This is a genomic window from Microbulbifer sp. MLAF003 (assembly GCF_030012965.1).
GTDB classification, from domain to species: domain Bacteria; phylum Pseudomonadota; class Gammaproteobacteria; order Pseudomonadales; family Cellvibrionaceae; genus Microbulbifer; species Microbulbifer variabilis.
In genome coordinates this window covers 207,501-265,171 of sequence record NZ_CP120232.1, presented here as the reverse complement: position 1 = coordinate 265,171, position 57,671 = coordinate 207,501, and the positions used below count along the sequence as shown (strand labels likewise).

The following is a 57,671-nucleotide window of genomic DNA, read 5'->3' as shown; positions in this document are numbered from 1 at the left end:
TCAGCGACAGAAACGACAGCAATCGAAGCTCAATCTGGTTTCTCTAATGGACATTTTCACCATCCTGGTATTTTTCCTGTTGGTGAACTCCACTAGCGATGTACAGGTTTTGCAAACAGACAAAACCATCAAGCTACCCAAGTCCACTTCCCAGCATAAGCCGGAGGTCACTACGGTTGTGAGAGTCAATAACCAGCAACTATTCGTTGGTGATCGCATGATCGTGGGCATTAATAATATTGATGCTGGTAAGGAAAATATTGAACCCCTCTTGAAGGAACTGGAGTACCGTGCCGAACGCGCCGGTGAACTCAGCGACGAGCAAAAGCAAAGGGGACGCTCGGTCACCATTATGGGCGACGAGCAGGTTCCCTATGCGTTACTCAAACAGATTATGCAGACCTGCGCCCAGGCAGATTACCGCGATATCTCTTTTGCTGTAGAGCAGACAGCACCAATAGATCCTGCGGGGGTGGAAAGCTGATATGAGCACTGCAACCAGCCGCTATGCCCCCTGGCAACTACAGGAAACCCTGTTGCCCTGGTCTGCTTCCAACCAGGAAGACCAGCGCTTTGTAAAATTCCTGCGTGCAGGGCTTATTGTCTTCGCCGTTTGTGGTTCCGTCATTACCTTTGCTCCAGTGCCGGAGCTAACCCGAGAACAGGCAGAACGAGTGCCACCACAACTGGCCAAGGTTATCCTGGAGAAGAAGGAACTCCCAAAGCCTAAGCCCAAACCCAAGGCCAAACCGAAGCCTGAGGAAAAAAAGCCTGAGGCAGAGAAGCCCAAAGAAAAACCGGAACCAAAAAAAGTCGAGAAGGAAAAGCCGAAACCGGCTCCCAAACCCGAGCCCAGCAAAGTAGAGGCACCCCCTGTTGCCACTATACAAAAGGCGCGGGAAAAAGCGGCGAGCAGCGGCATCAACGCCCTGGCCGACGATCTATTGGATATGCGTGAGAGTTTTAACACGGGTGAGGTTACCCGCGGTCAGCTCAGTGCCGGTAACGCCACTGCCGCACAAACACAGCGCAATATGATCAGCGACAAATCCAAAACTTCGAGCGGCGGTGTCAGGGCCGGGAGCATCAGCACTGACACGGGAGGCGTCTCACTGGCGGGCCGACAAACCACTCGGGTTGAGCAGGCCCAGGCGAAGGGCTCCGCCAAGCAGGCAGCCAGGAGAGTCAGGGGTGAGAAGTTGGCGCGAACCGACAATGCCATTCGCGGCATAATGGAGGCCAACAAGGCGGCAATCAATGCGATCTACGATCGTGCCTTACGCCGTGATCCCACCCTGCAGGGTAAAATTACCGTGCAGCTGGTCATTGAAGCAAACGGCACTATTTCGTCCATCAAGTTGATAGAGAGTGAGCTGGACAACCCCGCCCTGGAGCGCAAGCTGCTGGCGAGAATCCGTATGATTAACTTTGGTGCTGCGGATGTTAAAGCCACAACCCGCAATTACTCTATCGACTTCCTGCCATCCTGATCGGGATTATGGATAAATGACATTGGCACAACGCAGCAAACCTTTAAAGCTTGTCCGCTGTGCCAATTTCTCTTACGCACTGATTAATTCAAATCTGCAGCGTATTGTCGCAGTAGATGTAGAGGTACTATCTTCAGAGCTTTCACATGGGTACGCTGTAAAAAACTCTCGGTGCCCTATCCTGCTGCTGGGCCTCCAACCAGCGGGCGGCGCACAGGCACCAGCGATCTCCCGGAGCCAATCCCGGAAACCCGTACTCCTCAATCGGTGTACTCAGGTCGTTGCCACGGCTGCGGGAAAACGCCAAGAACTCATCATTCACTTCCACACAAACCGTGTGGGAGCCTTGATCCTCTTTACAGGTGTTGCAGCAGCCATCGCGAAAAAAACCGGTCGTCGGCTCCAGGCTACAAGGAACTAAGGGGTCACCGAATACATTAACCGAGCTGTCCATTTCCATAATTAACCCTCCCGGCCCTGGTCACTGATTAGTTCGATATCCACCAACTGCCAGTGCAGCCCATTGCGCTGCATAAGCACACGTAATTCGGCGCGATCGTTCTCGCCATACTCGGCACTCAGGTGATTGATATCAGTAAAGCGCCAGCTCATGCGTTGCCAGCTACTATTGGAAGTGCCACCTGTTTCCTGGTCATTTTCCAGGACAGGGGCAGCCTCTTGCTGAGAATCCTGGGCGAACAGCTCCCGCTCAAAAGCCTGCAAGTCCTCACCACCACGCAGTAATCTGGCAACACCTTCCGGGGTAATAAACTGTTGCAGCAATGGCCCCATAAAGAAATTGGCCCCAGCAGTCACCAGTTCATCAAATTCCTGTGGTATCGAATTGCCAATGGAGGAGCGCAGCTGACTTTGCAGGCGAAGCTTTAAATTGTCACGTAATACCGGAAAATCCACATAGCGTTCCAAGGTATCAATACTCTCTCGCCTTGTCTCAGGCTCATCTGCCACAGCCATCTGAGCTGCCCGCTGCAGCTGTTCGAGCGCATAAAAGGGCAACATCACGTAACCCGCAATCAGCAGCACCAGTACCACAGCCCCAGACCACAGTGTTTTCTTCATTATCACCTTCCTCTCAACCTATAAGTCGATTTTATGCTGAGAAAGGTTCATCACCTAATCCGCCACTGTGCTGGCGTGGCATTGTTCCCACATCGCGCCTGTGAGATATTCGCATCCAAGACTCTGCACGCCTACAAAATAAACCTTTAATGAGGACAATATAAGGATGAGTGATATCTACAAAGCTCCCGAGGCCGAGCTTGCTGGAGAGGGTGGAACTAGCGACTCTGGATCACTTGAGAAAGGCATTGCCGGGGATTATTCATTTTCTATTGGTGAAGCCATCAGCGAGGGCTGGCAGCTATCGAAAGGCAAGAAGCGCACAGTATGGTTTGCCATTATTCTCTATGTCATCGCAATTGCTGCAATCAGTTTTGTTGCCGGCCTTCTTACTGGTTACCCGGCATTTGATCCAGTAGAGGCCGGCAACGCTTCTCTCTCATCAACAATCATTTATAACCTGATCACTGCAATCGTAGGGGTTCCTCTGGTTGTGGGGATGATGATGGTGGGCATCAAGATCGCTCGTAAAGAAGAGACCTCTGGTACCGAAGTCTTCGCCCACTTCGACAAAATAGTGCCCTTGTGTGTGACTTACATCATCATGAGTATCCTGATGGGTATTGGTTTCCTTTTGCTGGTGATTCCGGGAATTTATCTGGCTGTTGCCTACATGATGGCTCTCCCCCTGGTAATAGATCAAAATCTGGGGCCCTGGAAAGCTCTGGAAGCCTCCCGCAAAGCCATTACTAAAAACTGGTTTGCTTTTTTAGGTTTCTTTATCGTATTGCTTCTTATCTACATTGCGGGTGGTCTGGCACTGTTGATAGGTCTGATCTGGGCTATACCGCTGGCTTCTATTGCATACGGCGTCGCCTATCGCAAAGTCTTTGGCGGCCCCCAAGGGGCATAATCCATTCGACCTGACAGGAGCGGTGGCTTGCTGGATACCACCTACAACGTCGAAACCCCCGAGGGAATCGACTTGCGTGCACGGGCCGCGGGGCCCGTGCCGCGAATTCTCGCCTTTGCGGTGGATTTGTTTTATCGCACATTGATACTGGCTGGGCTCGGTATAGCCCTGGCCTTTGCCGATACGGCAGGCATTGGTATCTGGCTCGTTTGCTCCTTCCTGTTGGAGTGGTTCTACCCGGTATTTTTTGAAGTGCTGCGCGGCGGTCAGACACCGGGGAAAAAAGCCTTTGGTCTGATAGTGGTAAACGACAACCTGACGCCTATTTCCTGGGGCGCCTCCATAGTGCGCAACCTGCTGCGCTTTGCTGATTTTCTCCCCTTTGCCTATGCTACCGGTGTTATCGCCATGACGATTGGGCGACACTTCCAACGCCTCGGCGACTTGGCTGCGGGCACCCTGGTTGTCTACCGGGAAGAGGACAAGGCACCCATAGCCCTGCCGGACAGCTCACCTGTGCCGCCACCACGCAACCTAAAACAACAAGATCAACGGGCCCTGGTCAGCCTGTTGGAACGCCACAATGACCTCAGTGAAGCCCGCCAACAGGAGCTCGCCAATTTACTCGAACCCATTACCCATAAGAGGGATGGCGCCGCGCTGGGTTATCTGCGCTCAGTAGGCAGTTGGCTATTGGGTGGCAGGGGCTAACGATTTATGCGACAGAGAGACTTCGAAAACCGCTATCGCGATAGCTGGGTGCAATTGGAAACCTGGTTAAAAGGCAGTGGCAAAAATACTGATGCAGCCACACTGGACCTACCCGCAGCCTATCGCGATTTATGCCAACAGCTGGCGGTGGCCAAGGAGCGACAATACTCCAACCGTCTAATTGACCACCTCAACCAGCTGGTAATGGCAGCCCATCACCAGGTCTACCGCCAGCAGACCCTGCGTCGCAAAGGCTGGCTGCACTACTTACTGTCGGGCTTCCCCCAGGCAGTGCGCGCCAACGGCCGAGTCGTAGCACTGGCCAGTGCCCTGTTCCTGCTGCCAGCACTGGTAATGGGCATCGGCACCTACAATAACGACGCACTGATTTATGCAGTGATGTCACCGGGGGACGTGTTATCCCTGGAGTCCATGTACGATCCAGGCAACCGCGTGCTGGGTCGCGAGCGTGGCTCCGACACCGATCTGGCCATGTTCGGTTTTTATATCAAGAACAATATCGGTATTGCTTTCCGCACTTTTGCCGGTGGCATCCTGTTCGGCCTCGGCTCCATTTTTTTCCTGGTTTTCAACGGTGTCTATCTCGGCGCGGTTTTCGGCCACATAACGCGGGTCGGCTTTGTCTCCACTTTTTATCCTTTTGTGATCGGCCACGGCGCCTTTGAACTAACCGCCATAGTCCTGGCCGGTGCCGCCGGTCTGCTTCTCGGCCGATCACTGGTAGACCCAGGGCAACACCGTCGTGCTGTAGCCCTGCGCCTGGCCAGTATCGAGGCAATGAAAATCATGTATGGCACCTTCTTGATGCTGGTCATTGCCGCCTTCCTCGAGGCCTTTTGGTCATCCAGTACGGCGACTCCGATCAGTATCAAGCTGGGTGTCGGCGGCCTGCTGTGGTTACTGGTTTTTGCTTACTTCACCCTGGCTGGGCGCAGGGAGGAAAACAATGCAGGTTAAAAACCTGGCTGTGCAGGCGCGCCTACGCTCTCAGTGGGAATCCATCGACCTGGGGACGGCGCTGGCGAGAAAATATTGGCTGCCTTTATTCCTGGTGTGGCTGCTACCGGCCGCCCTGTTAATGGGTGCACTGGCAATGCTATTTCCCGGTGCTCCCGGTTGGTCGATGTTTGCTGTGTGGTGGCTTAAACCGGTTTTCGATCGCCTGCCTTTGTTTATGATCAGCCGCGCCCTATTCGGCTCACCGATATCGGCCTCGGCCGCTCTCAAACAGTTTTTCACGCAGAACCGTCACGACTGGCTGCTTTGGATTACCCTGCGCCGCCTGAGCCCAACCCGCTCTTTTGATCTGCCAGTCACCGTATTAGAACAATCCAGTGGCAAAGCGCGCAGCACCCGTATCAGCATGTTGCACCGCAAGCATTCCAGCGCCGCCACCTGGCTGACGTTGACTGGTGTCCACCTGGAGGGGTTCTTCCTGGTGGCTGCATTTATCCTGATCTACCTGTTTATTCCCGAACAGATAGCGGCCAACATCGATTGGCAGCCGATATTTAGAGGCGAAACTCTGGGACTGGAGTGGATCTCTAACGTGCTCTACCTGTTTATCATGGCAGCGGTAGCTCCGTTTTACATCGTCTCGGGTTTCTGTCTTTATATAGGCCGGCGTATTGAACTTGAGGGCTGGGATATTGAAATCCAGTTCCGCGATTTGGTTCAGCGCCACCAGCGCGAACATCGGCCGCGTCAACGCGGCATTACCGGAAACTCGGCCGCATTACTCCTGGTTTTTACGCTCTCCTTCGGCTTCCTGGCTTCAGCACCGGATATAAAGGCAGACGCATTGGAGACACCTCAGCAAGCGCAACAGCACATCGATGAGATTCTCGCAGGCGAGGATTTTCACCGGGTGGAGGAGATCAGTGGCTGGCGCCTGAAGGAGAGGGAAAGCAGGGAACAGAAAATTCCCGAGTGGCTGATTGAATTTATTGAGTGGTTGTTAAACCGCTCTCCTGATGACGACAATGCCTCCACTTCCAGCTGGGGCCCTACTATTGCCCGTATCATCGAGATCCTGTTATGGATTGGTGTAATCGCAGGGGTGATCTACCTGGGCTGGCGCCATCACGACACCATCCTGAAGAGTCTGCGCTGGCAGCGCAAACCCAAGCCAAAAGCCGCCGTGCCAGAAACCCTGTTCGGACTCGATGTACGCCAGTCGAGCCTGCCCGACGATGTGTGCGCAGAAGTGCTGCGCCTGTGGCAGACAGGGGAACAGCGAGCTGGCCTCGGTCTACTGTATCGAGCCACCCTGTCCCACTTGATTGAGGATTTCCAGTTTCACTTTGGCGATCATCTCACCGAAGCAGAATGTGCCCAGCTGGTGCACCGGCGCCAGAGCGAGCCCGCGGAAGACCTGCCTTCAGTGACGGCTCCACTGAGCCAGTTTGTACAACAGCTCACCAGCGATTGGCAGCAACTGGCCTATGCCCACCGTAGTCCGGTCGATGCTCGGATGAGCGCATTGTGCCAGGAATGGCAAGAGGTATTCCGCAATGACAGTTAAACGTCTGTTGATCGGTATCCCACTGCTACTCTGTGCGCTGATGGTATGGGGGTTTTTAACGCTTTTTGAGCGCTACACCGAAGAGCGGGACCGCGGTTGGGCCCCGGAGGCGAGGCGCAACTGGTTCCTGGCAGCGGAGCAGTACCTGGCAGCTTTAGGATTGGAGCCTCGCCAGGCGGAAAACATTTCCGTATTGAATGAACTCTCCCCGAACGCCACCCTATTTATCTCCGATTCATCCCAGGTATACAACCCACAACGAGTGGATGAGCTGCTGGATTGGGTGAGTAGTGGCGGCCATGCCATTGTAGTGGCACGCACGGAGGGTTTTGATTTTGAGGAGCAGCGCAGCGAGGAGCGCGACTGGCTACTGGAGGCATTGGATGTCTCCATCATGGAGGGGCATGGGGAGTACTTCTTCGACAACCCTCTACAACAGCTGCTCGGAGAGGACGCAGAGCTGAGCCCTGAACAGAGCCCTGGCGAAGCCATGCGCGAATACAACCGCAGAATTGACGAAGGCGATTTCCCAGAAGAGAAAAAAGCTGAGACCAGCGGAAAGAAACTCCGCAATCCGGATGTAGGGCCGGAAGACTTGGTCAATCTACCCACAGATAATAGTGGCGAGATCCAATTGCATTTTAATGCCAGCCACCTGCTCTATCACCCAGGGCTGGACGACAATACTGTCGCGGGGGCACCGGTATTCTGGGCCAGGGTGTGGCGCGACGACGAGGCTGTGCCCTTTATACAATTCGAGCGTGGCCGCGGAGTTATTACCCTGCTGACTGACAGCGAAATCTGGCAATCTCACCGTATAGGACACTTCGATCACGCCTATTTCCTACAACTGTTAGCAGGTAATGGGGAATTTGTCTTCCTGACCCGCCCGCGCTTTGATTCTCTCAGTTACCTGGCGCGCAAGTATGCCGCAGAGTTTTTCCTCGCCGGTGCCCTGGCCCTGCTCGGTTGGCTGTTATTGCGCGCGCGCCGCTTTGGCCCCCTGCAACCGGCACCGGAAACCGCGCGTCGGTCCCTGCTGGAACATATCTCTGCCTGTGGCCACTATTACTGGCGCCATGATCGCTGCGAACAGCTATTGCGCGGTCGGCGCGCTGAACTTTTACGCCTCCTAAGGGCCACTGATGCCGATTCCACGGACCGGCACAATCTGGCCGTGAGACTCAGTGCCGCTACGGACCTAAGCGAACACAAAATCATCGCCAGCCTGTGGGGCTCACCGGCTACCAGCGAAGAAACTTTTACTGAACAAATACGCAATCTGCAGCGAATCGAGGCAGCCCTATGAGCGATACTACCCTTCAACCAGAACAGCAAACCCACCGCGACACGCCTGACTGGCAGGCCGCCTCAGCCCAACTGCAGTTACTGCGCAACAATATCAATCGCCTGCTGATTGGCCAGGAACAAGTCGTTGACCAGGTATTGGTGGCCCTGCTGGCTTCCGGCCATGTACTGTTGGAAGGCGTGCCCGGCCTCGGTAAAACCCTATTGGTACGTACCCTGGCCAACTGTTTTGGCGGCAGTTTCCGCCGTATTCAGTTCACCCCAGACCTGATGCCAGCGGACGTCACCGGCCACGCCATGTACAACATGGGCGAGAGTCGCTTCGAAGTGCGCCGCGGCCCGGTCTTCACCAATCTGCTGCTGGCAGACGAAATCAACCGCGCGCCGGCCAAAACCCAGGCGGCTCTGCTCGAGGTGATGCAGGAGAAACAGGTCACTATCGACGGCACAGCGCTGCCTGTCCCCAGCCCCTTTATGGTGCTCGCCACACAGAACCCTATCGAGCAGGAGGGCACCTACCCTCTGCCAGAGGCGGAACTCGACCGTTTTCTGCTCAAGGTCCTGATCGATTACCCCAGCCTGGAGGCGGAGCTGCGACTGGCTGCTGCTGCCAGTAGTGGGCGTATAGAACAGCGCCTGCAGGAAAAGCCGACCGGTGAAATAACCATCGAGCAGCTGCAGCAACTACAAACACTGGTCCCCCAGATAGCCTTGGACCAGCAAGTACTGGACTATGCAGTGCGGTTGGTTCGTGCCACACGGGAGGCCACCCAGCTGCGCAGCCCAGCGGGCCCAAGAGCGAGCATTGGCTTGTTACAAGCGGCCCGCGCCAGCGCCCTGCTGCAGGGACGCGAGTTCGTTCTGCCCGACGATATCAAGGCGATGGCAATTCCGGTAATGCGCCACCGTGTCAGCTTATCCCCGGATATGGAGATCGACGGTGAAACCGCTGACAGCGCCCTGACGCAGATTGTCGACAGTGTCGAGGCGCCTCGGCTGTGACCCAAAGTGCTGCCGCCACAGAGGCACAAACTGCCCCAATTCAGCATGGTCATCCGGGACCCAGCCAACGCCTGGTGAAACTCCTCAGTTACTGGTGCCTGGCCGCTCTGGTGATCAGTATTGTGCGCATCTGGATACCCGCAGCAACGGCACTGATCGAGATAGCTTGGTGGACAGGCGGGACTCTGCTGATCGGTGCTGCACTTTTGGACTTCCTTACCGGCCGCAGAATCACCGGGCTTGAGGGCGAACGCCGGCTGCCAAATAACCTGGCCCTTGGCGTGCGCAACAGCGCACGCTTGAAATTGCGCAACAACGGCCCGCGTACTTTACAACTCTCCGTCTGTGACAGCGTGCCACAACAACTGGCAACTACTGGTCTACCGCGGAGGGCAAAGTTACAGCCGGAACAGGAGGTCTCTGTTGAATACTCCCTGGTACCGCATCGCCGTGGTAGTGCCAATTTCGGTCGGATAGAGATCCTCGCTGATTCCCCTTGGGGCCTGTGGCAAACCCGACTATGGCTGGGTCGAGAGCAGTCAGTAAAGGTTTACCCCAACTTTCTCGGTATCTCCTCATTGCAGGCCCTTTCCACAGAGCAGACCCTGCGTATGCTCGGTTTGCACCAGCAACAGCGCCGTGGAGAGGGCATGGACTTTCGCCAATTGCGTGAATACCGCCAGGGTGACAGCCAACGCCAGGTGGATTGGCGGGCCAGCTCACGCCTGCGCAAGTTGATCAGTCGCGAATATCAGGACGAGCGCGACCAGGAAATTATCTATATGCTCGACTGCGGTCGACGTATGCGCGCCAAAGACGGGGGGCTGAGTCATTTCGACCACGCATTGAACGGTTTATTATTGTCCGCCTATGTGGCAATTAAGCAGGGAGATGCTGTTGGTCTGCACGCCTTCGCCGCAGGCCAAGACAGCTCTGGGGGCAGCTGCCACCAGTCAAAGGGGAAAACGCGATCAATCTGCTGCTGAATAATGTCTACGATCTGCACTCCGGAACCGGTAGTGCCGACTACAGCGGCGCAGCCCAACAGCTCCTGACCAAACACAAGCGTCGCTCACTGGTTATCCTGATCACCAACTTGCGCGATGAAGACAGTGTGGAGCTACTCGCCGCAGTGCGGCTTCTCACCCGTAATCACCTTGTGATGGTGGCAAGTTTAAGGGAAACCGCTGTGGACCGCCTTGCCCAAAAACCTATCGAAGACTTTTCCGGAGCTATAAAAGGGGCCGCTGCACAGGATTTCTTGCACCGACGCGCTCGCCTGCTTCAACAGTTACAGGCCTGCAATGTACTGGTTGTAGATTCACGCCCGGAGCTTCTCCACCAAGCCTTGGTGGAAGCCTACTGGTGCCTTAAGCGTAGCGGCAAAATCTAATCGGTAACCCTTTGGGGAAATTTTCCGGCCTGAGACAAGTAGCGCCAGTTAAGGGATAATAGCGATGTACTAAAAACAACAATTCCCAAACGCAGGGAGCGTAACACAAACATGTCCCGGCTCACTATCGACCAACTCGACCGCGCAGAGGTAAAAACCTCCCCTTATCCTCATTTCTACCTGGAGCGATCTCTGGCCTCTGACGATGCTACTGCTCTTATCAAAGAGTTCCCATCATTACAAAAGGGCGGTAGCTTCAATATCGCAGATGTGGAGGCCTCGGATCGCCTGCGCCATTTTATCCAACAGTTCGACAGCGCCAAGATACGAAAAATACTTGGGGAAAAGTTCGATCTGGATCTTTCTGATAAACCCATGATGGCAACCCTGCGAGGATATTCCCGAGCAAAGGACGGACGGATTCATACAGATTCGAAGAGTAAATTAATTACTGTGCTTATTTACCTTAACGAGGAATGGCCATCGCCCACCGGGCGACTGCGTATTCTACGCAATGGGGATGATATGGAGGACTATACCGATGAGCTGATCCCTGGCCCGGGTTCTCTACTGGCTTTCAAGGTGACAGACAATTGCTGGCACGGCTACCCAAGCTATGAGGGCAAGCGGCAGTCAATCCAAATCAACTTCCTTACCGGCGATAGAGCAAAAAACAAGCACCAGTTTTTCCATGGAATCAGTGCAAAATTGAAATCCATATTTCGCTAATTTAGCAAAAACATTTTTATGAACTGATAAATATCAAGTCAAAGGATAAAAACGGCGATAACATTATTTATCCGGTGATGGAATTTTCCTCTCCAGCAGGAAAACCTGTTGCCACTTGGCACCGGGAAACTAAAATAGATCCCGGCAAATCACAGATCCGCTATTTATGAGCCGTAAGCGCACCCTTCAAAGCTGTCCGCGCCTGTCCCGATGGCAGACGTTGTTGCTTTTATTGGTATTTCTCAGCGTTCGCGGCTTGGTACCGGCTGGATTTATGCCAGCTGCTTTTGCAGCTGGTACGCCCTATGGCCTGTGCCATGGAGATAGTCGCAGCGCCTTGCTTTTAAATGCGCTGGCTACCCCACCTACCCTTGAGCACCATCACAATCACCAGGCTGAACACAGTAGTGGCCATAATCACGATGCGTTGACCGCGCATTCGTTTGCCGACAATCACTGTAATTTTTCTGCCGCTGCTACTGTTGCCAGTGTCCCAGTAGCAGACTTGGATTTATTTTCTGAAGGGCAAACACCTCGCACTTCAACCCCCGGCTTCAACTTAGTTTCTGCTGTCGCCTACACTTTACCCCTTATTCGCGCCCCTCCCCGACCATCCATTATTTAAATATTTTTCGACTGTTTATGTCGTAATTTCCTGAGGCTCCGTAATTCATAACCACTGCTTGTCAGTATGTGGCTTTGACCTGCGTCCGCACATATAGCCTCAGAGGAAAAGGAGCTCCAGCTGGCCCTATTTGCCAGCAGGGAGAAACCCGCGCTCACCTGAAAAATGGGTGCGCCAATGCCTGTGCTCACGATGCAGGCAAATGATGGATAGATCAGAATGCAAAAAGTGATTAAAACCAAGCCTCTCAAGAAAAAAACTGCAGAGAAATTATCCGATGGATTTCACCTGCCCACTCCGCTCGCACTTGCGATTTTTGCCAGTTGTGCCTACCCAAGCAGCCTGTTTGCCAGTGAGACAACTGAGAGCAAGGATGAGGAAATGGAGCAGATGGTTGTTACTGGGGTAAAAACTGAGCTGCCCTTAAACCTGGTGACAGATCCGAAAAAACCGCGTCAGCCATTACCTGCTAATGATGGTGCCGATTATCTGAAAACCATTCCCGGATTTACTGTAGTGCGCAAAGGCGGAACCAGTGGCGATCCATTGCTTCGCGGCATGGGTGGCTCAAGACTGGGGATGCTATTGGATGGTGAATCCATGATGGGAGGCTGCCCTGGCCGTATGGACCCCCCTACTGCTTATATATTTCCCGAGAGTCTCGATGAAATCGAAGTAGTAAAGGGACCACAAACTGTCTTACACGGTCCCGGTAACTCCGCGGGGGTAGTGCTGTTCAAGCAATTGCAGGAACGCCCCACAAAAAATGAATGGGATATGCACGCGAGTCTGCTCGCCGGCAATGCTGAGAGAAAGGATGGGCTACTCGATATCGCCTATAAAACTCCACAGTTCTCTCTACGTGGGTCAAGCTCTTCAGCCTCTGCTGACGATTATGAAGATGGCGATGGTAACAAAGTGCATTCCAATTATGAGCGATGGAGCGGCATGGTAAACCTTGCCTGGACTCCTGATGACGATACCCGCCTGGAATTTGACAGCGCTTTCAGCGATGCCGAGGCGGCCTATGCCGACCGTGGCGTGGATGGCAGTAAATTTGCGCGTGAAAATTATAAAGCCAAATACCGCCACAGTAATATCGGCGATCTGTTGAATGCCGTCGAAGTGCAGGTGTATTACAACTATATCGACCACATAATGGATAATTACAGTCTGCGTGAACCCTCGGGAATGACTGCTAACCCCATCGCGATGAATTTAGACAGCGAAACACTGGGAGGCAAAGTAAGCCTACAACTTACCCCTGTAGATAATATCGAACTGGCTACTGGGCTGGACATGTGGAAAAACCGTCACCGTGGTCGTATGAGCATGAACCAGGCGAGGCTCGATTACCGCCAACTCAACTGGGATGCGGATGCGGAATTTTCCCAGCTGGGCATTTTTTCCGAAGCCAGTTGGCAGTTTGCTCCCGATCAGCGCTGGATCGCCGGTGCCAGACTGGATGATTGGGAAGTGAAAGATCTACGAGAGACCATCTCGGTCTCTATGATGTCCAAAGTAGATAACCCGACCGCTGGAGAGAGTCGCTCCGAGCAGCTACATAGCGGTTTTATACGCTACGAATTGGCGCTGCCGAGTGCCCCCAACAGTTCTACCACTCTTTATGCCGGACTCGGATACAGTGAGCGTTTCCCGGATTACTGGGAAATATTCGCCCGAGAAGGAGAAAACTCCTACAGTGCGCTCGATATTAATTCGGAAAAAACCACCCAATTGGATATCGGATATATTTATCGTAGCGAAAAGCTATCCGCCAGTATATCTACCTTCACCAGTGACATTCGAGATTATCTACTGGTCCAAAACGATTATCAGAAAGCAGCTGTACCCATGGGGATGGGGGACATGACTTCTATGAGCAGTGATATGGACATGGGGGAAAGCACAGATATCCGTACCACTGCCGTAGTCCGTAATGTGCAAGCCCGCACCTGGGGGCTGGAGCTGGATGCCAGTTACCAGCTGAGTGAAAACTGGCGCACGGAGTTAACCCTTACATCTGTACGCGGCGCCAACGACACAGACAAAACCACCCTGGCCCAACTTCCACCATTGGAAACCCGCCTGGGCCTGCATTATGAGCAGCCCCAATGGTCTGCTGGCGTATTGTGGCGGGCCATATCCAGTCAGGATCGCGTGGATATCGGCAAAGGCAATATTATCGGCCAGGATTTTGGCACAACGGATTCTGCCGATGTTCTCTCTATTAATGCAGGATGGCGGCCCGGTAACAGTTTGCTGATCACTACCGGTATCGACAACCTACTGGACGAAACCTACGCGGAGCATGTCAGCCGTGCCGGTGCAGAAATTCCCAACTTTCCACAGATATCAAGGGTAAATGAGCCTGGTCGTACTTTTTGGCTAAAGGCAGTTTATCGAATCTGAGATTCGGGGCTCCTTGTGAGCCCCATCTCTCTACCTGATGTTTGCAAAGCCAGTCACATGATTACGACTTAATACAGGTGGAAAAGAGGAAAATAGCAGCCGGCATTAAGTTATTGATAAGGTATTGCAAAAACGAATAAATTTATTGTTTTAAAAACGATAGGAAAAGTTCAAAGTCAACGTGCGCAGGTGTCCTAAATTTACTCTGTAAACAGAACCAATATCGTTATAGTTGTACTCCAGTGAAGTATCAAAATCCTGGGTCCACATAAAACGGTAACCAACCCCTAGATTCCAGAAGGTATCACTGCCACTGGCATCGATGACATGATAATAATAACCATCGTAATACCATTCATCATACCGATCCCCAAAGTGCCATTTGTCTTCATGGTGATACCAGTAACCATATTTGCGCACATCATTTAGATCAATATCTGCATAATTCCAGCCCGCCATCCAATAGAGGCATTGCACATAGCAGTTCAGGGTGAAATCAATCTTAAAATTAAGCCCAATTTGGCTGATATCCACATGGTTATCATCGAAGCGTGAGGCACGTAGTTCTACCTGCCATACCCCCACTGCCGGAGTAATACCAACGCTGGCATATCCAAAGAAATCCCTGTCACTATTGAGTTGCAGCTCTCCAGAGCCCAGTCCCAAGGTGCCAATAACCCGGTACTCCCCAGATTCAATTCCATCGAAGGGGTTGTTCCACTCTACCGCACTGGCTAAAGGGGCAAGCAGCATGGATAGAAAACACAGAACCACTCTCATTACCACCATCCTTGTAAGGCATCCCCGATACAAGCGCATAGTAAAAATCTATGCACTTTCGACATCAATAATGGCCCAAATGCCACCGGCAAAAGCCGGGTTTTCCTTCAGACTGTCCATCTCCTGAGGCTTGGGCACCGGTTCTCCTGCTCGACGCAGCTCCTCAAGGCGCTGAAAGATAGTCTCCGCCATTTTCTGCAAAGCGCCATCAAGAGTTTCGGCATAGCAATGACAATGCGGAAGGTCTGGCGCTATGGCACCAAAGCCGGCGTATTCAATATTGTGAAGCACAACCGGATAGCGCATTGGAAATTACTCTTATGCATTAACTTTCCAAAGCGTAGACGGGTTTCTATTGCCTGGAGTTTTTTTGGTAATAGAAATCAACGATTTTTTCAGAAAAATTTCTGGCTGTTTTTCCGTACAAAAACTGAGAGGAATAAGGAAATAATTCCACTATCAAGCCTCCATGAAACCCCTTACAGGAAAAATAAAACAGGATTTCCAGAAATCTATCCAGTACTTTTTTATGACTACCAAGGGAGTTTATAAAGGGGAAACTATTGATAAATATTGCCCGGTCGAAAGTGCAAATATGTCACTAAGGGGATTTTAGCAGTTTGAAATCAACGTAATATTCAACGGGGCATACGCCCCAGTAAGGCTCGGCGGGAAAAAACCATGCCATTGTAGGTTCGTTTCAGTAAATCCTGAGTTTCAGAAAATCCATCCTCAAGTGTTTCTGAGCGACGCTGTAACCAATCAATTTCCTGCTCCAGTTGCCGTCGTAGACAGCGTATATCATTAATTTGGCTAACCGCCGATTCCACCTGGTTGGACATGATGACGGCCTTTTTGAAATTGTGCACTTACGCATAAATATTCTGGAAGCGCCCCGCTACAGAAACGCGGGGCAAAGCAAGATTAGTTCACCGAGGATTCACTCGCGAGTAGTTCCTGCCAGTCAAAAGATTTATCTCCAATGACATAAAAGAACGGGTTAAGCAGGGAGTCCTTGCTGTTGTAGCGCAAAAGCTGAAATTGCTCGTCAATCACAGTGCCACCAGCGGCCTCAACTACAGCCTGCGCCGCTGCGGTATCCCACTCACAAGTTGGAGCCAGACGCGGATAGAGGTCCGCTGCGCCCTCTGCCACTAGGCACAATTTCAGGGAGCTGCCCATATTTTTGCAAGCCACTGTTCCCAGCTTGGCCTCTATACGCTCCACTAACTGATCCACGGCGCCAGCACCATGGCTGCGACTGGCAACCAGTTCAACTGCCTCACCAGCATCCAGGCGCGGTTTCAGCGGCCGTACATGGATTTCTGATTCGCCCGACTCGGTGCGTTTGAAGGCTCCCGAATCCTTGCAACCGGCATAGGTAATTTCCAAAACCGGCACGTGCACCACCCCCAGAATTGGCTCACCATTTTCAATTAAAGCCACATTTACCGTGAATTCTCCAGTACGGCGAATAAACTCTTTGGTGCCATCCAGAGGGTCGACAATCCAGTAACGTTGCCATTGGCTGCGCTCTGCAAAAGAAGGCATTTCCTGTTCTTCAGATAGTACTGGCACACCCTCGATCAGCTCTGCCAATGCCGGGGCCAGTATTTTGTGCGCAGCGAGATCAGCTGCAGTAACCGGTGAATCATCCGCCTTGGTGTCGATCTCCAGTTCAGCATTGCTGTGGTAAACCTCTAAAATCGCCTCACCGGCGCGTTTGCAGCTTTCAATCACCTGCTCCAATAATGCCTTATTCATTAAAAAAACTTCCTATTTTCAGTGACCGCCATAATAGGGTTTCAGGCGGAAAACAAATCTTTTACTGAAAGGTAGCGCTCCCCGCTATCGTAACTGAACACCAGTACCCGGCTACCCGGAGCAAACTCGCCCTCACGCTTTTTCACTGCGGCCAGGCTGGCGCCGGAAGAAATACCAATGAAAATTCCTTCCTTCACCGCACATTGACGCGCCATTTCAAAGCTGTCTTCCTCACTCACGAGAACAGTGCCATCGAGTACTTCGGTATTGAGCACCTCCGGAATAAAACCAGCGCCAATGCCCTGCAAGCGGTGTAAACCTTTCTCGCCACCGCTGATTACCGGTGACTTTTCCGGTTCGACCGCAAAAACCTGCAATTTGGGGAAACTCTCCTTCAGGACTTCACCACAACCGGTAATATGACCACCAGTACCAACACCGGTAATCAGGTAATCCAAACCTTCGGGAAAGTCTTCCAGGATTTCTTTCGCAGTGGTACTCCTGTGCACCTGAGCATTTGCGCGGTTGCGGAATTGCTGTGGCATCCAGCTATGTTGATGCTGGGATAAAAGCTCCTCAGCTTTGGCAATAGCGCCTCCCATACCCTGCTCCTTGGGCGTCAGGACCAGCTCAGCCCCCATCGCTTTCATTACCTGGCGGCGCTCCAAAGACATGGACTCAGGCATGGTAAGGATCAGACGATACCCTTTTACTGCTGCCACCATCGCGAGACCTATACCGGTATTGCCTGAAGTGGGTTCGATAATAACGCCGCCAGGCTGCAAAATACCGCGGCGTTCTGCATCCTCAATCATCGCCAGGGCAATACGATCCTTAATACTGCTCCCCGGATTAAAGCGCTCCACTTTCATCCACACCTCAATATCGGGGCGGAACATATGGTTAATTCTTACATGTGGGGTATTGCCGATGGTTTCCAGAATATTGGCTGCCTTCATCGATGAAGCTCTCCGTTAATGACGTCCACGGCATACAAACCAACCTGCCGGGACAATAAATGTCAGTTCGCGAATATTAACCCAGATGCTGCGCATCCTGAGATTTCACAGGTAAAAATCCAAGACTGCTGAGAAAGCTGTTAGATTCCCTCCGGGGATTACATCGGATAACAATAAACAGATCTCAAAGAGTACCGCTATGACCATCAATGCCACTACCACTTCACAGTCAGAGTATCTGTCTCCGGCCACATTCATACTTTGCGCAGCCCTCTTTATGCTGCTAGAAGGCTTAGGGGTTCAGGGCCTGTGGATGGCTTCGCTGAAAGCCCTGCCTATTGCGATACTCGGTCTCATGGCACTGCGCCATCTGGGTGGGCTCACCCGCCGTCTAACCCTCGTGGCCCTGTCCTTTTCCGCCCTGGGCGATGTGCTGCTGGAAATGGATTTTCATAATCAGTTTGTCTTTGGCCTTGGGGCTTTCTTATTAGCGCAACTGGTCTATGCCGCAAACTTCCTGCGCTTTGCGAACTTCCGTAACAGGCGCAGCCTGCTGCGTATTGTGCCAGTAATCCTTGCAGCGGTATTGTTGGCACAACTGATTCTTCCAGCTACGGGAGAGCTGGCGCCGGCGGTATTGGTTTATTTGCTTGCAATCGTCGCTATGGCTCTCGCAGCCGCAGCTCACCGTGGGCACTCTGGCCTGCTGTTCACTGGGGCACTTGTTTTTCTGTTGTCCGATACACTGATCGCCCTGAATAAGTTCATCACGCCGCTACCCTTTGCCGATACGGCAATCATGCTTACCTATTACAGTGCGCAACTTGCCATCCTGTACGGAGTCCGTCGGGCGCAGGCATAATAGGCCCTGTCATTGGGAGGAGACGCAAGCCAGCTACACTTTGGCTTCCCGCCCTCACCATAAGGAGGTAGACAGGCCGCATGCTCGACTGGCGAAGTATCAATACCGTATTACTGGATATGGACGGCACCCTGCTGGATTTGCACTACGATAACCACTTTTGGCTCGACCATCTGCCAAAGCGCTATGCACAGGTACACGGTCTGGACCCAAAGCAGGCACAGCTAAAGCTTGAGAAGGAGATCGATGCACGCCGCGGCACTCTCGAGTGGTACTGCCTGGACTTCTGGGCTGAAGCGTTGCAGCTGGATATCCTGGCCATACTGCGTGAGATTGAAGGACGTATTGCCCTGCGCCCTCACACAGAGGCCTTCCTACAGGGCCTGCAACAGCTTCAAAAACCCACCTTCCTCGTCACCAATGCGCACCGCCTGGGGCTCGACCATAAGCTGGAGATTACCGGAATCGGCCGCTGGTTTGACGATATTATTTCCTCCCATGACTATGGACATGCCAAGGAAAGCGAGCACTTTTGGCACGCCCTGCGCAAAGAGGTGGGATTTGATCCCGAGCGCACTCTCTTCGTGGACGATAACCAAAGTGTGTTGGCTGCGGCACAGGATTATGGCATCGCCAACCTGCTATGCATTCGCCAGCCGGATAGCCGGGGTCCCAGGCGGGAAGTAACTGACTTCCCGGCCATCCATCACTTCGATGAAATAATGGCCCTGGAGACAGGCGCTACTCATACCGGCCAGGGATAAAGCAACACCCTGGCAACGCACTCAGTAAAATTTCGGATTAAATGGAAAAAGTACGTATCGACAAGTGGCTCTGGGCCGCACGTTTCTTCAAGACCCGCAGTATCGCCAAGCAAGCTATCGATGGGGGCAAGGTGCACGCCGATGGCCAGCGAGTCAAAGCCAGTAAGGAAGTCTCCGTTGGAGCCGTCCTGAGTATTCGCCAGGGCTGGGACCAGCTTGAGGTCGAAGTTATCGCACTATCCGGCCAGCGTCGCAGCGCCGACATCGCCCGCACCCTTTACCGCGAGACCGATGAAAGTATCGACCGACGTGAACGCGAGCGCAGCGAGCGCCAGGCAGCCAATGCGGGTATCCAGCGTGAACGCCCCAATAAGAAGCAGCGCCGCCAGATTCACCGTTTCCTGCGTGAGCAGAAGTAGGCCCAAATAATCAATGTGGTGAAAATTCCGCCATCATTTTTTATAGCTGCTACACTGGCCCAACTTAACCCGATAGAAAACAGCCATGATGAAACGACTGATCGCCATCTCCCTGCTGCTTCTGCTCGGTATGCAGACCGCTGCCGCAGACAGCCGCGAACACGAACAACTAAAACGCTCAATCATCAAGATTTACACCACTGCCGCTGCCCCGGATTACTTTAATCCCTGGGCCCTGTTAAACCCCAAGCAGCTATCCGGTTCCGGTGCAGTTATCCGCGATCAACAGATCCTCACTAACGCCCATGTCGTGGCCAATGGCAGTTTTATCCAGGTGCAGCGCCATGGGGATGCGAAGAAATTCCGCGCACGAGTGAAGTTTGTCTCCCACGACGCCGATCTTGCACTGCTGACAGTGGACGATGAAAGCTTCTTTACCGATACCCGCCCCCTAACACTGGGCAAGCTGCCAGATCTGCAGGAGGAAGTGACTGCCTATGGTTATCCCATCGGTGGTAAATCCCTATCGATTACCCGCGGTGTGCTATCCAGGGTAGAGCACCAGTATTACGCCCACGCAGAAAGTTACCTGATGGCCGGCCAGATCGATGCCGCCATCAACCCCGGCAATAGCGGCGGTCCAGTCATTTCCAATGGCCGTATTGTCGGTGTGGCCATGCAGACCAACCAAAGCGCCGAAAACCTGGGCTACTTCGTACCCCCAAGCGTGATTGCCCATGTGCTCGAAGATGCGAAAGATGGCGTTCATCAGGGCTTTCCAGAGCTGGGAGTAGTTACCCAAAGCCTCGAGAGCCCCTCCATGAAAAAAGCCGCCGGTCTCAGTGAAGATCAGGATGGCGCCATGGTAGTAAAGGTATTCAGTGATGCCCCGGTGGCGGAAGTGTTGAAACCTGGCGATGTGCTGCTGGAAGTGGATGGCTTCAAGGTGGCCGCCGATCGCACAGTAGAGTGGCGTGAGAATCAGCGCACCAACTACCACTATGCCGTAGACCGTCACCACGTGGGAGACGCACTGCCTGTGCGCTTTTCCCGAAACGGCGAGGAGCAAACCGCTCAAGTGACTCTGGCGGCTGCCCCCTTCCCGTGCACTGGTACTCAGCGAGCAATTCGACCAACAGCCGCGCTACTACATTTTTGGTGGTGTGGTATTCGTGCCCCTTAATATGAATTTGATCAAGCGCTGGGGGAACAACTGGCACTCCAAGGCCCCTATTGATTACCTTTATGCGCGCAACCAATGGAGCGAGGAAAACCGTCGCGAGCTGGTGGTAGCCCTTAAGGTACTGCCCGCTAATGTCAATTTGGGTTACCACGACTGGAAGAACTGGATTATTGACTCGGTGAATGGTCACAGCGTCGCTGACTTCGACGAATTCGCCCAATTAATGGAAACCAATAAATCCGACTTCGTGGAGCTGCGAGATCGCTCCGGCTACCGCATGGTACTGGATGCCGCAGAGGCCCAGGAACAAGAGCCGCTGATCCTACAGACCTATCATATCCCCCAGCGACACTCGCAAGGGCTGTTCAGCCAGCTGGCCAATAAAGAAAAATAAGGCCCTTACCTGGGCCAGGGAGATACAGTGAAGCCGCTAAGAGGAACCTTTCTATTTACTGTCTGGCTCGGCGGCATGCTAATAGCTGCCGCTGTGAGCTCTGCAGAACTCTACCGCTGGGTAGATGAGGATGGGCGAGTGCACTTCAGTGACCGTCCCCCCTCAGCGGGCAAGGCCGAGAATATCTCCGGTAAACTGGGGCCCATCAACTCAGCCGAAGCCACACGGAAACGGGAAAGTCTGTTCAACCCCAGCTCAGCCAGTATTGACCGGGAGTACGAACAGCGCCAACAGAAGGAACAGCAAGCCCGCCAGCAGGAAATGGAGCAGCTTTGCGCCAAGGCGCGCCAGCGCCTGGCGACCCTCAACGGACGAGTTGCCTTTATTGACAAAAATGGTAAAGAAATACACGTTACGGGGCTCGAGCGCCAGGAAATGGCCAAAAAGCTCCAGCACCAGATCGCCAGTCGTTGTGGCTGAACACTTTTCAGGCTATCGCATTCAGCCAGTATCCCCTGTACCGGCGCCATAATTACCCAGGCCAGCTACCATTTAGGGATATCCACCTCTAAAATCCCGCGGTTTAAACACCGAGGCACTCGATCTATGTCCGATCAGCTGGAACGCTTTATCTTCTCCAAACACGATATTCGCGGGCAGATGGTGACCCTAACTGAATCCTATCGCGAAGTGCTGGAGCACAACCCCCTACCGGCACCGGTAGCGCGTCTGCTGGGTGAATTCCTGGCCGCAGCCTGCCTGCTTTCAACCACTCTTAAATTCGATGGTGTACTCAGCATACAAGCCCGTGGAGAAGGGGATTTACCTTTGATCATGGCTGAATGTACCCATCACAGCGACTTGCGGGGTATCGCCCGAGTGGCCGAAGATGCACAGATTGACGATGACGCAACCCTGGGCCAAATGATCGGCAGCCGCGGCGCGCTCGCTATTACTCTGGAACCTAAACGGGGTGAACGCTACCAGGGCGTAGTGCCCATGGAAAAAGAGAACCTGGCCGGGTGCCTGGAAGACTACTTTACCCAGTCGGAACAACTGGATACCCGCTTCTGGCTGGAATGCGATAGCAGCAGTGTTGGCGGCATTATGCTGCAGGTGTTGCCAGGCAATAATGCCGCTAGTGCAGAGGAAAACCGCGATGCCTGGGAAACCGCTCTGCACCTTGCCGATACGGTAACTGATAAAGAGTTGTTTACAGTTCCCCACGAGGAACTGATTCACCGCCTGTTTCATCAGTTGGAGCCGGCCACCCTGGGTACCGACAGCATCCGCTTCAAGTGCAGCTGTTCGCGGGAGCGCAGCGCGAGGGCATTGATGTCCCTGGGTGCCGAGGACGTTTTCAAGCTATTGGATGAGCAGAACGGCGAGATTGTTTCAGATTGCCAGTTTTGCAATGCCCAATACCGCTTCGATCGCGACCAGATTGAATCCCTTCTAAACGCCCCCCCACACTCTGCACTGAGTGGGCTGCCCGGGCGGGGGCTCCATCCCCCGCCAATTACTATCTACAAAATAGGGTTATTAGCACCACCATTATTCACAAGGCAAATTCCACAACAATAACCCATACATCAAGCTGATGATTAATTGCTTAATTTATGGTGACAGCGCTGTCAAAGCGCAAAAAATGACCGTCTTTGCTATCCGCTTATTTTGAATTTTGCCATAATGCGCCCCCCAAATTTTGCCTGGCTGCCTAATACTTGGGCAGCCCTAATATTTTTACTATCCAACATTCACGGGTAATCGACGAATGGCACAGATCGACGACACCGCGCTGGTTTTCAAGAACCTATCACCAGCACAATTGGTAGAGCAGGCTCTTACGCGCGGCGAAGGCAAATTATCTGACACAGGCGCGCTGGTCACTGAAACCGGCGCCCGTACCGGCCGTTCCCCAGCGGACCGCTTCGTTGTGGAAGAGCCCTCCACCGCCGACAGCATCGCCTGGGGCAATGTGAACCGCCCCTTTCCGCAGGATAAATTCGATGCCCTGTGGGACCGTGTAGAGGCATTTGTCTCCGGTGGTGACAGCTTCGTGCAACAGCTCCATGTTGGCCAGGACGAAGATCACTACCTGCCGGTTGTCGTAACCACCCAGACCGCGTGGCACAACCTGTTCGGCCGCAACATGTTTATCCGCGCTGAGAAGTACAACCCCAAGGGCAAGGAAGAATGGCGCATCCTGCACGCACCAAACTTCGTGTGTGAGCCCGAGCGCGACGGCACCAACTCCGAGGGCTGTGTAATTATCAACTTTGGCCAGCGCAAAGTTCTGCTGGCTGGCATGCGCTACGCCGGTGAAATGAAGAAGGCAATGTTCTCCGTTCAGAACTTCCTCCTGCCGGAAAAAGACGTAATGCCCATGCACTGCGCTGCTAACGTTGGTGAAGACGGCGACACCTGTCTGTTCTTTGGCCTGTCCGGCACCGGTAAGACCACCCTATCCGCGGACCCGGAACGCTACCTGATTGGCGACGATGAGCACGGCTGGACCAAGGGTGCAGTATTCAATATGGAAGGTGGTTGCTACGCGAAAACCATCGACCTGAGCCAGAAGAATGAGCCGGTAATCTGGGATGCCATTCGTTTCGGGGCCATCGTTGAGAACGTGGTAACCAACGAACACGGCACTGCTGACTACTGCGACACCAGCCTCACCGAAAATGGCCGCTGCTCCTACCCACTGGAACACGTGGAAATGCGCCAGCTGGAGAACCGCGCCGGAGAGCCGAAAAATGTAATCTTCCTCACCTGTGACGTATCCGGTGTATTGCCCCCGGTATCCATCCTCTCCAAAGAGGCTGCGGCATACCACTTCCTATCTGGTTACACCGCGCGCGTGGGCTCTACCGAGCTAGGTGCAGAAGCCGGTATTCACCCGACCTTCTCCACCTGCTTCGGCGCACCTTTTATGCCGCGCGCTCCTCGCGAGTACGCCGACCTGCTGATGAAGCGCATCGAGGACTTCGGCTCCAAGGTTTACCTGGTCAATACTGGCTGGACTGGTGGTTCAGGCAATAATGGCAAACGTTTCCCGATCCCAGTAACCCGCGCAGTAGTTGCCGCTATCCAGAACGGCGCGCTACAAGGCACCGCCACCGAGCACCTGGAAACCCTGAACCTGGACATTCCTTTGGAAGTACCGGGTGTAGACAAAGCCTACCTGAACCCACGCGAAGCCTGGGATGACAAAGCAGCCTACGACGACCAGGCCGGCAAGCTGGCCAAACTATTTGCCGAAAACATTGAGAAATTCAATGTGAACGATGAAGTGAAGAACGCCGGTCCCAAGGCCTAAGTTCCACTTCCCAGAACACTCCACAACGATATCAAATCGCTGAGGAGTCTAAAAAGCCCCAAGGCCGCAAGGCCTCGGGGCTTTTTTATGCACAGTTCAGCCCACCCTACTCAACTGCCCCGCCGAATTTTGCGGCTATAGTGTTTAAACAAACGCCGACGATTTGGGCGCCTGCGGATCGAAGCCCCGCTCCGCAGTACAGCTCCAGGAGCAGAAGTCTCAGCTCATGTCCGCTGACAAATTTTTGATACGTTTCAACATACTGTACCCATACCGGCCGCCCGGTCGCAGGGTTAACCGGGTGGTGGTTGTATTCCTGACACTACTGCTGGCTTCAATATTGCTGATACTGTGGCTTTTTCTCTACCAAAAGTCCCTGGATAAGCCCTATGTGGAGATAAGGGGCCATCGTGTTGCCAGCGCAGATAATTTTGATGGATTCCTGCGCTACGGCGACAACCGGGAACGGGTACAGGCTCTCAGTCGCTACCTGGCGAGCCGGGGTATAGCAAATGTTGTCCCAGTAAGTAGCTTGCTACGCCAGGGCGGCGGATGGATAGAATTGAGAGAACCTCCTTTTGCTATCCCACCCCAAAGCGAGTGGCACAACATAGTCAAGACTTTGACACTACTGCGGGATCAGATCATTCCTCTAATTGGCTCTGTAGATGTGGTCGCAGGATTTCACAGTGACGCTTATAACCGCAAGCTGGAACACAGTGACAAGGCCCATCATCGAGACTTTTGTGCCCTGGACCTGATCCCCAAATCGAATATCAGTCACCGGGAGCTAGTGGAGGAATTGCGCGCCCTTCACGCGCGCCTCGGCCCGGAGAGCAATTTCGGCCTCGGCCTCAGCGATGGAGTGCGCTTCCATATCGACACCTGCGGCTATCGCATCTGGTAATTGGCGGAGATGCCCATGGATATTCAAGACAACAAAGCTACCGAAACCAATAGCCCGCGTCGCCGATTACTGCTGCTTGCTGCCATTCTCATCGCAGCCATTATTACCGTATTACTTTTTACTTCAGAGAAAACACGGGAGCTCGGCGAGCGTTTAATCAGCCCCATCGATTTACTACCATTACCAGAAATCCCGGATATTTATGATATTCAGGGGTATCCAGCGGCATCTGAGCGGCTCTTCAGCCGCTTTCTTAAACAGGAAGACAACAATATCCTGTTTTCCAAGCTGAAAAATTTCCTGCGCATTAATCAGGTAGACCAGGTTGTGCCCCCGTTTGAATTGTTGCGCCAAGGCAGCGATTGGCAGGATCTGGATGAACCGCCATTTGCCATTCCCCCGGTAGGAAACTGGGGAACCATGGTATACACCCTGCGGGCAGTGCAGCGTGAAATCGTTCCAATTATCGGCCCCGTCACCGTAGTCTCCGGTTGGCGCACCACCAGCTATAACAGTAAGGCCGGCGGCTCCAGGGGCAGCAAGCACCTGCACTTTTGTGGACTGGATATAGTTCCGCAGAAAAAGTTCTCTCGCGAGCAACTGGTACCAGTACTGAAGAATATCCATAAGTACAACGGCCAACAGTGGAACATGGGCCTGGGCATCTATAAAGGTATTCGCTTTCATGTGGACACCTGCGGTTACAGGCGCTGGTAAATCCCTCTTGCTTCTGCTTAGATAGAGCGCAAATAAGGCGCCCGATACCACAGGGCTTTTGCAGAAGCAGAGGAAGTTCCCGTGCAGGAAAAATTGGAAAGGCGCTCGTTTATCCTTTCACTTCTATTGGTTTCAGTAGCCTTCCTGCTACTTGTAAAACCTTTTTTCACACCGATTTTCTGGGCTTGTGCCATCGCCCTGATCTTTTACCCGGTATACCGCCTTCTGATGCAGCGTTTTCCAAACTCGCCCAATTCCATGGCGCTGCTGACCCTGTTCATGTGTATTGTGCTGCTGGTGATACCGGTACTGGTGGTGGCCACTTCTTTTATCAATGAGGCGGTAACGCTTTATCACAAAGTACAAAACGGTGAGATTGATATTTCCAAATCTCTGGAGCAGGTGCGCAGCGCCTTCCCACGGGTCAACGATATGCTTGAGAGCATAGGAGTGGACATTGAGGAGGCCAAGCAGCGCCTACTCGGCGGAGTAATGAATGCGGGCAGCTTTGTCGCCAGAAATGCTATCGAGGTGGGCCAAAACACTGTTAACTTTTTTGTCATGCTGGGTCTGATGCTCTATCTCACCTTCTTTTTAATCCGCGATGGTGAGCGGCTAGTTAACCTGATAATACACGCGCTTCCCCTCGGCGATGAGCGCGAGCACCTGCTTCTGGCCAAGTTTGCCGAGGTCACCCGTGCAACCATCAAGGGCAACCTGGTGGTCGCCATTACCCAAGGCACCCTGGGCGGTATTATTTTCTGGGTCCTAGACCTACCTGCACCGCTTTTGTGGGGGGTCCTGATGACACTGTTATCACTGCTACCAGCAGTAGGTGCAGCATTGATCTGGTTCCCCGCATCCATTTACCTATACGGGGTAGGGGAACCCATTAAAGCCACTATATTGCTCGCCTACGGATTTACTGTGATCAGCCTGGTAGACAATATACTGCGCCCGATTTTAGTTGGGCGGGATACCAAGCTGCCAGACTATCTGGTGCTGTTTTCCACTGTGGGCGGCCTGTTTATGTTTGGTGTCAGCGGCTTTGCCATAGGCCCGCTACTCGCCGCGCTGTTCATCGCCTTTTGGGAAATTTTTATGCGGGAGTTTGTGCACCCGGAAGATATGCTGATGCCACCCAGACCTGATAGCGAGTAAAACTCACCTGGACTCTTTAACGCTCTGTGGGAGCCTGAGACTCCCTTTGACGTAGCGCTTTCAGGCGCTGGTTGAGATCACTCATCGGCGCCTGGTCAACCAGTAACACTCCCTGGTTGGCCCTGTCTAAATCGGCGATCAGCAAAATCACCGTGGCAAAAGTGAGAGCCAGTGCCAGTACAACCTGCACCGAACCACCGCGGCTGATCCCCAGCTGGTAACCAATCGCCAGCATGGCCAGTATTGTCATAAAGTACAGCGCCAGCCACAGGGGGGCGGGAATACGATACTGCAGGCCCACCACCACCCTTGCGCGATGCAAGTCCATCAGGGTGTTTACCGGATCGGAAAATTGGCGCAGGTAATCCGCATTGTAAGCCTGGGCAATATGGCTCTGTACCAGTTGCCACAGCTGCCGCTGAATTTCCTCACTGCGTTTGATATCAGCAGAGCTTACCGGTGTAGAGGGATCAAAATCACGCAGATCCACATATTCCGCAAGCAATCCACGGGCGCGCTCACGTTTCGTTTTCTCAAGAAAGTCCGCATTCAGGTAGGCCGCCAGGATAGTATTAACCTCTTGCAACAACAGAGCCTTGCGCTCATTAAAGCGGTCCGCGGTCATATTGAAGGTAAACGCTAAAACAAATGCCACCAAACCAAGCGTTGCCGCAACAGCACTGCCAATCGACGACTCACCAGCAACACTCTCTCTTCTCTGGCGCCTATGCCCCCAGAATACCCCTAACGCCAAAGCGCAGAGAACCAGTGCCACTGTAATCAGATATATCAGGGGCAATGGCAGCAAATAGAAAATATTACCCGAGTGCATAAGAGTCCCCACAGACTGAGGAAAGTCTGGCCCAGCGGGGTATCACTGGCCAGTTTTTCCAGGCTCTCTGCAGGGCTAAAGAAGTGGCGTATTTATAATGAACCTACTAGTTTGTACCATATGGCAGCGGTAGCATAGGCGCAACATATCCGAGAGCGAACATACTATGAAATACTGGATTACCCTGGTTTTAACTACGCTGATCAGCCTGCCATTGATGGCCCTTGAGGTTGGTGACAGAGCACCGGACTTCTCTCTTCAAGGATCAGACGGCAATACACACAGACTCGCTGAACACAAAAATAGAAATGCAGTAGTAATCGCCTGGTATCCACGTGCCTTTACCAAGGGCTGCACGATAGAGTGCAAATCACTGGCAAAAAATGGACACAAGATTCGCAAGTTCAATGCTGCCTACTTTATGGCAAGCACCGATGATATTGATGAAAATACACGCTTCGCTAAGCACAATGAAGCCGACTTCCCTCTCCTGAGCGATCCTTCAGGTGAAGTCGCCAAGGCTTACGGCGTGCTAGTTCCAATGATCAATATTGCCCGGCGTATTACTGTCTATATCGGTAAGGATGGGAAAGTCCTGAAAATTGATAAAGACGTTAACCCTGCCACCAGTGCAGAGGATATTGCCAGAAACCTGGCCAAACTAGGCATAGAAAAGAGTGAGCCCTAAAAATATTAATAAATCTGGCCCGAAGCACTCAGGGCCAGATTTATCCGAATCAACTTTATTTATGACATCATTCTATTACGAAAGAAATGCCAAAGCAGCACTTCTCTCCCTCAAACTCCCCAAGCCACTTGCAAACACTTAACGTAGCCTCACCTCGACTGGATTTAATTACGTGCTCTAGCAAATAATCCGGCTCACCGGAAGCAAAGACGCGCTTATCCGCCTCTCGCAGAGCTTGAGCATTTTCCGCCCAAGTTAGTTGAGCGTCGGTTTTTCCCACTACATCCTCACCGGCCAACTCGCAAATTTTGCGATTACCCCAAATATATTTTTCATCTTGATCTTTTACCCAAAAAAGAAACGGCACATTATCAACAACTCTAAGCTCTTCAGCGTTCATAGAACTCCATCTCCAGCCACTACATTCATATTTGAACTGCATTAATAAATGCAAGTGTAAAAGCCAAAGGAGGTTTTGCCTTTATCATTCATTGAGTATTAACATGAAAATTCTTATTTCATCTTTGTCAGAAATAGCCGGAGGCACAAAAATAGTTCTTAATTGCCGCTAATCTCCAGCTCTTTTAATTTTCTTGTCAGGGTATTTCGTCCCCAACCAAGTAAATCTGCGGCATCACGCTTGCGCCCGGCCGTATGCTTTAAAGCAATCTCGATCAGGGCACGCTCAAATGCGGGAACTGCCTCACTGAGTATTTCGCGCCGCCCGGATGACAGGGCTTGATCAGCCCAAATACGTAGGGCTTTTTGCCAGTCCAGTGGGGTTTCGCTCTCCTGCCCTTGTTGGTGCAGTTCCTGGGGCAAGTCTTCGATATGTACTTCACGGCCAGAGGCCATAACGGTAATCCAGCGACAAGTATTTTCGAGCTGCCGTACATTTCCAGGCCAATCCAAACCTGACAGGTAACCCTCTGTTTCCTTAGTCAGGATTTTTGGTTCCACCCCGAGGTCTTTTGCGGCAGCATTGAAGAAGTGACGCACCAGCCTTGGGATATCTTCACGGCGATCGGCCAACCTTGGAATATGAATGCGAATTACATTCAAGCGATGAAATAGGTCTTCGCGGAATTTATGCTGCAGTACCAGCTCCTCAAGGTTTTGATGGGTGGCGGCAATAATGCGCACATCCACTTTTACCGGAGTGTGTCCGCCAACCCGATAAAACTCCCCATCCGCCAATACTCGCAGAAGCCGCGTCTGGGTTTCTGCCGGCATATCACCAATTTCATCCAGGAAAAGGGTACCGCCATTGGCCTGCTCAAAACGCCCGGCACGCTGGGAGCTGGCCCCGGTAAAAGCGCCTTTCTCATGCCCAAACAATTCAGACTCCATCAAGTCTTTCGGAATCGCGGCCATATTCAGGGCGATAAAGGGTTTTTCCCTTCGTGGACTGTGATTGTGCAACGCCTGAGCCACCAGTTCCTTACCAGTGCCAGACTCACCATTGATTAATACAGTGATATTTGAGTGAGAGAGCCTGCCGATCGCACGGAAAACTTCCTGCATCGCCGGCGCTTCACCAATGATTTCTTTATTCTCGGTGCCATTATCCTGTTCAATGCGCTCTTCCTGCGCCTGCTCACTGGCGTGCACCAGGGCACGGCGTGTAACCGCTACAGCCTCATCAATATCAAAAGGCTTAGGCAGATATTCAAAGGCACCGCCCTGATAGGCGGCGACAGCACTATCCAGATCCGAGTGAGCAGTCATAATAATTATCGGCATGTTTGGACGTTCCGCCTGGAAGCGCTGAAGCAACTTGAATCCATCGGAGCCCGGCATACGAATATCGCTAATCACCACGTCCGGTGAATCGCTGTAAAAATCATCCAGGGCACGATCGCCACTCTCGTAGCATTGGGTTTCTATCCCCTCCCGAGAAAGCGCCCGCTCCAGCACCCAGCGGATAGATCTGTCGTCGTCAATTATCCAAACGCGATTACTCATTCTCTAGGTTCCTGTATTGGCTAATTCGATAGTCAACGGCAAATAGATCTGGAATACCGTGCGACCGGGACGGCTGTCACACTTAATTAGGCCGCGATGCTGACTGATAATGTTCTGTGATATGGATAGCCCTAAACCGGAGCCCTCCGCGCGCCCTGATATCATCGGGAAGAAGATCCGCTCACGGATCTCCTCGGGAATACCGGGACCGTTATCTTCAATTTCGATACGGCATACCAGTGGACAATTGCGACGACCAATTGTGAATTGGCGCTGGACCCGTGTGCGCAATACCATCTCCCCACTGGCGAGACCGATACTCTCATTTATCGATTGCATCGCATTGCGGGCGATGTTCAGCAGTGCCTGGATCAACTGTTCGCGATCCGCTGGTACATCCGGGATAGAGGGGTCGTAATCCCTGCGGATACTCAGTTCACCATCACATTCCACCTCTAGAAGCTGTGCCACTCGCTCCAGGATTTCATGGACATTGGTCTCCGCCAGTTTCACCGGCTGACGCGGTCCCAACAAGCGGTCCACCAAATTGCGCAGGCGGTCCACCTCCTCAATGATGATCTGTGTGTACTCTTCCAGAGAGGCATCTGGTAACTCTCTCTGAAGCAGTTGTGCCGCACCGCGGATACCGCCGAGGGGGTTCTTCACTTCATGTGCCATGCCCCGCACCAGGTTACGCGCAGTTTCCTGGGTACTGAGCAATGCATCTTCACGTGCAATGCGCAGCAGGCGGTCCATAGGTTGCACCTCAAGCAGTAAAACACCTAGCTCTGGCACAGGACTCACCGAGTAATCCACAGTGCGCGTATCCAGGTTGTGCAGACGCCAACGAGCGCGGCGCACCGTATATTTTTCACAACTGACCAGCGCATCACGCATGGCTTTTTGCGCAGCTGCAGATTCTCGCACGACCTCTTCCAACGGCAATCCGCTGACCCTTGCACTGGATGCCGCCAGCAAATCCTCGGCCGCATTGTTCAAGTAACAGAGTGATAACGTGTCATCCAGCACCATAACGGCTGAAGTGAGACTGTCTAACAGCTGGCGCAGCTGGCGATCATTGAGCATTCAGTGGTTTCCGGTTCTCTGCGGCGGCCGGGGTAGGGTTAGCACCCGGCGCGATAAGCCCTTGTATCTAGCCAGTGCAAAAAGCAAACCAAAATGGCGCACAGGGCTATTCAGGCCCACATTGGTTGCTTCTGATGGGCATTTACAGTGCGCAATCGATAGGATTTGCCTAATCACCCCCAAGAGCATTGGAGCTGCACAGCTCAGCCAGGAGAATGCACCACAATGGTGCGAAGGTCAAAATTTAATCAGCCTGGGGAGGGAAAGGCGGGCTGTGAATTGTTAGCGGAGACCCGCTAACGCCCTTGACGATAGCGGTAATACAAACCAATCAGGGCTGAGACTGGGCCAAACTGGGCCCAAGTGACACTTTGGTTGACTGAGGTGCCCGAAGGATAGAGCTATCCAATTGGGCAACGCTGGGGCGCTGCACATAAACAGTAATGACTTTTGATTGAGCCAGAATGCGCCCACTGGCATCGATAAGTACCGCCTGCACACTGTGACTACCGCGCTCCAGCGCTGAGATATCCAAGCTGGAGCCGGTTGAATTGCCGCGCCAGGGTTGACCATCCACCACCGCATAAAAGCTGGCACCCTTTGGATATGACGGTTGCACATCCACTTGTAGCGGAATAAAACGCTGTCCCGGGGGGATAGTTGCGCCATCCAGGGGGCTCACAATCTGGATTGACATCGGCCCTGCGTAGCTCTCTTTGCTGCCGTCATCCTCTACATCATCTTTAGGGGATAGCTTGCGTGAAGGCAGAGGGCGAGGCAGGGTGATAGGCTGGACATTGATTGGGGCCAGCTCTACCTTTTGCGCCTCACCACTGGCTGGTGGAGTATCACTGAAAGTCACGCGCCCGTCGGGGCCGACAGTCTTGTAGATAGCACCAGAGCTGCTGCCACCATCGGTACCGGCAAAAGCCATCAGGGGGGCGACAAGGAAAAGTGCCTGAAACGATCTCAAAAATCCCATAACGTGATCGACCGCGACGCGGACGCTCCTTTTCTCTTGCCCCAGTCGGGGCCTCAATTGAATGGGGCAACTGCTTCTCAAAGTACCAGATTCGCAGTCGGTAGAATCAACCTCCCCAATAGACAGTTTACCCGCAATAAAAAAGCCCGCACCAGGACGGCGCGGGCTTTTCGCGAACAACTCGGCGGCACCAGTGTGATGCCGTTCGCTATTACACGGAGTAGTACATGTCAAACTCAACCGGGTGAGTAGTCATGTTCAGGCGCTCTACTTCTTCGCGCTTCAATTCAATGTAAGCGTCGATTGCATCATTGGTGAAAACACCACCCTCGGTCAGGAAGTCACGATCCTTATCCAGGGCATCCAACGCTCCTTCCAAACTGGCAGCTACGGTGGGGTACTCGGCCAGCTCTTCCGGGGGCAGATCGTACAGATCCTTATCGGCGGCATCTCCGGGATGAATCTTGTTCTTGATACCATCTAGACCTGCCATCAGCAAGGCAGCAAACGCCAGGTAAGGGTTGGCAGTCGGATCCGGGAAGCGCGTCTCGATACGCTTGCCTTTAGGCGATGTTACGTAAGGAATGCGGATGGAAGCGGAGCGGTTGCGCGCAGAGTAGGCCAGGATAACCGGCGCCTCAAAGCCCGGTACCAGACGCTTATAGGAGTTAGTTGACGCGTTACAAATCGCGTTCAGGGCGCGCGCGTGCTTCACAATACCACCGATGTAGTAGAGAGCAGCCTCAGACAGACCCGCGTAAGCATCGCCGGCAAACTGGTTTACGCCATCCTTGGTGAAGGACTGGTGCACATGCATACCGGAGCCGTTATCGCCAACAAGAGGCTTGGGCATAAAGGTTGCGGTCTTGCCGTAGGCGTGCGCTACATTATGTACGGCATACTTAAGAATCTGAACCTCATCCGCTTTCTTGGTCAGAGTGTTGGCTGCAACACCAATCTCACACTGACCGGCAGTGCCTACCTCGTGGTGATGTACTTCCACCTGTAGCCCCATTTGCTCCATAGCGGAACACATTGCGGCACGCACATCGTGAAGGGAATCAACCGGAGGAACGGGGAAATAGCCGCCCTTCACACCAGGACGGTGGCCGATATTGCCCTCACTGAAGTTATGACCGGAGGACCAAGCCGCTTCTTCGGAATTGATTTTGTAAAAGGCGCCGCCCATTTCGGCACCCCAAGTGATATCGTCAAATACGAAGAACTCGGGCTCTGGGCCAAATAGCGCGGTGTCACCCAGACCGGTGGACTTCAGGTATTCCTCGGCGCGCATTGCGATGGAGCGCGGATCGCGCTCGTAGCCCTGACCGGTGACCGGGTCTACGATATTACAGCGAATAATAACGGTGCTCTCATCGGTGAAGGGATCGAGGAAAGCCGTCTCGTCATCCGGCATCAGGATCATGTCGGATTCATTAATGCCCTTCCAGCCGGCGATGGAGGAACCATCAAACATCTTGCCTTCTTCGAAGAACTCTCCGTCAATTTCCGATACAGGGATGGAAACGTGTTGCTCTTTACCCTTGGTATCGGTGAAGCGCAGGTCCACCCATTTTGCTTCACTCTCATTAATCAAACCGAGCGTTTTCGCTGACATTGCTGTCCTCCAGGTCTTGAAAAGTAATTGGTCGCTATGCCTTTGCTGCCGGCATTCACTCTTTACCTGGCGTGAAATAAAGCAAGGAGTGTGCCAAATTAGGGCAACTGCATCGCTGCGGCGGTTGGCGCCGGTGCGGTCGACAGCTTTGGGCCGACTGGGGCAGGATAAATGCATTGTGGCCGAGCGGCCACAGAAAAGCGCACCATAATGACGCAACTTTACCCCAGTATCGCCCGGTAACGGTGCACAACCAAGTTGCCTCCGGCTAGTTTATAATGCCGCACCTTCTATCAACATGCGGTACCCGACGGATTCCCATGCACTTTGTCGTCAAGTTTTTCCCCGAGATCACCATTAAGAGCAACCCTGTGCGCAAACGTATGTCGCGCCAGCTCAAGGACAATCTACAGCGCCTGCTGCGTCAGCTGGACGACCGTATCCAGGTGCGCAAGGACTGGGAAAAGATCGATGTGATCGCCCCGGACGCTGTAGCACACCTGGGCGACCGAATTGAGGAAGTTCTTTCCCACACCCCCGGTATCGCTAACTTCTCCCGTGTACGCCAGTTTCCACTGGGCGATCTGCACGATATGTATGAAAAGACTTTCTCTGTATGGGGCCCGGCCCTGAAGGGTAAGACTTTTTGTGTGCGGGTAAAACGCACCGGCAAGCACGATTTCCAGTCCCTGGATGTTGAGCAGTATGTGGGCGGTGGCCTCAACAAAAATACCGAAGCGGCTGGAGTGAAGCTGAAGAACCCCGATATCACGGTGAAATTGGAAATTCGCCACGACAAGCTCAATGTGATTGAGGAACAGCACCCCGGTCTCGGCGGCTTCCCCCTGGGAACCCAGGACCCAGTCCTTTCATTGGTATCCGGTGGCTTCGATTCCACCGTGGCCAGCTACCTGACCATGAAGCGTGGTATCCGCACCCACTTCCTGTTCTTCAACCTCGGCGGACGCCAGCACGAGCTGGGCGTTAAGGAAGTCGCCTATTACCTGTGGAATAAATATGGCGCATCCCACCGGGTGCGCTTTGTCACTGTGCCATTCGACGAGGTGGTAGCGGAAATCCTCGAACGCGTCGACGATTCCCATATGGGTGTAATCCTTAAACGCATGATGCTGCGCGCTGCCAGTGTAATCGCCAAGGAACTGGAGGTGGACGCGGTGGTGACTGGTGAAGCTATTGCCCAGGTATCCAGCCAGACCCTGAAAAACCTCGCAGTAATCGATAGCGTCACCGATACCCTGGTGCTGCGCCCACTGATCACCTCCGATAAAACCGACATTATCCGCACCTCTCGGGAGATCGGCACAGAGGAATTTGCCGCGAATATGCCCGAATACTGCGGTGTGATTTCAGTAAAACCCACCACACGCGCAAAAATCGAGAAAGTGGAATCCGAAGAGAACCGCTTTGATTTTACCGTCCTTGATCGTGCTATCAGCAATCGCTCTATTCAAAATATCGATGAAGTGATTGAAGAAGTAGACGGACAGGCACCTGAAGTTGAGATTCGCGAAGAGCCCGGTAATGCGGTGGTAATCGATATTCGCCACCCGGATGAAGAGGAAATGGACCCGCTGGAACTGGAGGGCTGTGAAGTACAAACTATCCCCTTCTACCGTCTGAATAACGGCTTCGCTCAACTGGACCAGGAGCGCGAATACCTGCTTTACTGCGCCCGTGGTGTCATGAGCCGCTTGCACGCCTCCCACCTGATGGATGAGGGATACCGCAACGTGGGCGTGTTGCGCCCACAGATCCCCCACAGGCCGGAAAGCATCAAGAAATAATTCCCGAGCGCGGACAGCCCCGCTATCCGCGCTCCCCTCTTAGCCCCTCAAGCCGACACTTCCACAGTGGGCGGTGATTTTTTACTCAAAATCACTCCCAATTGTCATGCGCCCCCCTATAATCGCCGCCTTTGGCCGGAATGCTGCTGTAGAAACCCCGCAGGCCCCCGCCCCGATTTACCAAGATTTAACGCCCAGAGGCCCCCAGTGATAGAGAATCTGCGCAATATTGCGATTATCGCCCACGTAGACCACGGCAAAACCACCCTGGTGGACAAGCTGCTGTCCCAATCTGGCACTCTCGACCGTCGCGATGAAGGCGCCGAGCGGGTTATGGATTCCAACGACCAGGAAAAAGAACGCGGTATTACTATCCTCGCCAAGAACACCGCCATCCGGTGGAATGACTACCGCATCAACATCGTCGATACCCCAGGACACGCCGACTTTGGTGGTGAGGTAGAGCGTGTACTCTCTATGGTGGACTCGGTACTACTGCTGGTTGATGCAGTGGACGGCCCAATGCCACAGACACGCTTCGTAACCCAGAAAGCGTTCGAGCAGGGTCTGAACCCTATTGTCGTCATCAACAAAATTGACCGCCCTGGCGCGCGCCCCGACTGGGTGATGGACCAGGTATTCGACCTGTTCGACAGCCTTGGCGCCACCGATGAGCAGCTGGACTTCCCGGTTGTCTACGCCTCCGCCCTCAACGGTATTGCCGGCCTCGACGATACCGACCTGGCCGACGATATGACGCCGCTGTTCCAGATGATTGTGGACAAGGTAGAGCCGCCCAGGGTAGACCCCAAAGGCGCCTTCCAGATGCAGATTTCGGCCCTGGATTATTCCAGCTACGTGGGCGTTATCGGCGTAGGCCGCATTACCCGCGGCACTCTGACCCCCAACCAACAGATACTGGTACTGGACCGCGACGGCAACTCCCGCAAAGCCAAGGTTCTACAGGTTATGGGCTACCTGGGCCTGGAGCGCACAGAGGTTGAGCAGGCCAGTGCTGGCGACATCGTATGTATCACCGGTGTGGGCGAACTGAATATCTCCGATACCCTGTGCGACCCGGAAACCCCGGAAGCCCTACCCGCCCTGAGCGTGGATGAACCCACCGTGAGTATGACCTTCCAGGTGAATGACTCTCCCTTTGCCGGCCAGGACGGCAAGTTCGTCACCTCACGCAATATCAAGGAACGCCTGGACCAGGAACTGATCCACAATGTAGCCCTGCGCGTGGAACAAGGCGATTCCCCGGACAAATTCCGCGTATCCGGCCGCGGTGAATTGCACCTGTCAGTGCTGATCGAAACTATGCGCCGTGAAGGCTTCGAGCTGGGAGTCTCCCGCCCGGAAGTGGTTCAGAAAGAAGTAGACGGTGAAATCCATGAGCCCTACGAAGAAGTGGTGATCGACGTTGAAGACCAACACCAGGGTCCGATTATGGAAGAGCTGGGACTGCGCAAGGCTGAGCTCACCAATATGGAGCCGGACGGCAAAGGACGTGTGCGCCTGACCTTTATTGTACCTTCTCGCGGCATGATCGGTTTCCGCAACCAGTTCCTGACCCTGACCAGCGGCTCGGGCATCATGACCAGCATTTTCGACCACTACGGCCCGGTAAAACAGGGTGAAGTGGCCAAGCGCATCAACGGCGTACTGGTCTCCATGGTCAATGGCAAGACGCTGGCCTACGCCCTGTTTGCCCTGCAGGATCGCGGACGCCTGTTCCTCGGCCACGGCGAAGATATTTACGAAGGCCAGGTTATCGGTATCCACTCTCGCGGCAACGATCTGGTGGTCAACCCCACCAAAGGCAAGCAGCTCACCAATATCCGCGCTGCCGGCACCGATGAAGCCCTGACCCTGACTCCGCCCATTCGCCACACTCTGGAGCAGGCGCTGGAGTTTATCGAAGAGGATGAGCTAGTTGAGGTAACCCCCAACCATATCCGCATACGCAAAAAAATCCTTCAGGAAAATATGCGCAAGCGTGCGAAGAAATAACAGGTATTCTCTTCAGCGTAAAAAGGGCCCTGATAGGGCCCTTTTTATTTTTACTCTTGAAGACAAGCCTTGCGCTGGAAATTTAAGCAACCTCGAAAAAATTCTTTATTCGGATAGGCAGTGTTTATTGCCATTTATTTTTCACCAGCACTTAAATTTTTACCTGGAAAATTGCCCTTGTGCATAACCCCAATCAATACTATTGTTATTTTTTTGCTCACATCATAAAAATTAATTCTTGAATCATTTTAAGAGCTCACCATATTGCCCTCAATGTCGTAGAAACTGATTTTATCTTGAAATAAGTAGTTTACTTTTTTGTTTCTTCACTTTCCTTGCACAAATTATCGAGAAAAATTATCTAATTTCAGCGCTTTCCCTAGCTTCATTCGGAACTTTTATCCCCCAATTTTTTCCAATTTTCTCAACTATAAAGTTCACTTCTAAAATACTTGGTTTCATCATCACCAAGGCTCTTGGGAGGTCATTGTCATGTTTTCTTCTCTGCAGTCTCAGGAACGAATAGGGATATTGGAGGGATGTCGCAATGCTTAAAAAAGTAGTAACGCTTGCCACGGCACTCGCTTTAACCGTCAATATCAATGCTCAGGAGATCAAACGTATTTCGGCCTATTGGGCCAACTGGGAGTATTGGGCCGATTCCTCCTTCACCCACGACAATGTGGATTTCTCCAAACTGGCCCATGTGCAATACGCCTTTGCCTAGAATGACGAAGAAGGCACCATCTACTTCACAGATCCCCATGTCTTCTACGGACTGGGGGCCCAGTCTTTCTCCAGCGGTGCAGGCAATGGATGTACCTCATATAGACAAAAACTCCAAGTAAGCCACCCATGAAAGCTTTCGTTACCACAGCTCTCCAACTACGGTATATCAGATATTCACTGTTTTGCAGCGTAATACCTAATCTCCATGCCTTTGTACCTGAAGGATCTAAACATCACATACTTACCTTAATTTGTTTCACATATCAGCAAGTAGTATTTACTTTGCATACCCAATTTAAGTCTAGACATATATTCTCGTCACTCATTTCTATCATATTTTTTACAAAGGCAAGCTCATTAGTAAATTCCAATAATAAAAAATTTTAGAGCTTAAATTGAATATCTGCACTCCGATAGATAGGACTCATTATTCAGCAAGTAAAAATCTGAGAATTTTTATTCTTGCTAAGATTCCATGCACTTTTAATGTGACCAGGGTCAAAATCTATTCCCAGATAAAAACTCGAGACGGCCTCCAAAATATTAAGATGACGACAATTGCCACAACCGAACTCAATAAGCGCTGAGCGCTCTTCGACCGACTCTTGCAGGCAACGGTTTTCCTCATCAAGATATTCACCGAGGTTTAAGTATTTATACACTTTTTGAGCTATATCATCGATTTTATAGGGATCAATCTTAAGCCAAAAATCACATTGAGCACACCCCAGTCACCTTCTATCCCAAGCTACTAAATTCAGCGTCAATTATTTTATTACCTTAAAAAACGTCGCAACCCTGTATCGGGATGACAATCCGTGTAAGCGGCCCGCCCCTTACCAGGAGGCACTACGGCTACTTCGTGGCTCAGCAGCAATTGCATTCCAGGAGAAAATCGATTCGCATATTGCTGTGCGGAGGCGTAGATAGCCTTATGAGTGGAGTGATGGTGCACCCAGTTTTCAAGGTCTTTTAAGGAGGCAAACCAGGCAATTGTTTCAGTATCTGGTCTACCCGGTGCCGGCTGCTCATCACTTAACAGTCGAGCACTGAGACAACGCGACTGAACCGGATGTTTATTCAAGTAGTTTATTCCCTGTTCATATTTCTGACGCAGAGATTTTTGGTAGGCATTCCGTTCTTCAGGGCTGGCAGCAGAATAGCCCTGTACCGTGCGAATCATACATAAATTACCGGGCAGGAATATTTCCTTGTCCGATCGCTCTGCGGCAGGTAGCAACTGTAAGCTTTGTAATTGGCCTGGAAGCCCACTATTTTCTGCAGCGCTTATTCGATCCCGCATCGCACCCCAGTAGGCATGATCATGCTGATCACAAGTATCAAAGTGGCGAAAGATCCCCCAGTCAGCTTCAGGTGTAGAGGCAGAAACCTCGAAATGAGTACGTGGAGCCGTCAATGCCTCATACCATGACCCCGATTTGCCCCGAACTACCCCCTGCAAATCAGTAAAACCTTCCCTCAACCAAGTCATCATGGACTCTTCACAGGACCAGTAGGCAATCGCAATATCGTTATACGCACCCCAAGCATCAATGTGACCTGCCCGCTCATAGTGCATTAGGTCTCGGGTATTGGACAGAGATTCAGTCAATAGCTGAAATAGTGAATCGTCCCGATGGCCACCAACAAACTGTAAGGCAACTTGGCACTGTACATATCGGGAAGTCGGCGGAAGATTCAGTTCCCAGGCTGGATATGGAGGCACAAAATTTTTTGGACGATTTTTCAAACTGACAGATCCCTTTCACAATTTCTCTGTGAATGAAAAATCCCTGTAGATGAGCTTTCCTACTGTCATATTCCAGATTCGTTTTATCAGTAAGAGAAATATGCCCTCCCCAGGCGACATTTCAATACCTTTACTTACAACCATAAAAGCGATGAAAAGTATACTTAGGTGCTGAGGCCTCTTTCATCGTTTTCAGCGAATACTCTAGCTACCTGCTTACTGGCACCATCGTACATTAATAATGTTTGATTAATTCACACGGTGAAGAAACGCCGCTCAACCCGTTTCCACTCTCCGAGGGCAGCGGGAGAGTGCAGGCAAACAGTAAGTTGATCAAACTGACTGGAATATTCATTAAGAACTTCCAGGGCTTCATGCGCGGCAATTGCATGGGGAAAGCGGTTGGTGCCGGCACCCAATGCCGGAAAGAGAATATGTTTTAAACCTTTTTTCCCCGCCAAGCTCAATACACTTTCATAACAGTAGCGGAGCTGCTTAATCGCTTGAGCCCCCCATTGATCACCACTGCTCCACTGTGGAGTAACAGTGTGAAGCAAATAATCTACCGGCATATGGAAAGCATCAGTGATACGCGCCTCCCCCACTGTACATTCCGGTTGTTTTTTACACTGCAGCTCGAGATCTTTACCTCCCAGAGCAAAAACCTGGGCAGAGAGCCCTCGACCGCAAATAAGATGTTTATGTGCAGGACACACAAGTGCATCCCCGCGCAATGTCAGAATATCGCCCCAAGTCAGAATAATTTGTGTCACAGTTTCTCAGTTCTAAAGTTTGGTTTACAGATACTGTAGCTTGCTACTTTGGTCGGTGAACGAATCCTCCTATACTCAGCGCTGCTTCACTCCCCGATGAATATAGTGACGCTACCTGGCGCTTTATCGCCAGCAGAAAGCCTCAGCCTGAAGAGCAATCGAGATAATTATGATTCCAGGGTATAACCAACATAATCCCGCACTGGTCTCACCGGTGGAGGAATTGGAACGTATAGATTTGCGTCGTCGTATCATGGCATCTTCCTATATGCTGATATTTGCCATGGCAGTAACGGGAGCCATGGCAGTCATTGCACTGACAGCAGCCGATATCCTTCAGGCCATCACCCTCTCTGCAGCAGCAGTAGTAATCCTGTTTTCCTATGTGACAATCAATGTAATGGGGCCCAGTGAGAAGACGCCTCTCCTGGTAGGTATCCTGTTGTTAGTACTCTATTTTTATTTGCTGTTATCCGGCGGAGTAAATAATACCGGTTTGATGTGGGCGGTAATGCTGGTACCTGGCTTTATCAATCTATACGGTTACAAGACCGGTACCGCCGCACTCATCGCCATTGGCATAGTTACAGCCACTGTCCTTTTCTACCCAGATTTTCCAGGCCTTACCGCCAAATATGATACCGCCTACCGCGCGCGCTTTATCGCCGTTTTTGGTGCTCTCACGGCACTGACAGCACTACTCGACAGCAGTCGCCATCACACCCAACAATTGCTGGAAAAATTAACCGGAGAGCTGGAGAAAAACGCCTCCACCGATACCCTAACCGGCCTCGCCAATCGCCGTGAGGCCTATCGTGCTATCCACGATATGGAGCGCCGTAACAAGGAGTTGCGTGACCGGTATGTGATCCTGATTGGCGATCTGGACAACTTTAAAGCGATTAACGATACCCATGGACATGCTTTTGGCGATCGTATTTTACAGGATGTAGCCAAGATCCTTCGGGACAATACTCGTACAGAGGATATTGTGGCACGCTGGGGGGTGAGGAGTTCCTGCTGCTGCTACCCAATACCGACGTACGTGGTGGCAGCGTATTGGCGGAAAAATTGCGGCGAAAGGTAGAGGCCCTTAGCCGTCGCTATGTACAGTCAGTGAAAGTCTCTATCAGCTTCGGCCTGGTTGAAGGCAGCAGTACTGGCAGCCCTCACAACCAATTACTGGCTGAAGCCGATAAACGCATGTATCGAGCCAAGAACAGTGGCCGCAACCGGGTAGTGGCCGCCTGAGAACGATACCTCTCAGCTGATGATATCTCGCAGGAAAAAACCGACTGCCAGGGCTAGCAGGGCCGCACCCCCACCAAACACCAGTGTCTTGACGCCCGCTGCCAGTACCCGCTGTGAGAACACCAGCCCCTTACAAAGGCCTATGGCAAAAAAGTGCAAGCAGCCAAAGCGGCACTGCTATAGAACTGCTCAGAGGTTTCCAGCGGACGGATAAGATAGGGAAGTAACGGGACTGCGCCCACACCAATAAAGGCCAGAAAGGTCACTATCGCAGAGCCAAGGGGCCTTCGTGCCGAGCGACTAATGCCGTACTCTTCCGCCAACATGGTATCAATCCACAGCTGGCGATTGGCAGTGATAGTTGCGACAACCTCATCCAACACCTGCCCTTGGAAGCCCTTGCGCTGAAAAATCTGGCGGATCTCCTCTCGCTCTCCCTCCGGCACCAAATCAATATGTTGGCGTTCCGTGCGGGCAGCCGCCGCTGCCTGATCCCGCTCTACACTCACTGCCTCGTAGTTACTAACCGCCATACTAAATCCATCAGCGATCAGATTGGCAAAGCCCATGACCAACACCACCGACTCAGTGAATCCAGCACCAAAAGCGCCTGCAACTATCGCAAAGGTGGTAACACAACCATCGATAGCCCCGAGGACAAAATCCGACACTCTCTGGGACCTGGGCTCCTTACCCAGGCGGGCGTGAATTCGCTCGGGGCGGTGTTCTTCGAGCAGTGCGCGACGGGATTGTTTAGATTTCTCCTCCCTGCCTTTCATACTCGTAGCGCCTCCCTACCAATTGCTTTATTTCACGATAAAACTACTCCTATCGACACCGGTATTCCCGGTCCTTGCATCATAGGCGTAAACCAATATTTCGTAGGCGCCGGGTAAATCGGTGGGAAAAGGCGCACTGAAGGTATTCATGGTGTCCTGGATTTTCAGCGGAACCGTAGCGAATTTCCGACCATCCCTCTTTACCAGGGCAGTAACCTCTATCTTGCTACCATCCCACAGACCACCATCCGTAAGGGAGCAGCCGCACATCATCACTACATTAGCGCGTATTTCGAATGGGCTCTTATCCAGGCCGGTGTAGAGGTGAGTCTGTGGACTGAGCAAGTCCACTACCATACCCGGTATCTCCACGACCAAGCCTTCACCGCTGATAGGTTTGCCTGGCACAAGCCAAGTCTGTGTTTGTGCTACCACACGAGCCTGCTTCTTAATGTAAGGGGCCAGCACTTCTACAGTAAGAAATACCGGTTCACTGATATCCAGCGCAGCAGTAAAATGCGCAGCTCCCCCGGCGATAGGAGCATAACGTTCGCGTGGTGTCTTCATGATCTTGCCGGTATCACCGGTACTGCCCTGGGTAAGCCCCTTGGCCAGGATTTCTCCGGTATCCGCCTCACGGATAATCACCATAGCCCCCCCGATTGAGGAGCCAATAAATTTGGCATCTTTGGCCTTGGCTCGCACAGTAATTTCAGTTGAGGTCACTTCAGCCCACAGATTAGTGGTAAAAAACTGCACTACTAAGGCACACACTAAAATAACGATTCTTCTCACCTCTAAACTCCTTTTATTCGCCACTAATGACAATGTAAGCTCCAAAAACCACTATGGCCCACAATAAGGCCCCTACTCCTAACCACAAAAAATTCAACAGCGTTAGTTTTGCATTTACTTTGCCCGAGATATCACCACTGAGAGTATTTGCTGCCTTCTGTCCCTCAAAGAGAGGCCAAACCGTCAGAGGCAATAACGCCGGACTAAAAATATCAATCAAAGAGAATTCATCAGAAAGATACGAAATTCTATCGATAATTGAGCCCAGAATCGCAAGAACTATATAAATCGCAGCCATCAGTTTAGGGCGCCATTTATATTCTATTTTTGCCTCTTCTAAGTGGCTCTGTATTTTAATAAAAAGTGAATGGGTAAAAAATATTGAAAAAATCGCACGCATAACAGGCCATAAGCTTTCACCACTTGCGCGCTTGTATTCCCTCCATTGTCGATAAAACCAGTAGACAGAATACAGCCCCATAGTGCCAAGGTTCATCACCCAAAATTTAGCGCTGGACACTACGTAGAAATCAAATTCCTCCGTGGACTCTGTATGTAATTCAGCCTCTGGTGCGCTGTAAATATTTGTATCCATTAAAAACTCCCCAAACCCCAAACCCCAAACGAAGGAAAACTAAGGTTTACCCCCTTCCATTAGTAAACGATTATCAGATGAGAACACACAAAAAAGCCGGGCTATGCCCGGCTTTTTTTGCTGCTAGCAGTATCTATTAAGCGCGCTTAACTGACTCCACCCAGGCAGCTACACGGCTTTCCAGAACCGGTACCGGTAAGGCGCCGCCACTCAGAACGGTATCGTGGAAACCGCGGATATCGAACTTATCGCCCAATTGCTCTTCAGCCTGCTTACGCAACTCCTGGATCTTCAACATACCAATTTTGTAAGCGGTAGCCTGGCCTGGCCATACCAGATAGCGACGCACTTCAGAGCGTACAGCTGTTTCGGGTATTGCGGAGTTTTCCAGGAAATACTCTACAGCTTGCTCTTCGCTCCAGCCCTTGGCGTGCATACCGGTATCCACTACCAATCGGATAGCGCGCCACATCTCAGCGGTCAGGTGGCCAAACAGGTTGTAGGGGTCCTCGAAAGCACCCATTTCCTTGGCCAACTTCTCTGAGTAAAGCGCCCAGCCCTCTACGTATACAGTAAAGTGCGCCTGGGTGCGGAACTGTGGGATACCCTCAAGCTCTTGGGCGATGGAGATCTGCATGTGATGGCCGGGGTTGCCCTCATGGTATGCCACCGTCTCCATATCGGTGGTAGAGTAGGCACTCATATCGGAAAGGTGCGCATAGTAGATGCCCGGACGTGAGCCGTCTGGAGTGCCCGGGTAATAGTGCTGAGCACCACCATCCTGCTCGCGGAAGGATTCCACCCGCTTAACCACCAGCTCGGCCTTAGGCAGCAAGCCGAAGTATTCCGGCAGTTTCTTGGTGATATTGTCGAGAAAAGCCGTGGAGTCATCCAGGTAACCCTGGCGGCCTTCGTCGGTATTAGGGTAGTAAAACTGACCATCTTCACGGATAAAGGTGAAGAATTCCTGCAGGTTGCCCTCGAAGCCCACCTGCTTCTTGATGGTCTCCATCTCGCTGCGGATGCGCGCTACTTCCTTGAGGCCAATACTGTGGATTTCATCGGCGGTCAGGCTGGTAGTGGTGGTATTTGCCAGACGCTGGTTGTAGTAGGCCATACCGTTCGGCAGGCTGCTGGCACCCTGGGGCTCCGCGGAAGCCTTCTGCACATCTTTCTTCAACCAGGCGATCAGATTTTCATAAGCGGGCAGGAACTCACTTTCCAAAGCCTTGCGAGCATTGTCCGTCAGCTTGTCAGCCTGCTTCTGGTCAATCTTACCGGCTTCGAGCAACTCAGCAATCTTGCCCTTGGCACCGGCCCACAGGGGGGCGTCCTCACCATCGGAGAAGGGGGCACCGTCGATCAGCTTGCTGGACTGCTCTATCGCACCCTCGTAAGCGAAGCGCGGCGGACGGATACCCTCTTTAGAGGACTGTTCTGCGCGCTCACGTAACTGGTTGATAGCGCGGGAAATGCCGCCGATACGGGCGATATACGCCTGCATGTCCTCAATATTGTCCACCTTGTGGAAGTTCAGCAGGAAGTTTGGCAGTTGGGACTGTACGCCGCCCATCTGTTCAAAAATATAACCGTGGCGCTTAAAGGGCTCGGCGGCTTTGGCCTGCTCGAACTGGTAGATCCAGATATCGTAGGAAGTTTTCCCCTCCTGGCTGAGCTTTTCGTAGTCAAAATTCTTCTTGAGTTCCGCAACGGCCTTTTCCTTCCAGGCCAGCTGGCGCGCCTCGGCAGCTTCGCTCATATCGTCGATCTGGTCGTACTGCTCCTTGCGGCCGAGATAGGATAGCTGCATGGGACTGAACTGCAGCTGCTCTTCATAGCGCGCATCCAGCCACTCCGTCAGGCGCTTGGTCTCAGCCACCGCATCAACGGCTATAGGGGCTTCGGCAACGGCACTTTGAGCTTTGTCGGCATTCGCTCCTGCCTGAGCGGCCTTATCGCCCTGACAGCCCGCGAGGATAGCGACAGCCAGCAGGCTGGGGATCAAAGGGTTGTTCAGCTTAATCGGCATTTTCCTATCTCGGTCAAAAGTTGTACAAAAAAACGCCGCTAACTTTGACACGAAATCTTTGAACTGTCGATTCTGGCTCTTTCAAACGCCATATCTGTGCGTTGAGCCGTGGGAGAAGAGGTTATTTCACCCCAGTAAAAGGCGTTATCCAGGTCCCGTGTTAGCGCCCCGCGAATTCGCGGGACGACTCCTGCTCCTGGACACATCCTCTCGCAGTATTCGCAGCTCTCTCTGGGGAAAGGGAATAGTTAATCCAGCCTCTTCCAGCGCCGGCTTAAGGCGCTCCATCAGCTCCCAGTAAACACTCCAGTACTGGTCAGTTCCAGTCCAGGCTCGCAACTGCAGGTCCACAGAACTATCGGCCAATGCACGCACCATATAACTGGGTTCCGGTTTAGCGATAATTCGAGGCTCCTGCTCTACCAGCTTACGCAACACTTCCAAACCCGCCTCTATATCATCCCCATAAGCGATACTCGCCACTATCTCAATACGGCGGGTCTTGTTATGGCTGAAGTTAGTAAGTACCCGCCCCCAGATCACGCTGTTGGGCACACTGACATGCAGGCCGTCTGGGGTATCCAGCTCGGTAGTGAAGAAGCCTACCTCACGCACGGTTCCCAGAGTCTGCTCGAATTGAATGACATCACCCACACGGAATGGACGGAGCCCCAACAGGATAAATCCTGCGGCAATATTCTGAAGGGTATCTTTTAGCGCAAATCCCACTGCCAACCCAGTGGCGCCGAGCAGGGCGATTAGGCTGGTGGTGTTGATACCAAAGATATCCAGTACCACCAGCGCTCCAACAATATAAATCGCCCAGGTGGTGATATTTCGCAACACCGGCACCAGGGTGGCATCGAGGCGACTGGGGAGGCGCTCAATGGCACGGCGGACCAAGTGCACCGCAACCAGAGTCAACGCAATCACCAATAAAGCGGCCCCCAGGCGCAGAAGGCCGGTGATCGCCAGGGGCCAGTATTCTGTAACCAGATTATCCGGATTCATGGGCGCCTTCCTGGTGAGCGTGGCGCACTCACCCCCTGCTGTTATCCCCCTACAAAAGCCCCGCACCCTCCGCCTCGTTTACACAGCGTTGGTGGGCGGGGCAGGATTGCAGGTGATCGTTCACCATTCCTGTTGCCTGCATATGGGCATACATAATGGTAGAGCCTACGAAACTGAAACCGGCTTTTTTTAGCGCTTTGCTCATAGCATCAGATTCTACCGTACTGGCAGGTACCTGCTTGAGGGAGGCCGGACGATTCACTATGACGCGGCCATCAGTAAATTGCCACAGGAACTCCGATAGGGATTGCCCCTTTTCTCGCAAAGCCAGGGTGGCGCGAGCATTTTTTACTGCGGACTCCACTTTCAGGCGGTTGCGAATAATGCCCGGATCCAGTAGTAACTTTTCCACTTTTTTGGGTGTATAGCGCGCGATTTTTCCCACATCGAAATCATCAAACAAGCGGCGGTAATTTTCCCTTTTATTCAAAACTGTAATCCAGGAAAGTCCGGCCTGGGCACCTTCCAACAATAGGAATTCGAACAGGGTTTTATCATCTGTAACCGGACGCCCCCACTCCTCGTCATGGTATTGCTGATACAATGGCGTTGACAGACACCAACCGCAGCGCTTCTCCTCCATTATCGACTCCTAAAAAATTGCCATTAATACAAAAAAACCAAAAATCGGGAGATGAATCATTGGATACTGGCGTTTGGTAGATACAGAGGTGGGGCGCTAATGGGCGCCCGAGAAAAAGTAATACTGAATTAATTGCAGAACCAGTAATAAGGCGACCAAAATAAAAATAATATTACCGCGATTCACTTTGACTCCAATAAATTTTGCTGTACTAACCAATCACGACATTCGCATAACATAGTATCCAATGCCACCTGTGATTGATAATCGAGTTCGCGTTCTGCCTTGGAGCTGCTGGCTACAACCCGGCGTGTAACCAGGGTAGCCTTTTCCGGGGTAATGACCGGCTCATTGCCGCTCACTCGCGACCAGAGATCAGAAAACCAGGCAATAGACTGAATAACAAAGGCGGGAGTAGTACGCTTGGGCACAGGCTTGTGTAACAACTCCGCTATTTTTCCGAAAAATTCCAGGAAGCTCGCGTCAGTACCAGCGAGAATATAATTTTCTCCGCAGCGACCCTTTTCCACTGCATTAATATGTGCCCGCGCTACAGCGCCAGCATGGCAAAAAGAACCCCAACCAGGAGGCACTCCCGGTAACTGGTTTTTATCTATCAGAAAAAAAGTCTGAGCCCAACTGGAAGTATCGTATTTACCCACAATTGCACAGGGGTTGAGAAATACCGCATCAAGCCCCTGATCAATTTCCTTGCGTACGGCAATTTCCTCTCGCTTCTTGGTATATAAGTAATGATGACGAGGATCATCGGCCAGTTTTGCGCTCTCCTCCGTGATCTTATCTTTGTGGTAGCCGTAGGCAGAAATAGAGCTGGTGACTACCATACGCCCTACATTTTTTTCCCTAGCCACTTTAGCAATATTTGCTGAACCCTCGACATTGTCTCTCCATTGCTGGACATTGCCACCGCGCCACATACTGGTGTTAGCAGCCATATGGAACAGAGCATCGACATTGTCCGGGATAGCCGAGCGAAGAGAGTCGAGGTCTTCCAACGAGGCCTCTACCAATTCCGCCCCCATAGAGCGCAACATATCCGTATTTGAGGTTCGCCGGTGCATGGCGGTCACCCGCCAGCCATCGTCAACCAGCTGCTCCACCAGATTGGCACCGAGAAAGCCACTGCCCCCGGTTACAAACGCATGTTTCATAAATCCACCGGATGATTAGTTATCGTTATTCATACCCAGTGATGTTCTCTGCTGAAACCGCCACCCTCCGGAAGGGCAAACCGGCTGGCGGTACCGCTGCTCCGGCAGAGCGGGCCGCACACCTAATCCTTCAGTGATACGACCCCAGAAATTCATCCAACTTTTCTTTAATACCGGGAGCCTCAACAAATGGCCTCGGTATCGTTTATGTCGGATTAATTGGAAAGATTACTCGATTTTCATACCGAGCTGGTAGGCGAGGAAGCTCCACTGATTAGCAAAGTCTTCCACCTGCATCCATATCGGTTTGCCTGCGCCGTGCCCCGCCCGGGTCTCCACCGCGAGCCATACAGGTTTATTACAGCCCTGATCCCTCTGCAGGGCGGCAGCAAACTTGTAGCTATGCCAGGGCACCACTCGATCATCGCGATCGGCAGTGGTAATCAGAGTGGCTGGATAGCAGGTACCCCTGCGGGTATTGTGCACCGGGGAGTAAGCGTGCAAGGCTTTAAATTCCTCACGATTTTCACTCAAGCCATAGTCGCTTGACCACTGACGCGCATTGGCGGAAGCCGTATGATAGCGCAGCATATCGAGTACACCCACCACAGGTAGTGCCGCAGCAAACAGGTCTGGGCGCTGCACTAGAGTCGCACCCGCAAGCAGTCCACCGTTGGAGCGGCCACTGATACCCAGTTTCTCTGGAGAGGTAACTTTTTCCTCAATCAGCCACTCAGCTGCGGCAATAAAGTCATCGAATACATTTTGCTTCTGGGTTTTGGTGCCCGCTTGATGCCAGGCATTGCCGTACTCACTACCACCGCGCAAGTTGGCCAGTGCCAGGGTACCGCCCATATCCAGCCAGCCCACAAAGCGATTGTAGAAGCGTGGCAACTGAGCGGAGTTGAAACCACCATAACCATACAGCAGCGTAGGGTTGGAGCCATCGCGTTTCATGCCCTTCTTATGCACCAGGAATAAAGGTACGCGGGTGCCGTCTTTGCTCTTATAGAAATGCTGGCTCACGGTTAAGCCAGAGAAATCTGTCGCGTATTTCGGCCGCTTGAACAGCTTGGTTTCACCAGTCTGCACATTCAGGTGGTAAATGCTCGGCGGGGTTATAAAATTGGAGAAGGAATAAAAGGTCTCCACTTCATCCGGCTCGCCGTAAAAGCCCTTCACGGAACCCACACCGGGTAGCTTCAGCTCGTACTGTTTCTTGCCGTTGGTATCGGTCACCAATACCCGCGACTTGGCGTCTTCCAGGTAATGAAGTACGAAGCGATCGCCGATATAGCTGGCACTCTGCAGGGCACTGTTTGTTTCCGGCACCAGGTCACGCCAGTTCTTGCGTTGCGGCCTATTCAGGTCGATAGCGATCACACGCCCCAGTGGTGCTCCCGCGCTGGTCTCAAAAAAGAAAGTGCTCCCCTTATTGCCAAGATACTGGTACAGACCATCCCAGTCATCCAGCAGCTTAACGACCTTGCCACTTTTATCGCGCAAGTCGCGATAGTAGAAGCCGTTGGAGTCATAGCCATCGAAGATACCGAATAACAGGTAGTTCCCATCGTCACTTACCGCTGCTCCAGGGTTGCGGGTGGGATGATCCGTAATTTGGTATATCAACTGGTCTTGCTTCTGAGCATCCCCCAGGCGGTGAAAATAGACTGCTACCTGCTTGCTATCATCTGCAGTGCCATCCTTGTTGAACGGGTAGCGGCTATAGTAAAAACCAGACTCATCCGGAGCCCAACTGGTATCACTAAACTTGATACCGGTCAGCTGCTCCTCCAAGTCCTTGCCTGTCTCAAGATCGCGAATACGATAGTCGGTCCAGTCAGTCCCACCATCAGAGATACCGTAAGCCAGGTATCGGCCCTTTGGACTGACTTTGAGGCGTTTGGCTGCAATAGTGCCATCCTCGCTCAGGCTGCGCGGGTCCAGCATTGGCTTGCCGTCCTGGGCAAGCTCTGGGGTGCGGTAGAAAATATTCTGGTCCCAGTCACCGTTGTTATAGTCGTAATAGTAACTGTCACCTTTCTTATAGGGCACGCCATATCGCTCATAGCGCCACAGTTCCGTAAGGCGGTCATTGATCTTCTGCCAACCAGGTAAATCCTTCAGACGCGGCAGAGCATGCTCATTTTGGGCCTTAACCCACTCTTTAACCTCTTTGTTGGACATGTCCTCCATCCACCGATAGGGGTCTGCCACCTCGATACTGAAGTATTCATCCACATGTTCGACGGCTTTACTCTTTGGGTAATTGTCTGCCGCCTGCACACTAGCCGCTGTGGTCAAGGCTCCAGCCAGGAGCGCTATTAACTGTTTCCTCATACCGTATTCTCGGTTTCTCTACGTTAGCCAGTCCGCTAATCTAGGCCATTTACTCACAAGGTTCCATAGAGACAAAGAGTTCTGAGATGAAAGGATTGATCCAGCGGGTTAGCCACGCCCGTGTAAATGTGGCTGGAAAGTCAGTGGGAGCTATCGACAATGGATTGCTGCTTCTGTTGGGCATAGAGGAAAAAGATGGTCATGAGAGCGCGGACAAATTACTGAATAAGGTACTGAATTACCGAGTTTTTTCTGATGAAAATGGACGTATGAACCTGAATGTCCAGCAGGCCGGTGGTGGTTTACTGGTTGTCAGTCAATTTACCCTGGTGGCCGAAACTGACCGCGGCTTGCGTCCCAGCTTCAGCCGAGGCGCCAGCCCCCAGCAAGCCGAGGCTCTGTATGATTACTTCGTCAAACGCGCAAAGTCCCAGTTTTCTCCTGTAGCCAGCGGTGTTTTCGCCGCAGATATGCAGGTTTCCCTGCTGAATGACGGCCCGGTTACTTTTATGCTGGAAATATAATTTGCAGCATCACCACTGGGTTTCCGGCAATTACCAGCCTGTAAATTATCGATTACCTAATTGATTCCAGGGCTGTAGTGGAACTTGCTTTAATTCACATTTAGGGAAAAGATTAAATCTCTTATCATTACGGTGGTATAAATCATAACCTGGGGAGAAATTTTCGTATGCTTTTGAAGAGAATGCGTATTCTCTTTATCATCGCGCCTGACAGCAGGGCCTGGGTGAATTTACCTAACCGCTTATCAAAGTAGGTAAATTCAGCTTATTTAGTTAAAGTTGGTAACTATGCAAATCTCTGTAACAAAAAATATTCTCCTCAAACCCCTCACAGATGGAGATGCGCAGGAAATCCATTTACTTATTGAACAAAATCGTTCCCTGTTGGCGAAATATCTCTACTGGGTAGAGTCAATAAAGGATCTATCCAGCACCAGGGAATATCTTCGTCAACGTATTTACAGTAATAATACCGGAGCTGCCTGGTATAAAATTATCGTTGAAGGAAAAATTTCAGGCATTTTTGGTATTAAAGAGGTAAACCCCCAAAAGCAATACGCCGAAATCGGATACTGGCTCTCCGCCCACTGCCAGGGCCGAGGCGTTATGACGAGAGTAGTAGAAAAAATATGTGCGCATCTAAAAAATAGTCAGGGCATTCAGCAGCTGGGTATTCAGTGCCTCTCTGAAAATAAAGCGAGCATCGCCATAGCTAAGCGGGCTGGCGGGATCCACACTGATACAGTTGCCAACTATTATACTATTGATGGCAAAGTCCAAGATCTCAAAATCTATACCGTAGCCCTTTAGACAACACTTTAGGGGAGAGCTCTAAGACAGCAGGCCCAGAACAAACTAAGTATTTGCGCTGCTAGTCTTATTGCGGCTTGGTCTTTACCGGGCTCCACTCCAAACCATCCGCTCCCTGCCCGGCCCTGAATATCCTTCCAACAGACCAATCCTCAGTGTCTATCTCTACTACCTTGCCATCTCTTTGAGATCCCGCAAATAGGAATTTCCCATCTGGAGAAAATAGTAGAGAAGCGGGCTCACGGGCACCTACAGCACCCACGTCAATTGCCTTGATCTCTTTCCGTGTCGCAGCATCATAGATCAGTATCCTATGTCCCTGTAGGTCAGCCACAGCGACTAACTTCCCATCCGGATTAAAGCGGATCCGAATAGGTAAATAGCCTACATCCAAGGTCTCCTTCCTCTTGAGGCTACCAGTGTCGTAGATAAAAATATTTTCCGACTGATTGTTTCCTATCCATAACTCCTTACCATCGGGGCTGACCCAAACTGCCTCTGGTCCCTCACCGGCAGGAAGAGTGGTTTTCAGGTTCATTGACTCTGTATCGATAACACTAAAAGTATCAGAGCCGCGACTGGTGACATAAGCGGTTTTGCTATCCGGTGATAGAGCCAATAAATGGCTGCCTATCTGATCTGTTGAAACAGATCCAATTACTTTTCCCGATGAAACATCAACTTTAATAACATCATTGGTTTCTTCTGTTGTGACAATCACATTGTTACTTTCGCCCAACCAGGCAATACCATGGGGACCCATATGCGGGCTTATTTTGATGACACTAATGCGCCTGCCCGTTGCCACATCAAAAACATTTAATTCCTCACCTACATAGCCGTCCTCAAGATAGGAAACCACTACTGCCTTGCTCTTATCGGGAGAAAGAATCATTTCATGAGGTGCGCCCCCGTTTCCCGCCGTTTTATTTCCTGGCCATTCTCTAGGTCTATAAAGCTGACTGTACCTTCATATTTATTGCCTACAATCAGCGTACTTGCATTAGAGGCTCCAACCCCTGCAAATAGACTAGCCAGCAAACAAGCGAATACTATTTTCATCAAGAGACCTCAAACTTTAACGAGCCCAGAACTCGGCAAACCAAAATTATCCGCTTCGAAGAACTATAAATATGATTATCTTGAACAAGGACACAAACGAGTCTCTAGTGGCGTCAACTTCCTTTAAGGATAGGCGTTAACTTCAGTACCAAATAAAGACAAAATCTAGAACTATTCTTCATAAAAAATCTTACCAACAGAATCCATGGATAGACCTGTGCATAACTCCGGGATATCCACTTTCAGGCCTTTGTTTCCATAGGGGTCTTTTAATGGGTAAAAAAACACCACTGATTCTAGGGTGATTTCCACAGGTCGGCCGTTATTAACAGAATGGCTGGATAGACTTGTGTATAACTGTGGTATATCCGCTGCCAGCCTTACAGTTGTGTGACATTGCGCGAGCGCACAAAAAATCACCGGCTTTTTCGTTGGTATTTTTGTGTCACTTTTATCCCTGTCAGACCCTTTTTTACAGCGGAGATAATTTCTTTATTGGGAAGATTTTTTCCGGGAAGACTACTAGTAGTACTGCGGTAAATTATTTGGGAATGCCCTTCCAGGGAAGGTTGCAGTAAAAAATAGCTGGGCGCTCAATTTTTTCAGGAGAGAAAGCCGCGAGGAGAACTCTTTATTTACAGCCGCGTAAACGTGTTCGATTTTTTAGCGGGGTTTTTCCTGTTTAAATTTTTCAAGGGGTTTCTTTGTCACATTGTTTTTCTTTGTTTTTATTTTTATCTTTTTTTTAATTTTTCTTCGTTTCATCTTTGCCTTTTTTTATTTTTAACTTCTTTTTATTTTTAACTTCCAAGTTTTTGCTTTTCTTCCTTACGGCTCTTCACGGATATTTTTTTACACATAAAAAAAGGGCCACCCAATGGGTGGCCCTTTCGGATTAGAAGCCTGACGATGACCTACTCTCACATGGGGAAGCCCCACACTACCATCGGCGATGTTGCGTTTCACTTCTGAGTTCGGCAAGGGATCAGGTGGTTCCACAACTCTATTGTCGTCAGGCAAACTGGCTTGGGTTGGCGCTGGTCTTATAAGCAATTTGCTTGGCCTGCCGCGTTATCGCTGTTTGCCTCGGTCTGTCGACCGGCGATAACCCCAAATAAGTCGGTAAAACAATCTGTAGTAATACACCGCAAGCGATTGTATGTCTCTAACTCACAATCCGCTAGCTTAGCTAGTCGTTAGTAACCATCTCTGTTGTATGGTCAAGCCGCACGGGCAATTAGTACTGGTTAGCTCAACGCCTCACAACGCTTCCACACCCAGCCTATCAACGTGGTAGTCTTCCACGGCCCTTTAGGGGAATCAAGTTCCCAGGGAGATCTTATCTTGAAGGAGGCTTCCCGCTTAGATGCTTTCAGCGGTTATCCCGTCCGAACATAGCTACCCGGCAATGCCACTGGCGTGACAACCGGAACACCAGAGGTTCGTTCACTCCGGTCCTCTCGTACTAGGAGCAACTCTTCTCAAATCTCCAACGCCCACGGCAGATAGGGACCGAACTGTCTCACGACGTTCTAAACCCAGCTCGCGTACCACTTTAAATGGCGAACAGCCATACCCTTGGGACCGGCTTCAGCCCCAGGATGTGATGAGCCGACATCGAGGTGCCAAACACCGCCGTCGATGTGAACTCTTGGGCGGTATCAGCCTGTTATCCCCGGAGTACCTTTTATCCGTTGAGCGACGACCCTTCCATACAGAATCGCCGGATCACTATGACCTACTTTCGTACCTGCTCGACATGTCTGTCTCGCAGTCAAGCGCACTTATACCATTATGCTCATTGCATGATTTCCGACCATGCTGAGTGCACCTTCGTACTCCTCCGTTACTCTTTGGGAGGAGACCGCCCCAGTCAAACTACCCACCATACACTGTCCTCGATCCGGATAACGGACCAGAGTTAGAACCTCAAACATACCAGGGTGGTATTTCAAGGACGGCTCCACAACAACTAGCGTCGCTGCTTCAAAGCCTCCCACCTATCCTACACAAATAGGCTCAAAGTTCAGTGCAAAGCTGTAGTAAAGGTTCACGGGGTCTTTCCGTCTAGCCGCGGGTACACTGCATCTTAACAGCGATTTCAATTTCACTGAGTCTCTGGTGGAGACAGCGTGGCCATCGTTACGCCATTCGTGCAGGTCGGAACTTACCCGACAAGGAATTTCGCTACCTTAGGACCGTTATAGTTACGGCCGCCGTTTACCGGGGCTTCGATCAAGAGCTTCGCCGAAGCTAACCCCATCAATTAACCTTCCGGCACCGGGCAGGCGTCACACCCTATACGTCCACTTACGTGTTTGCAGAGTGCTATGTTTTTAATAAACAGTCGCAGCCACCTGGTCACTTCGACCGGCCTCAGCTTAGGGAGCAAGTCCCATCACCAAAACCGGCGTACCTTCTCCCGAAGTTACGGTACCATTTTGCCTAGTTCCTTCACCAGAGTTCTCTCAAGCGCCTTGGTATTCTCTACCTGACCACCTGTGTCGGTTTAGAGTACGGTTCACTATTGCCTGAAGCTTAGAAGTTTTTCCTGGAAGCAGGGCATCAACCACTTCGTCTCTAAAAGAGACTCGTCATCAGTTCTCAGCCTTAGGGACCCGGATTTGCCTAAGTCCCCAGCCTACAACCTTAAACATGGACAACCAATCGCCATGCTGGCCTAGCCTTCTCCGTCACTCCATCGCAGCAATAGCGAGTACAGGAATATTAACCTGTTTTCCATCGACTACGGCTTTCGCCCTCGCCTTAGGGGCCGACTAACCCTGTCCCGATTAGCGTTGGACAGGAACCCTTGGTCTTCCGGCGGGGAGGTTTTTCACCTCCCTTATCGTTACTCATGTCAGCATTCGCACTTGTGATACCTCCAGCAGACCTCCCGATCCACCTTCAACGGCTTACACAACGCTCCTCTACCATGCCCGAAGGCATCCGCAGCTTCGGTTACCAATTTAGCCC

General features: G+C 51.9%; 54 protein-coding genes, 2 rRNA genes and 2 pseudogenes (2 of these 58 cut by a window edge). 31 read left to right on the top strand and 27 right to left on the bottom strand.

Annotated elements, in window-relative coordinates; translation table 11 throughout:
* Both P3339_RS01305 and P3339_RS01300 read left to right on the top strand, forming a co-directional pair.
* Window positions 1-484: the 3' portion of an ExbD/TolR family protein gene (locus tag P3339_RS01305; protein WP_502867313.1), read on the top strand. 38 nt of this gene lie to the left of the window's left edge; 484 of the gene's 522 nt are visible here — the last part of the coding sequence; its start codon lies off the left edge, out of view; its stop codon occupies window positions 482-484.
* Between the two features lies 1 nt (window position 485).
* Window positions 486-1,490 (top strand): AgmX/PglI C-terminal domain-containing protein, encoded by a 1,005-nt coding sequence (locus P3339_RS01300; protein WP_020414155.1) that lies wholly within the window; start codon window positions 486-488, stop codon window positions 1,488-1,490.
* Window positions 1,491-1,632: 142 nt separating this feature from the next.
* On the opposite strand, the gene P3339_RS01295 is transcribed toward P3339_RS01300, so the two are convergent.
* Complete coding sequence (locus P3339_RS01295; protein WP_353056873.1) at window positions 1,633-1,950, bottom strand: DUF2237 family protein; 318 nt, start codon at window positions 1,948-1,950, stop codon at window positions 1,633-1,635.
* A 2-nt stretch (window positions 1,951-1,952) separates the two neighbouring features.
* On the bottom strand, window positions 1,953-2,570 hold the full coding sequence (locus P3339_RS01290; protein WP_282952190.1) for a DUF2939 domain-containing protein: 618 nt from the start codon (window positions 2,568-2,570) through the stop codon (window positions 1,953-1,955).
* Between the two features lie 166 nt (window positions 2,571-2,736).
* On the opposite strand from P3339_RS01290, the gene P3339_RS01285 reads away from it, so the two are divergent.
* The 11 genes from P3339_RS01285 (at window position 2,737) to P3339_RS01235 (ending at window position 14,208) form a co-directional block, all read left to right on the top strand.
* Entirely contained in the window at window positions 2,737-3,483 is a 747-nt protein-coding gene (locus P3339_RS01285; RefSeq protein ID WP_282952189.1) for a hypothetical protein, read from the top strand.
* A gap of 27 nt (window positions 3,484-3,510) precedes the next feature.
* Window positions 3,511-4,194, top strand: a complete 684-nt coding sequence (locus P3339_RS01280; protein ID WP_282952188.1) for an RDD family protein — start codon at window positions 3,511-3,513, stop codon at window positions 4,192-4,194.
* A gap of 6 nt (window positions 4,195-4,200) precedes the next feature.
* Window positions 4,201-5,172, top strand: coding sequence for a stage II sporulation protein M (locus P3339_RS01275; RefSeq protein WP_282952187.1), 972 nt, complete (start codon window positions 4,201-4,203; stop codon window positions 5,170-5,172).
* Window positions 5,162-6,739 (top strand): DUF4129 domain-containing protein, encoded by a 1,578-nt coding sequence (locus P3339_RS01270; protein WP_282952186.1) that lies wholly within the window; start codon window positions 5,162-5,164, stop codon window positions 6,737-6,739. The genes P3339_RS01275 and P3339_RS01270 overlap by 11 nt, the downstream gene beginning before the upstream one ends.
* Complete coding sequence (locus P3339_RS01265) at window positions 6,729-8,048, top strand: DUF4350 domain-containing protein (RefSeq protein WP_282952185.1); 1,320 nt, start codon at window positions 6,729-6,731, stop codon at window positions 8,046-8,048. The genes P3339_RS01270 and P3339_RS01265 overlap by 11 nt, the downstream gene beginning before the upstream one ends.
* Window positions 8,045-9,049, top strand: a complete 1,005-nt coding sequence (locus tag P3339_RS01260) for an AAA family ATPase (protein ID WP_020414147.1) — start codon at window positions 8,045-8,047, stop codon at window positions 9,047-9,049. The genes P3339_RS01265 and P3339_RS01260 overlap by 4 nt, the downstream gene beginning before the upstream one ends.
* Complete coding sequence (locus P3339_RS01255; protein WP_282952184.1) at window positions 9,046-10,035, top strand: DUF58 domain-containing protein; 990 nt, start codon at window positions 9,046-9,048, stop codon at window positions 10,033-10,035. Before P3339_RS01260 ends, P3339_RS01255 begins: the two co-directional genes overlap by 4 nt.
* A 110-nt stretch (window positions 10,036-10,145) precedes the next feature.
* Entirely contained in the window at window positions 10,146-10,442 is a 297-nt protein-coding gene (locus P3339_RS01250) for a hypothetical protein (protein WP_282952183.1), read from the top strand.
* A gap of 111 nt (window positions 10,443-10,553) precedes the next feature.
* Window positions 10,554-11,171: a 2OG-Fe(II) oxygenase gene (locus P3339_RS01245; protein ID WP_020414145.1), complete on the top strand. Its 618-nt coding sequence runs from the start codon at window positions 10,554-10,556 to the stop codon at window positions 11,169-11,171.
* A 166-nt stretch (window positions 11,172-11,337) separates the two neighbouring features.
* Complete coding sequence (locus P3339_RS01240) at window positions 11,338-11,796, top strand: hypothetical protein (RefSeq protein WP_157533568.1); 459 nt, start codon at window positions 11,338-11,340, stop codon at window positions 11,794-11,796.
* A 219-nt stretch (window positions 11,797-12,015) separates the two neighbouring features.
* Window positions 12,016-14,208, top strand: a complete 2,193-nt coding sequence (locus P3339_RS01235; RefSeq protein WP_282952182.1) for a TonB-dependent copper receptor — start codon at window positions 12,016-12,018, stop codon at window positions 14,206-14,208.
* Between the two features lie 150 nt (window positions 14,209-14,358).
* Here P3339_RS01235 and P3339_RS01230 read toward each other — a convergent pair whose 3' ends face one another.
* The 5 genes from P3339_RS01230 to cysK all read right to left on the bottom strand — a co-directional run bounded on the left by P3339_RS01230 (window position 14,359) and on the right by cysK (window position 17,711).
* Window positions 14,359-14,988: an outer membrane beta-barrel protein gene (locus P3339_RS01230; protein WP_245556707.1), complete on the bottom strand. Its 630-nt coding sequence runs from the start codon at window positions 14,986-14,988 to the stop codon at window positions 14,359-14,361.
* Window positions 14,989-15,036: 48 nt separating this feature from the next.
* Window positions 15,037-15,294 (bottom strand): type II toxin-antitoxin system HicB family antitoxin, encoded by a 258-nt coding sequence (locus P3339_RS01225; protein WP_020414141.1) that lies wholly within the window; start codon window positions 15,292-15,294, stop codon window positions 15,037-15,039.
* A 332-nt stretch (window positions 15,295-15,626) separates the two neighbouring features.
* Window positions 15,627-15,830, bottom strand: a complete 204-nt coding sequence (locus tag P3339_RS01220; protein WP_282952181.1) for a hypothetical protein — start codon at window positions 15,828-15,830, stop codon at window positions 15,627-15,629.
* Window positions 15,831-15,912: 82 nt separating this feature from the next.
* Window positions 15,913-16,752, bottom strand: coding sequence for a 3'(2'),5'-bisphosphate nucleotidase CysQ (gene cysQ, locus P3339_RS01215; protein WP_282952180.1), 840 nt, complete (start codon window positions 16,750-16,752; stop codon window positions 15,913-15,915).
* Between the two features lie 41 nt (window positions 16,753-16,793).
* Complete coding sequence (gene cysK / locus P3339_RS01210) at window positions 16,794-17,711, bottom strand: cysteine synthase A (RefSeq protein ID WP_020414138.1); 918 nt, start codon at window positions 17,709-17,711, stop codon at window positions 16,794-16,796.
* Between the two features lie 199 nt (window positions 17,712-17,910).
* Between cysK and P3339_RS01205 the strand changes: the two genes are divergently transcribed.
* From P3339_RS01205 to P3339_RS01155, 11 genes are all read left to right on the top strand, one after another.
* Entirely contained in the window at window positions 17,911-18,573 is a 663-nt protein-coding gene (locus P3339_RS01205) for a lysoplasmalogenase (protein WP_282952179.1), read from the top strand.
* A gap of 80 nt (window positions 18,574-18,653) precedes the next feature.
* The gene (gene yrfG, locus P3339_RS01200) at window positions 18,654-19,337 is read left to right on the top strand and encodes a GMP/IMP nucleotidase (protein WP_020414136.1); all 684 of its coding nucleotides are present in this window, start codon (window positions 18,654-18,656) and stop codon (window positions 19,335-19,337) included.
* A 41-nt stretch (window positions 19,338-19,378) separates the two neighbouring features.
* Entirely contained in the window at window positions 19,379-19,756 is a 378-nt protein-coding gene (locus P3339_RS01195) for an RNA-binding S4 domain-containing protein (RefSeq protein WP_282952178.1), read from the top strand.
* 85 nt (window positions 19,757-19,841) lie between these two features.
* Window positions 19,842-20,939, top strand: a complete 1,098-nt coding sequence (locus P3339_RS01190) for a S1C family serine protease (protein ID WP_282952177.1) — start codon at window positions 19,842-19,844, stop codon at window positions 20,937-20,939.
* On the top strand, window positions 20,929-21,333 hold the full coding sequence (locus P3339_RS01185; RefSeq protein ID WP_282952176.1) for a PDZ domain-containing protein: 405 nt from the start codon (window positions 20,929-20,931) through the stop codon (window positions 21,331-21,333). Before P3339_RS01190 ends, P3339_RS01185 begins: the two co-directional genes overlap by 11 nt.
* Window positions 21,334-21,360: 27 nt before the next feature.
* Window positions 21,361-21,813, top strand: coding sequence for a DUF4124 domain-containing protein (locus P3339_RS01180; protein WP_282952175.1), 453 nt, complete (start codon window positions 21,361-21,363; stop codon window positions 21,811-21,813).
* Window positions 21,814-21,939: 126 nt separating this feature from the next.
* Window positions 21,940-22,917 carry an Hsp33 family molecular chaperone HslO gene (hslO, locus tag P3339_RS01175; protein ID WP_282952174.1) on the top strand — a complete coding sequence of 326 codons (978 nt, stop codon included), beginning with the start codon at window positions 21,940-21,942 and terminating at the stop codon, window positions 22,915-22,917.
* Window positions 22,918-23,107: 190 nt separating this feature from the next.
* Window positions 23,108-24,655: a phosphoenolpyruvate carboxykinase gene (locus tag P3339_RS01170; RefSeq protein WP_020414131.1), complete on the top strand. Its 1,548-nt coding sequence runs from the start codon at window positions 23,108-23,110 to the stop codon at window positions 24,653-24,655.
* A gap of 226 nt (window positions 24,656-24,881) precedes the next feature.
* A complete protein-coding gene (locus tag P3339_RS01165; RefSeq protein WP_282952173.1) occupies window positions 24,882-25,562 on the top strand; it encodes a hypothetical protein in 681 nt (226 codons plus the stop codon).
* 15 nt (window positions 25,563-25,577) lie between these two features.
* Window positions 25,578-26,279: a D-Ala-D-Ala carboxypeptidase family metallohydrolase gene (locus P3339_RS01160; RefSeq protein WP_282952172.1), complete on the top strand. Its 702-nt coding sequence runs from the start codon at window positions 25,578-25,580 to the stop codon at window positions 26,277-26,279.
* Window positions 26,280-26,360: 81 nt separating this feature from the next.
* A complete protein-coding gene (locus P3339_RS01155; protein WP_020414128.1) occupies window positions 26,361-27,440 on the top strand; it encodes an AI-2E family transporter in 1,080 nt (359 codons plus the stop codon).
* Between the two features lie 16 nt (window positions 27,441-27,456).
* On the opposite strand, the gene P3339_RS01150 is transcribed toward P3339_RS01155, so the two are convergent.
* Entirely contained in the window at window positions 27,457-28,272 is an 816-nt protein-coding gene (locus P3339_RS01150; RefSeq protein ID WP_282952171.1) for a bestrophin-like domain, read from the bottom strand.
* A gap of 166 nt (window positions 28,273-28,438) precedes the next feature.
* On the opposite strand from P3339_RS01150, the gene P3339_RS01145 reads away from it, so the two are divergent.
* Window positions 28,439-28,960 carry a peroxiredoxin gene (locus P3339_RS01145; protein WP_020414126.1) on the top strand — a complete coding sequence of 174 codons (522 nt, stop codon included), beginning with the start codon at window positions 28,439-28,441 and terminating at the stop codon, window positions 28,958-28,960.
* Between the two features lie 67 nt (window positions 28,961-29,027).
* Here the strand turns inward: P3339_RS01145 and P3339_RS01140 are convergent, their stop codons facing one another.
* The 5 genes from P3339_RS01140 to glnA all read right to left on the bottom strand — a co-directional run bounded on the left by P3339_RS01140 (window position 29,028) and on the right by glnA (window position 34,611).
* A complete protein-coding gene (locus P3339_RS01140) occupies window positions 29,028-29,360 on the bottom strand; it encodes a PAS domain-containing protein (RefSeq protein ID WP_282952170.1) in 333 nt (110 codons plus the stop codon).
* A gap of 158 nt (window positions 29,361-29,518) precedes the next feature.
* On the bottom strand, window positions 29,519-30,925 hold the full coding sequence (gene ntrC, locus P3339_RS01135; protein ID WP_020414124.1) for a nitrogen regulation protein NR(I): 1,407 nt from the start codon (window positions 30,923-30,925) through the stop codon (window positions 29,519-29,521).
* 3 nt (window positions 30,926-30,928) lie between these two features.
* Entirely contained in the window at window positions 30,929-32,011 is a 1,083-nt protein-coding gene (glnL, locus tag P3339_RS01130; protein ID WP_282952169.1) for a nitrogen regulation protein NR(II), read from the bottom strand.
* A gap of 331 nt (window positions 32,012-32,342) precedes the next feature.
* Window positions 32,343-32,993 (bottom strand): DUF4124 domain-containing protein, encoded by a 651-nt coding sequence (locus P3339_RS01125; protein WP_020414122.1) that lies wholly within the window; start codon window positions 32,991-32,993, stop codon window positions 32,343-32,345.
* A gap of 211 nt (window positions 32,994-33,204) precedes the next feature.
* Window positions 33,205-34,611 (bottom strand): glutamate--ammonia ligase, encoded by a 1,407-nt coding sequence (gene glnA, locus P3339_RS01120; protein WP_020414121.1) that lies wholly within the window; start codon window positions 34,609-34,611, stop codon window positions 33,205-33,207.
* Between the two features lie 320 nt (window positions 34,612-34,931).
* Here glnA and thiI point away from each other — a divergent pair, with 320 nt between their 5' ends.
* The 3 genes from thiI (at window position 34,932) to P3339_RS01105 (ending at window position 39,159) form a co-directional block, all read left to right on the top strand.
* Window positions 34,932-36,416, top strand: coding sequence for a tRNA uracil 4-sulfurtransferase ThiI (thiI, locus tag P3339_RS01115; protein ID WP_282952168.1), 1,485 nt, complete (start codon window positions 34,932-34,934; stop codon window positions 36,414-36,416).
* 207 nt (window positions 36,417-36,623) lie between these two features.
* On the top strand, window positions 36,624-38,432 hold the full coding sequence (gene typA, locus P3339_RS01110; RefSeq protein ID WP_020414119.1) for a translational GTPase TypA: 1,809 nt from the start codon (window positions 36,624-36,626) through the stop codon (window positions 38,430-38,432).
* Between the two features lie 547 nt (window positions 38,433-38,979).
* Window positions 38,980-39,159: a hypothetical protein gene (locus tag P3339_RS01105; RefSeq protein WP_282952167.1), complete on the top strand. Its 180-nt coding sequence runs from the start codon at window positions 38,980-38,982 to the stop codon at window positions 39,157-39,159.
* A 777-nt stretch (window positions 39,160-39,936) separates the two neighbouring features.
* Here P3339_RS01105 and P3339_RS01100 read toward each other — a convergent pair.
* Window positions 39,937-40,911 (bottom strand): phenylacetaldoxime dehydratase family protein, encoded by a 975-nt coding sequence (locus P3339_RS01100; protein ID WP_020414117.1) that lies wholly within the window; start codon window positions 40,909-40,911, stop codon window positions 39,937-39,939.
* A 254-nt stretch (window positions 40,912-41,165) separates the two neighbouring features.
* Window positions 41,166-41,684, bottom strand: coding sequence for a macro domain-containing protein (locus P3339_RS01095; protein ID WP_282952166.1), 519 nt, complete (start codon window positions 41,682-41,684; stop codon window positions 41,166-41,168).
* A 169-nt stretch (window positions 41,685-41,853) separates the two neighbouring features.
* On the opposite strand from P3339_RS01095, the pseudogene P3339_RS01090 reads away from it, so the two are divergent.
* Window positions 41,854-42,935: pseudogene (locus P3339_RS01090) on the top strand (GGDEF domain-containing protein).
* 140 nt (window positions 42,936-43,075) lie between these two features.
* On the opposite strand, the gene P3339_RS01080 reads toward P3339_RS01090, so the two are convergent.
* From P3339_RS01080 to P3339_RS01040, 9 genes are all read right to left on the bottom strand, one after another.
* Window positions 43,076-43,714 (bottom strand): VIT1/CCC1 transporter family protein, encoded by a 639-nt coding sequence (locus tag P3339_RS01080; RefSeq protein ID WP_282952164.1) that lies wholly within the window; start codon window positions 43,712-43,714, stop codon window positions 43,076-43,078.
* A gap of 27 nt (window positions 43,715-43,741) precedes the next feature.
* The gene (locus tag P3339_RS01075; protein WP_282952163.1) at window positions 43,742-44,509 is read right to left on the bottom strand and encodes a hypothetical protein; all 768 of its coding nucleotides are present in this window, start codon (window positions 44,507-44,509) and stop codon (window positions 43,742-43,744) included.
* Window positions 44,510-44,522: 13 nt separating this feature from the next.
* On the bottom strand, window positions 44,523-45,104 hold the full coding sequence (locus P3339_RS01070) for a hypothetical protein (RefSeq protein ID WP_282952162.1): 582 nt from the start codon (window positions 45,102-45,104) through the stop codon (window positions 44,523-44,525).
* A gap of 136 nt (window positions 45,105-45,240) precedes the next feature.
* Window positions 45,241-47,133, bottom strand: a complete 1,893-nt coding sequence (locus P3339_RS01065) for a DUF885 domain-containing protein (RefSeq protein ID WP_282952161.1) — start codon at window positions 47,131-47,133, stop codon at window positions 45,241-45,243.
* Window positions 47,134-47,277: 144 nt separating this feature from the next.
* Window positions 47,278-48,144, bottom strand: coding sequence for a mechanosensitive ion channel family protein (locus tag P3339_RS01060; protein ID WP_282952160.1), 867 nt, complete (start codon window positions 48,142-48,144; stop codon window positions 47,278-47,280).
* 49 nt (window positions 48,145-48,193) lie between these two features.
* On the bottom strand, window positions 48,194-48,787 hold the full coding sequence (locus P3339_RS01055; protein WP_020414108.1) for a DNA-3-methyladenine glycosylase I: 594 nt from the start codon (window positions 48,785-48,787) through the stop codon (window positions 48,194-48,196).
* Between the two features lie 182 nt (window positions 48,788-48,969).
* Window positions 48,970-49,959 (bottom strand): SDR family oxidoreductase, encoded by a 990-nt coding sequence (locus P3339_RS01050; protein ID WP_282952159.1) that lies wholly within the window; start codon window positions 49,957-49,959, stop codon window positions 48,970-48,972.
* A 15-nt stretch (window positions 49,960-49,974) separates the two neighbouring features.
* The gene (locus P3339_RS01045; protein WP_282952158.1) at window positions 49,975-50,115 is read right to left on the bottom strand and encodes a hypothetical protein; all 141 of its coding nucleotides are present in this window, start codon (window positions 50,113-50,115) and stop codon (window positions 49,975-49,977) included.
* Between the two features lie 72 nt (window positions 50,116-50,187).
* Window positions 50,188-52,299, bottom strand: coding sequence for a prolyl oligopeptidase family serine peptidase (locus P3339_RS01040; protein WP_282952157.1), 2,112 nt, complete (start codon window positions 52,297-52,299; stop codon window positions 50,188-50,190).
* An 86-nt stretch (window positions 52,300-52,385) separates the two neighbouring features.
* Between P3339_RS01040 and dtd the strand changes: the two genes are divergently transcribed.
* Both dtd and P3339_RS01030 read left to right on the top strand, forming a co-directional pair.
* A complete protein-coding gene (gene dtd / locus P3339_RS01035) occupies window positions 52,386-52,823 on the top strand; it encodes a D-aminoacyl-tRNA deacylase (RefSeq protein WP_282952156.1) in 438 nt (145 codons plus the stop codon).
* A 288-nt stretch (window positions 52,824-53,111) separates the two neighbouring features.
* On the top strand, window positions 53,112-53,633 hold the full coding sequence (locus P3339_RS01030) for a GNAT family N-acetyltransferase (protein ID WP_020414103.1): 522 nt from the start codon (window positions 53,112-53,114) through the stop codon (window positions 53,631-53,633).
* Window positions 53,634-53,700: 67 nt separating this feature from the next.
* Here the strand turns inward: P3339_RS01030 and P3339_RS01025 are convergent.
* From P3339_RS01025 to P3339_RS01015, 3 genes and pseudogenes are all read right to left on the bottom strand, one after another.
* Window positions 53,701-54,534 (bottom strand): annotated as a pseudogene (locus P3339_RS01025) (YncE family protein); the annotation flags it as partial.
* A 1,062-nt stretch (window positions 54,535-55,596) separates the two neighbouring features.
* Window positions 55,597-55,712, bottom strand: a 5S ribosomal RNA gene (gene rrf, locus P3339_RS01020).
* Window positions 55,713-55,911: 199 nt separating this feature from the next.
* Window positions 55,912-57,671 (bottom strand): 23S ribosomal RNA (locus tag P3339_RS01015) (it continues 1,118 nt past the right edge of the window).

Coding starts and splice junctions, on each gene's coding strand:
- P3339_RS01240 (WP_157533568.1), top strand. CDS start 11,338: ATGAGCCGTAAGCGCACCCTTCAAAGCTGTCCGCGCCTGTCCCGATGG.
- P3339_RS01295 (WP_353056873.1), bottom strand. CDS start 1,950: ATGGAAATGGACAGCTCGGTTAATGTATTCGGTGACCCCTTAGTTCCT.
- glnL (WP_282952169.1), bottom strand. CDS start 32,011: ATGCTCAATGATCGCCAGCTGCGCCAGCTGTTAGACAGTCTCACTTCA.
- P3339_RS01055 (WP_020414108.1), bottom strand. CDS start 48,787: ATGGAGGAGAAGCGCTGCGGTTGGTGTCTGTCAACGCCATTGTATCAG.
- P3339_RS01235 (WP_282952182.1), top strand. CDS start 12,016: ATGCAAAAAGTGATTAAAACCAAGCCTCTCAAGAAAAAAACTGCAGAG.
- P3339_RS01260 (WP_020414147.1), top strand. CDS start 8,045: ATGAGCGATACTACCCTTCAACCAGAACAGCAAACCCACCGCGACACG.
- P3339_RS01065 (WP_282952161.1), bottom strand. CDS start 47,133: ATGCCGATTAAGCTGAACAACCCTTTGATCCCCAGCCTGCTGGCTGTC.
- P3339_RS01080 (WP_282952164.1), bottom strand. CDS start 43,714: ATGAAAGGCAGGGAGGAGAAATCTAAACAATCCCGTCGCGCACTGCTC.
- P3339_RS01070 (WP_282952162.1), bottom strand. CDS start 45,104: ATGGATACAAATATTTACAGCGCACCAGAGGCTGAATTACATACAGAG.
- P3339_RS01125 (WP_020414122.1), bottom strand. CDS start 32,993: ATGGGATTTTTGAGATCGTTTCAGGCACTTTTCCTTGTCGCCCCCCTG.
- hslO (WP_282952174.1), top strand. CDS start 21,940: ATGTCCGATCAGCTGGAACGCTTTATCTTCTCCAAACACGATATTCGC.
- P3339_RS01205 (WP_282952179.1), top strand. CDS start 17,911: ATGACCATCAATGCCACTACCACTTCACAGTCAGAGTATCTGTCTCCG.
- P3339_RS01050 (WP_282952159.1), bottom strand. CDS start 49,959: ATGAAACATGCGTTTGTAACCGGGGGCAGTGGCTTTCTCGGTGCCAAT.
- P3339_RS01060 (WP_282952160.1), bottom strand. CDS start 48,144: ATGAATCCGGATAATCTGGTTACAGAATACTGGCCCCTGGCGATCACC.
- P3339_RS01275 (WP_282952187.1), top strand. CDS start 4,201: ATGCGACAGAGAGACTTCGAAAACCGCTATCGCGATAGCTGGGTGCAA.
- P3339_RS01140 (WP_282952170.1), bottom strand. CDS start 29,360: ATGAACGCTGAAGAGCTTAGAGTTGTTGATAATGTGCCGTTTCTTTTT.
- P3339_RS01170 (WP_020414131.1), top strand. CDS start 23,108: ATGGCACAGATCGACGACACCGCGCTGGTTTTCAAGAACCTATCACCA.
- P3339_RS01190 (WP_282952177.1), top strand. CDS start 19,842: ATGATGAAACGACTGATCGCCATCTCCCTGCTGCTTCTGCTCGGTATG.
- P3339_RS01230 (WP_245556707.1), bottom strand. CDS start 14,988: ATGAGAGTGGTTCTGTGTTTTCTATCCATGCTGCTTGCCCCTTTAGCC.
- P3339_RS01265 (WP_282952185.1), top strand. CDS start 6,729: ATGACAGTTAAACGTCTGTTGATCGGTATCCCACTGCTACTCTGTGCG.
- P3339_RS01245 (WP_020414145.1), top strand. CDS start 10,554: ATGTCCCGGCTCACTATCGACCAACTCGACCGCGCAGAGGTAAAAACC.
- P3339_RS01030 (WP_020414103.1), top strand. CDS start 53,112: ATGCAAATCTCTGTAACAAAAAATATTCTCCTCAAACCCCTCACAGAT.
- P3339_RS01225 (WP_020414141.1), bottom strand. CDS start 15,294: ATGCGCTATCCGGTTGTGCTTCACAATATTGAATACGCCGGCTTTGGT.
- P3339_RS01220 (WP_282952181.1), bottom strand. CDS start 15,830: ATGTCCAACCAGGTGGAATCGGCGGTTAGCCAAATTAATGATATACGC.
- cysK (WP_020414138.1), bottom strand. CDS start 17,711: ATGAAGGCAGCCAATATTCTGGAAACCATCGGCAATACCCCACATGTA.
- P3339_RS01285 (WP_282952189.1), top strand. CDS start 2,737: ATGAGTGATATCTACAAAGCTCCCGAGGCCGAGCTTGCTGGAGAGGGT.
- P3339_RS01300 (WP_020414155.1), top strand. CDS start 486: ATGAGCACTGCAACCAGCCGCTATGCCCCCTGGCAACTACAGGAAACC.
- P3339_RS01160 (WP_282952172.1), top strand. CDS start 25,578: ATGGATATTCAAGACAACAAAGCTACCGAAACCAATAGCCCGCGTCGC.
- P3339_RS01165 (WP_282952173.1), top strand. CDS start 24,882: ATGTCCGCTGACAAATTTTTGATACGTTTCAACATACTGTACCCATAC.
- P3339_RS01045 (WP_282952158.1), bottom strand. CDS start 50,115: ATGAATTTCTGGGGTCGTATCACTGAAGGATTAGGTGTGCGGCCCGCT.
- P3339_RS01290 (WP_282952190.1), bottom strand. CDS start 2,570: ATGAAGAAAACACTGTGGTCTGGGGCTGTGGTACTGGTGCTGCTGATT.
- cysQ (WP_282952180.1), bottom strand. CDS start 16,752: ATGAATAAGGCATTATTGGAGCAGGTGATTGAAAGCTGCAAACGCGCC.
- glnA (WP_020414121.1), bottom strand. CDS start 34,611: ATGTCAGCGAAAACGCTCGGTTTGATTAATGAGAGTGAAGCAAAATGG.
- ntrC (WP_020414124.1), bottom strand. CDS start 30,925: ATGAGTAATCGCGTTTGGATAATTGACGACGACAGATCTATCCGCTGG.
- P3339_RS01145 (WP_020414126.1), top strand. CDS start 28,439: ATGAAATACTGGATTACCCTGGTTTTAACTACGCTGATCAGCCTGCCA.
- P3339_RS01040 (WP_282952157.1), bottom strand. CDS start 52,299: ATGAGGAAACAGTTAATAGCGCTCCTGGCTGGAGCCTTGACCACAGCG.
- P3339_RS01195 (WP_282952178.1), top strand. CDS start 19,379: ATGGAAAAAGTACGTATCGACAAGTGGCTCTGGGCCGCACGTTTCTTC.
- dtd (WP_282952156.1), top strand. CDS start 52,386: ATGAAAGGATTGATCCAGCGGGTTAGCCACGCCCGTGTAAATGTGGCT.
- thiI (WP_282952168.1), top strand. CDS start 34,932: ATGCACTTTGTCGTCAAGTTTTTCCCCGAGATCACCATTAAGAGCAAC.
- yrfG (WP_020414136.1), top strand. CDS start 18,654: ATGCTCGACTGGCGAAGTATCAATACCGTATTACTGGATATGGACGGC.
- P3339_RS01270 (WP_282952186.1), top strand. CDS start 5,162: ATGCAGGTTAAAAACCTGGCTGTGCAGGCGCGCCTACGCTCTCAGTGG.
- P3339_RS01105 (WP_282952167.1), top strand. CDS start 38,980: ATGCTTAAAAAAGTAGTAACGCTTGCCACGGCACTCGCTTTAACCGTC.
- P3339_RS01150 (WP_282952171.1), bottom strand. CDS start 28,272: ATGCACTCGGGTAATATTTTCTATTTGCTGCCATTGCCCCTGATATAT.